Here is a 57671-nt window from a genome sequence, read left to right as displayed (position 1 = left end):
GGCGGGTTGAACTCGGCGGGGACGTGGTTCAGCGCCTCGATCGCCTGGGCCTTGTACGCCGCCCCGAGGGTGCGCAGGATCGAGTAGTCGGTCCCGCCGCCGCAGTCGGTGCCCATACCCACGCGGACACCCTTGTCGATCGCGTCGACCAGGTTGTGGACGCCGCTGCCGAGGAAGAAGTTGGACGTCGGGCAGTGCGCGATCGTGGCGCCCCCCTGGGCCAGCAGGGTCCGGTCCTCGTCGTCGATGGAGACGCAGTGGGCGTACAGGGCGCGCTCGCGGAGCAGCCCGAACTTCTCGTACGCCCGGGTGTAGGTCTCCACCCCGAACTTGCCGCGGATGATGACTTCCTCCTCCAGGTTCTCCGAGAGGTGCGTCTGCAGCCACAGCGGCTTGCCCTGCTGGTCGTACTCGTCCATCAGATCGGCGCACATGCGCAGCATCGAGTCGCTGCAGGTGATCGCGAAGCGCGGGGTGACGGCGTACAGGAGGCGGCCCTTGCCGTGCCACTTCTCGATCAGGTCGACGTTCTGCCGGCGAGCCTCTTCCACGCTCGTGTCGAACTGGTTGTCCGGCAGGATCGCGTTCTGGGGCGGCTGGTCCTGCACGACCTTGCCGCTGATCATGCGCATGTTGCGCTTCAGGGCTTCCTGGAAGAAGCCCTCGGCCGACTGCCAGGGCGTGCTCGCCAGCGCGAGGCTGGTCGTGGTGCCCGCGCTGAGCAGCGTGTCGAGGAAGAAGTTGGCGATCTCCTTGGCGTAGTCCACGTCCTCGAACTTGGCCTCGGCCGGCCAGATGTACTTCTCCAGCCACTGCAGGACCTGGTCGCCGTACCCGGCGATCGCGTCCATCTGCACGTAGTGGATGTGGGTGTCGATGAAACCGGGTGTGATGAGGCTGTTCCGGTACTCCTTGAGCCGGCCGGACTCCCGCCAGTGCCCGTGCTCGGCCTCCGACCAGTTGTCGGTGAACTCCACCTTGCCGTCCGCGGAGACCACCAGGATGCCGTCCGGGAAGAACCGCATGGTCGCGTCGGGCCCGGTCGTCTCCGGTTCGAGACTGTCCCCGGGGTCACCGGTGAAATCAAGGATCGCGGCACGGTAAGCCATGGACTTGCCCGCGTCCGCGCCAGGCCGCGGGGGTTCCGATCGGGTGTTCGCCATCTTGATCACTTGCTTTCCGGCTAGGTGGGGAGGGTGGCCGTGCAAGTAAACAGAGGTCGGCGATCCAGGCGTCAGGGACAGAACCGACAGTGATTGCGCCGCGAGGTCGGGCGGGTGTTGTTCGCTCCTCCAAAACCTGTCCGCAGTGCGAGATGATCACTCTCGGCGAGAGCCTCCCGACCTCTGCGCGGCTAGCCTCCACCCTCCGTCCCGATCGGTTCCGGCAGCGGGTCGGGGCCTGTCTACGGCAGGCCGTGCACCTTCGGGCCGACGGCGTTCGACCAGGCGTGGCCCGCCGTGGCGTCCCAGTTCGTGGACCACGTCATGGCGCCGCGCAGCCCCGGGTACGTCTTCGACGGCTTGAAGGAGCCGCAACCGGTGCCGCGGGTCAGGCAGTCGAGGGCGTTGTTCACGACCGAAGGGGCCACGTAACCGCTGCCCGCGCCCCGCGTCGACGCCGGGACGCCGAGGCCGACCTGCGACGGGTCGAGACCGCCCTCCAACTGGATGCAGGCGAGCGCGGTCAGGAAGTCCACGCTGCCCTGGCTGTAGACCTTGCCGTCACAGCCCAGCATCGAACCGCTGTTGTAGTACTGCATGTTGACGACCGTGAGGATGTCCTTCACGTTGAGCGCCGTCTGGAAGTACGCGCCGGACGTGGACTGCATGTCGATGGTCTGCGGCGCCATCGTGAGGACCAGCTTGCCGCCCGCCTTCGCCGAGAGCAGGCGCAGCGCCTTGGTCATGTAGGTGGGGTTGAGTCCGTTCTCCAGGTCGATGTCGACGCCGTCGAAGCCGTACTCCCGCATCAACGCGTAGGCACTGTCGGCGAACGCCGTCGCGGAGGCGTCGCTGTTGACCGCGACGCTGCCCTTCTCGCCGCCGACGGAGAGGATCACGGACTTGCCCGCGGCGTGCTTCGCGGCGATGTCCGCCTTGAAGTCGGCGGTGGAGGCGTAGCCGACGGCCGGGTCCAGGGTGAAGGCGAGCCGGCCCGGTGTGCTGGTGGCGTCGGCGAAGGAGACGGCGATGATGTCGTACTGCGGCGACACGTCCCGCAGCTTCTGCACGGTCGCGCCGTTGTCGAAGTTCTGCCAGTAGCCGGTCAGCGCGTGCTTGGGCACGACACCGCCGTCACCGTCGCCGCCGCCCTTGGCGGTCCTGACGGAGACCGCCGTGGACTTCGCGGACTCGCCCGCCGCGTTCGTGGCGCTGACCTGGAAGCTGTACGTGGTGTCCGGCGCGAGGCCGGTGACGGTCGTGGCGGCGCCGCCGGGGGAGGCGACCTTCGTGCCGTCGCGGTAGACGGTGTACCCGGTGGCCGTGGACACCGGGGACCAGGACAGGTCCACCGACGTGGACGTCGCCGTGCCCGCCGCGAGGCCGCTCGGCACCGCCGGTATCTCCACCGGGTCGGTGCCGCCGCCCCCGTCGGGCCCGAAGACGCTGACATCGTCCACGAGGTACGCGCTCTGCCCGTACCAGCCGTGCGTGTACACGGTGACCGACGTGCTGTTCGCGCCGGTGGTGAAGGTGGTGTTCAGCTGTTGCCAGGACGAGTTGCCCGGGGTCCACGTCGACACGTCCGTGGTGCCGGTGCCCCGGACTCCGAGGTAGGCGTAGCTGCCCTGCACCCAACTGCTCAGCTTGTAGGTCGAGTTCGGCTTCACCGACACGACCTGGGAACACTCGGCGGTGTCCTGGCCCGAGGGGGTGGCCTTCAGCGCCTTCGTGCCGCCGTGCACGGGGGAGGTGACGGCGGCGCCGCTGTTCGCGGTGCAGGTCCAGTTGCTCAGGCCCGACTCGAAGCCGGCGTTCTTGGCGACGTTGACGTCGGCCGCCGCGGCGTCCGCCGACTGCGCGGGAGTGGCGAGCGCGGTGACGGTGAGCGCGGCGGCCGCACCCGCGGCGACCGCCGCGCCGATTCTCCGGCGAACGCCGGATCCGCCCTGACGTACACGGTCCACGGGGTGCCTCCAGGGAGAGGTGAAGGAGTGAACGGGCGGCAACCACCGCCGCTGTGCGCCAAGTTGGTCCAGACCAATAGAGTTGTCAAGGTCCTGGGCAGGGTGCACGTGCTCGGCGGGGTGGACCTCGCGCCGGGTCGGCGCCTCGCAGGCCGTCGTGTCATCGCCGTCCGCGGCCGCGGCCCCCACCGCCCCTGGCGCGGCGGCATGTTCATATTCGGCCGCTCACCGCCGCCCCAAAGGACCGGGCGATGGGGCTCGGAATCGGTCAGCTTCAAAGCGTGGGCACAAGTTACACACATCCCCTCTCCATACCGGCCTCGATGGTCTAGATTGACCGTGCTTCAGCAGTTCGGCCCGAAGCGGCCATGGTTGAGCTTTCATTATTGATCTTTGGGTTCGGCGCGGGGGCAGCCGCTAATCGCGTCCCCGCACCGCGCGTGGGGGTGATCAATTACGGGGGCACGAGAGGGCCTTGGGCGCAGGGGGCATCCGAGGTTTCCACGGGTTTCCGCGTGTGTCGGGAGTTCGGCGAGTCGGGCGAACCCGGCACCGCTGAAGCATGTTGTTCAAGCAGCAATTGTGCCCTGTTCAAATAATTCGGCGACGTGGTAATGCGTCGGCGATGCGGTGATGACGTCGGAAATGGCTGAGACGGCTGTGACGGTCGAGGCGGCCGGGACGTCAGATGCGGGAGGCGAGCCTCCCGGGGGGAGAAGCAGCGCGGTGCGGGAGGCGGGGGCCTTCCGGGGAGGAACGGCGCGGCGCGGGAGGCGGGGGCCTCCCGGGGAGCAGCGGGGTCGGGCGAGCACGTCGAACCAATGGTGACCTTGGGGGGTCCTGTGCAACAGGGGGAATTAGTCAACCCGTTTCCGTCGGCACGCGGGCATGTGGCGGACGGAACGATCAGTCGCTCCGTCGACGACTGGGAACAGCGCTACCGCCGTGCGGTGATCACCAGTGACACCGTGGGCACCGCCTTCGTCGTGGCATCCATCGGCATCTTCTTCGGGGCCAGGGACGCGGCCAACTGGCACGAGAAATGGGGGATACTCGCATTCGGCACCGAACTTCTCGTGCTGGCGGCCCTCGCGCTGAGCCGGGCGTGGGCCCCGGTCGTACTCGGTCAGGGCGCCGAGGAATTCCGCCGGCTCGGCCGCTCGCTGTTCACGGCGGTCGTCGTACTGGCGCTCGGCGGAATCGCCCTCACCTCGCGCAACATCAAACTCTGGATCTTCGTCGCCGTACCCGCCATCGCGCTCGTCACCATGACCCAGCGATATCTGCTGCGTCTTTGGCTGCACAAACAGCGCAATGAAGGGCGGTGCCTGCGACCGGTGCTCGCCGCCGGGAGCGTCGCCACCGTGCTCGACCTGATCGCCAGGGCCCGCAGATTCCCGCACCTCGGCTGGCGCGTGGACGCGGTGTGCACGACGGACGGCCTCGGGACGCACGGCGACCAGCTGGACGGAGTGCCCGTCGTCGGCAGGCTGACGGACGTCGCGGGCCACGTCCGCCGCGACGGCTACCGGGTCGTCGCGGTCACCCCGGACCCGCACTGGTCCCCGGACCGGCTGCAACGGCTGGCCTGGAACCTGGAGGGAAGCGACGCCGAGATGGTCGTCGCCCCCGTCCTGATGGAGGTGGCGGGACCCCGGCTGCACGTCGACGCGGTGCTCGGCATACCGCTGCTGCGGGTCAGCATGCCGGCCTTCACCGGGGGCCGCCGCGTGGTCAAAGAGGTCGTCGACCGGCTGGGCGCGGCGCTCCTGCTGCTGCTGTTCGCACCGCTGATGGTGCTCGTCGGGCTGCTCGTGCTCGCCGACAGCCGGGGCGGTGTGGTCTACCGCCAGCGCAGAGTCGGCAAGGACGGCCAGGAGTTCACCATCTTCAAGTTCCGCACCATGGTGGCCGGCGCCGATCGCGTCCGCGCCGAACTGGCCGACCGCAACGAAGGCGCCGGCCTGCTGTTCAAGCTCCGCCAGGACCCCAGGGTCACCCGGGTCGGCACGGTGCTGCGCCGGTACTCCCTCGACGAGCTCCCGCAGCTCTTCAACGTGCTCACGGGCTCGATGTCGCTCGTCGGCCCCCGGCCACCGCTGCCGGAGGAGTCCGCCGCGTACGGCCCGGACATCCGGCGGCGGCTGCTCGTCAAGCCCGGGCTCACCGGCCTGTGGCAGATCAGCGGACGCAGCGACCTGCCGTGGGACGAGGCGGTCCGGCTCGACCTGCGCTACGTGGAGGACTGGTCGCTCGCCCTGGACGCGGTGATCTTGTGGAAGACGCTGCGCGCGGTGCTCCATGGACAAGGGGCCTACTGATGCGCGGGGAGCGCCGGGGGACCGGCGCACGGACGGCGGGCCGCGAGGGCCCGCCCGGGGGGAGGAACGCGTCATGAGGGTGAGCGTCTTAGGGCTCGGTTACGTGGGCTGCGTGTCGGCCGCGTGCCTGGCCGGCAACGGCCACGAGGTCATCGGCGTCGACATCAACCAGGTGAAGGTCGACCTGGTCAACCAGGGCAAGGCCCCCGTGGTCGAGGAGCGGATCGGCGAACTCACCGCCGAAGCCGTGCGGAGCGGGGCGTTGCGCGCCACCACCGACGTCCGCGAAGCGGTCATGGGCAGCGACGTGTCGCTGGTCTGCGTGGGCACACCGTCGGCGCCCAACGGCAGCCTGTGCACCACCTACCTGGAGCGGGTCACCGAGCAGATCGGTGCCGCGCTGGCCGAGCGCGGCGGGCGGCACACCGTGGTGTTCCGCAGCACCATGCTCCCCGGCACCTGCCAGAACCTGCTGGTGCCGATCCTGGAGAAGTACGTCGGCGGCACCGCCGGGGTCGACTTCGGGGTCGCCGTCAACCCCGAGTTCCTGCGCGAGGGCACGAGCGTGCGGGACTTCTTCGACCCGCCCAAAACGGTCGTGGGCGAGCTGGACCCGGCGAGCGGTGACGCGGTGCTCGCGCTGTACGAGGGCCTGCCCGGCGAGGTGTTCCGGGTACCGGTCGCGACGGCCGAGGCGATCAAGTACGCGGACAACGCCTTCCACGGCCTCAAGATCGGCTTCGCGAACGAGCTGGGCGCGGTCTGCCAGGCGCTCGGCGTGGACTCGCACCAGGTGATGGACGTGTTCCTGGCCGACCGCAAACTGAACATCAGCCCCGCCTATCTGCGGCCCGGCTTCGCCTTCGGCGGCTCCTGCCTGCCCAAGGACCTGCGCAGCCTGGTCCACGCCGCACAGCGGGCCGACGTCTCGGTGCCCATCCTCTCCCACGTGCTGCCCTCCAACTCCGCCCACCTGCAACGCGCCGTGGAGCTGGTCGAACGCACCGGCAAGCGCAAGGCGGGCCTGTTCGGACTGTCCTTCAAACCCGGCACCGACGACCTGCGCGAGAGCCCGCTCGTGGAGCTGGCGGAGAGGCTGCTCGGCAAGGGCTACGACCTGAAGATCTACGACGCCAACGTCAGCCTGTCCCGGCTGCTCGGCGCGAACCGCGAGTACATCGAGACCCGGCTGCCGCACCTCGCGCAGCTGCTCGCGGACTCCGTCGACGAGGTGCTGGAGCACGCCGACGTCGTACTGATCGGCACCAGGGACCCGGCCGTCGTCGCGGCGCTGCCGCACGGCGATCAGCCGGCCATCGTGGATCTCATCCGCCTTCCGGACGCCGAGGCGCGCCGGACCGAACCGGGGTACATGGGCCTTGCTTGGTGACACGACGTCCGGGGACATAGCCGGCGGCGACCGGCCGGGCCGGCGCGCCCTGATCCTGGTGGAGAACCTGTCGGTGCCGTTCGACCGGCGCGTGTGGCAGGAGTGCACGACGCTGCGCGACGCCGGTTGGGAGGTGCACGTCATCTGTCCCCGCGGACACAAGCGGGACACGGAGGCGGAGGCGGAGATCGACGGGGTGCGGATCCACCGCTACCCGTTGCGGGCGGCCACCGGAGGCCCGGCCGGCTACCTGCGGGAGTACGGCACGGCGCTGTGGCACACCGCCCGCCTCGCCCGCAAGGTCGGCCCGGTCGACGTCGTGCACGCCTGCAACCCGCCCGACCTGCTGTTCCTGCCCGCACTGTGGCTCAAGCGGCGCGGCGCGCGGTTCGTCTTCGACCAGCACGACCTGGTGCCCGAGCTGTACCTGTCCCGGTTCGACCGGGGCGAGGACCTGCTCTACCGCGCCGTGTGCGGGCTGGAACGGCTGACCTACCGGGCCGCCGACGTCGTGCTCGCCACGAACGAGAGCTACCGGGACGTCGCCGTGCGCCGCGGCGGCGTGCCGCCGGAGGATGTCTTCGTGGTGCGCAGCGCACCGGACACCGACCGGTTCCACCCCGTGCCGCCCGAGCCCGAACTGAAGCGCGGCAAGCCCCATCTGCTGTGCTACCTCGGCGTCATGGGCCCCCAGGACGGGGTCGACTACGCCTTGCGGGCCCTCGCGAAGCTCCGCGACGACCTGGGACGGACCGACTGGCACGCCGTGTTCATCGGAGCCGGCGACGCCTTCGACGCGATGGTGGAACTGTCCCGCGGGCTGGGGCTCTCGGACCAGGTGCAGTTCACCGGACGCATCTCGGACGCCGACCTGGCACGCCACCTGTCCACCGCGGACGTGTGCCTGTCACCCGACCCCCGCAACCCGCTCAACGACGTGTCCACGATGAACAAGGTCCTGGAGTACATGGTCATGGGCCGGCCGATCGTCTCGTTCGACCTGCGGGAGGCCCGGGTCTCGGCCGGCGACGCCGCCCTGTACGCGTCCGGTGACGACGAGGGCGAATTCGCCGCGCTCATCGCCCTGCTCCTCGACGACCCGGAACAGCGCACCCGCATGGGCAAGATCGGCCAGGAACGGATCGGCGGGCAGCTCGCCTGGCGCAACTCGCAGGCGTCACTGCTCGCCGCCTACGCCGCTGCCTGCCGGAACCACACCCCGGTGTCGCCGAACCGCCCGGCCCGGGCGCGCAGGAGGCCGCACCGTTGAGCGATGATCCGATACGCCTGGTCACCATCGGGCGGATCCTCCGCCGGCGCCGACGGTTCCTGGCCGTCCTTGTCGTGCTGGGCGCACTCGTCGGCCTCGGCGCCTCGGTGCTGTTCCCGCCGCGCTACACGGCGTCGGCGTCCGTCCTGCTGCCCGGCCAGTGGGAGGAGCGCGAGCTGCTCACCCAGGCGGAGATAGCGGCCAGTTCGGCGGTGGTCGACCGGGCGGCCGCCACGCTGCGCTGGACGGACGGCGGCGGCGACCTGCGCGACCGCGTCGGCGCCGAGGCCGCCGACGGGAACATCATCAAGATCTCGGGCACGGCCGACACCCCGGAGCGCGCGCAGCAGCTCGCCGACCGGGTGGCCCAGCAGTTCGTCACCTTCGCCGCGCGGATCGGGGGCGGCGAAGGCGACCCCGAAGCCGCCACGGGACCCGAGGCGCTGCGCCGGAAGGTGGCCGAGACCAACCGCCGCATCACCGAACTGGGCGAGGCGGCCGACCCCGGCAGGACCGTCGAGAGCGTCCAGGCCCGCACCGCGCTGGAGAAGCTGCGCGCCTCGCTGGAGGAGGCCATGAAGAAACTGGACAAGGCGGACCCGGCGTCCAACACCGCCGGCATGGTCGTCATGGGCCCGGCGCCCCGGCCGACCGGCGAGGCCCCGCCGACCAGGACGCAGCTCATCGCCGGCGGGGCACTGCTGTTCTTCCTGCTCGGCATCGTCGGCCATCTCACCGCCGCACGCACGAACCGCCGGCCGCGCACCGAACCGGAGATCGCCGCGGCCCTCGGCTCGCCACTGCTCGGCACCGTCGACGTGCCCGAGGAACGCCGCCCGCACCGGCCGAAGGAGCCCGGCCTCCGGGCCCGCGTACGCCGCCTGCTCGGCCTCGACGTCCGGTGGGACGTGCCCGCCCCGCAGAAGTCCGGCGACGAGGACGCCAGACGGCTGCGCTACCGGCGGGTCCGCGCCCGCCTGCGCCTGCGGCTGCCCGTACCCCGAGGGCTGCTCGTCATCGTCCCCAAAGGCGACGACATCGCCCGCCGGGCCGCCGAGCAGCTCGTCGCCGAGGTCCGCGCCGAACCACGCCCGAACTCCGTGAGCGGCCCAGGCCCCACGCTGCGCATGGTGGAGGTGTCGATGTCCCGGCCGATCGTGCCGGACCGCGACACCGAGTCCGGCGCCGTGGTCGTCCTCAGCGCGGGCAGCTGGACCGCGCAGGAACTCGCCGGTGTCGCCGAGGCGTGCGCGGACGCCGGCCACGAGGTCGTCGGCACCGTCGTCGCCGGTCCGGTCAGGACCCGTCCGATGCCGTCGTCCGGCCCTTCGCCGCGGGACACTGGTCCCGCCCTCGCGGCCCGTGGCCAGGCACCGGGAGGTGCGGCGTGACGACGAGCACGACACCCGAACCGCCGGCATCCGCCCCGCTGCTCGACCTGCACGCGCTGGTGGTGGCCGTGCGCAGGCGCCGCCGCCTCTGGAGCGCCATGGCGCTGCTGGGGCTGCTCATCGGCGCCGCCGTGGCGGTACTGCTGCCGCCCCCACCGAGTGCGGTCACCAAGGTCCTGGTCACCCACAAGGAGGACCAGCCGAACGACACCGGAACGCTGATCCGTACCGACGTCGAGCTGCTGGGCACCACACGGATCGCCGGAAAGGCCCTGAAGATCCTCAAGTCCCCGGAGAGACCCGAGGACTTCCTCGAGGACTACCGGGGCACCGGTTTGACCAACAACCTGCTCCAGATCGATGTGACCGGCGCCAGCGAAGCGGACGCGGTGGCCCGCGCCGAGGCGCTGGCCGACGCCTTCGTCGCGGACCACGTACGGCGCATGCGGGAGACCGCGAAGGCGGAGGCCAAGGCCCTGCTCGACCAGCGGGACCGCATGCGGGGCGAGCTGGCCCAGGTCAACAAGGCGATCGGGAACCAGCCGGAGGGCGACCCTGCGGCCTCCGCGAGCATCGAGACCCTCTTCGCCCGCCGGGCCGAACTCAACTCCCGGATCGCCGACTTCGACCAGCGCGCCGCGGAAGCCCGCACCGGCACCCCGAAGCTCGTCGCCGGCACCCAGATCGTGGACGCCCCGCGCGCGGTGCGGCACTCCCTGCCCCGGGCCGCCGCCACCGACGCCGTGATCGGACTGGTCCTCGGGCTCGTCCTCGGCCTCGTGGTGGCCGCCGTCGGCGCGGTGGTCGCGGACCGCCCCGTGCTGCGCCGGGAGATCGCGGCCAACCTCGGCGCCTCCGTCCTCGCGGAGCTGCCCCCGGCCTCCCGCCGGCCGACCTGGCCGTGGCGGCGCCGGCGGACCCGCACGGCACACGAACGGCTCACCACGACGCTGGCCCGCACCGTGCGCGGCTCCACGGAACCGGTGTCCCTGCTGGAACTGGGCTGCGCGCGCAGCACGAGCGCGCTCGCCCTGGACCTCGCCGGGGCACTGGCGGCGGAAGGACCGGTGGCCGTCGTCGACGGCCTGCCCGCACCCGAACTCGACCGGGCCCGCAAGAATCCGCAGGGCCCGAGCGTGGTCACCGGCGAACAGGCCACCGCCCTGCCGCGCCACGTGCGCCGGCTCGGCGTCGGCTCGGTCGCGCCGGGCACGGCGTGGACCGACCTGCGTCATCTCGGCGGCCGAACCGTGCTCGTCGTGCGCGCCGGGCACGGCAGCGCCGCCTGGCTGCACACCGTGGCCCGGCAACTCGCCGACCAGCGCATCCCGGTCATCGGCGTGGTGCTGATCGACCCCGACCCGCGCGACCGCACCGACGGCACGCTGTGGGACGGGGCGTGCACCGCGCTGCGCGGCCCTCACGAGGCGGCCCGGCAGAGCGAGACGGGCAGGCCGCGCACGGAGCGGGCGCCCCGGCAGAACGGGACGGGACAGGCATGGCCGGAGCGGCCTTCGATGCCGGCCGCACGAGTCCCGGACAGCGACCAGGAGGCACGGTAGAACATGTGTGGCATCGCAGGCACTTACCTCTGGCCGGACGGAAAGGCCGTCACCGACCGGCTCACCGATGTCCTCGCCCACCGCGGCCCGGACGGAGCGGGCCGCTACAGCCACGCCGCCGGTGACGGCGAAGTACACCTCGGACACCGCAGGCTGGCCATCATCGACCTGTCCGGGACCGGCGCCCAGCCCATGGTCTCGGGCGGCCTCGTCCTGACGTACAACGGCGAGCTGTACAACGCGCCCGAGCTGCGCGCCGAACTGGCGGCCGCCGGGGCGCGCTTCCGCGGCACCTCCGACACCGAGGTGCTCCTGGAGGCGTGGCGGCGCTGGGGCACCGACTGCCTGCCCCGGCTGCGGGGCATGTTCGCCTTCGCCGTCTTCGACGAGCGCACCGGTGACCTGGTGCTCGCCCGCGACCAGCTCGGCATCAAGCCGCTGTTCCTGCTCCGGCGCGGCAAAGGCCTGATGTTCGCCTCCGAGCTGAAGGCACTGGCCGCCGTGAACGGCGGGTCGCTGGAGCTGGACCACGCGGCGCTGGTGGCCTCGCTGCTGTACTACTGGGTGCCCGACTCGCGCTGCGCGTTCCGCGAGGCGGAGAAGCTGGCACCGGGCAGCTGGCTGCGCTGCCGGGCCGACGGCCGGGTGGAGCGCGGCCGGTACTGGGACCTGAAGGAGGTCGCCGCCGCGGGCCGCGAGCGGGCCCGCGGTGGCGAGCAGCCGGACCTCGCCGCCGTCATCGAGGACTCGACCCGCCGGCATCTGCTCTCCGACGTCCCCGTGGCGACCTTCCTCTCCGGCGGTCTCGACTCCAGCTATCTCACCGCCCTCGCGGCCCGCCACCGGCCCGGGATCTCCGCGTACACGATCGGATTCCGCGCCGAGGACGCCAAGTTCGAGGCCATGCCGGACGACCTGCGCTACGCCCGGCAGGTGGCCGAGCGGTTCGGCGTCGACCTGCACGAGATCGAGATCGCCCCGAACGTGCTCGACCTGCTGCCGCGGATGACGTACCACCTGGACGAGCCGATCGGCGACCCGGCCGCGATCAACACGTTCCTGATCTGCTCGGCCGCGCGGGAGGCCGGCGTCAAGGTGATGCTCTCCGGGATGGGCGCCGACGAGCTGTTCGCGGGGTACCGCAAGCACCTGGCGAACGTGCTCGCCCTGCGCTACCAGCGCGTGCCGCGGCCCCTGCGGCGCGGCCTGTCCGGGGCCGTGAACCGGCTGCCGGTCGCCACGGCCCGCCGGGGATACCGCTCGGTGCGCTTCGCCAAGCGGTTCCTGTCCTTCGCGGAACTGCCGGAGGAGACCGCGTTCCGGCGCAGCTACACCATGTACGACCAGGACGAGCTGCTCGCCCTGATCGACCCCGACCTGGCCGGGACCGTCGACGACGTGCTGACCGAGCACGCGGACGTCTACGCGGACAACGACCTGGACGACTTCGTGAACCGCATGTGCCTGGGCGACGCCCGGATGTTCCTGCCGGGCCTGAACCTCGCCTACACCGACCGCTCCAGCATGGCCGCCTCGACCGAGGTGCGGGTGCCGTACGTGGACGTCGAGGTGGTCGAGGCGGCGTTCGCCGTGCCCGGTGACCGCAAGATCGTGGGCCGGCAGGGCAAGGCCGCCCTCAAGGAGGCGGCCACCTCCGTCCTGCCCCGGGAGATCGCGTACCGGCCCAAGGGCCTGTTCAGCGCCCCGCTGCGGGCCTGGATGAGCCGGGACCTCGCGCCCCTGGTGCGCGAGGTGGTCAACGACGGGCTGCTGGTGCGTTCCGGTTTCCTGCGGCGCGACGCGCTGGCGCGGATGGTCGCCGAGGACGCCGCGGGGCAGCGGGACTTCTCCAAGCACCTGTGGCATGTGCTGACGCTCGAGTACTGGTATCGCGGCGCGACCTCTGGCTCCGACCAGAGTCGAGCGGCTTGACGGCGTAGAGACAAGAGGACTTCGGTGAAACAGGTCGTACAGAACTACAAGAGCGGCGAGCTCGCGGTGCTCGACGTGCCGGTGCCCGCGTGCAAGCCGGGCGGTGTGCTGGTCCGCAGCGCCTATTCGCTGATATCCACCGGCACCGAGCTGATGAAGGTGTCCGAGGCCGGCATGTCGATGGTCGGCAAGGCCCGCTCCCGCCCGGACCAGGTGGCCAAGGTGATGCAGAGCGTGGCCACCAACGGGGTGCCCGCCACCTACCGCAAGGTGATGGGGAAGCTCGACTCCTACACGCCGCTCGGCTACTCGCTGTGCGGGATCGTCGAGCAGGTCGGCCCCGGCACCGACGATGTGGCGGTCGGCGACCTGGTGGCCTGCGCCGGGAACGAGCACGCGCTGCACGCCGAGGTGAACTGGGTGCCGAAGAACCTCTACGCCCGGCTGCCGGACGGCCTCGCGCCGCGCCACGCGGCCTTCGGCACCGTCGGGTCGATCGCCTTGCAGGGCGTCCGCCGCGGCGAGTCGCAGCTCGGCGAGGTGGCGCTGGTCATCGGCCTCGGGCTGATCGGGCAGCTCGTGGCGCAGCTCCTGACCGCCTCCGGGGTCCGCGTCGTCGGGGTCGACCCCGACCCGGAGCGCTGCGAGCTGGCCGTCCGGCTGGGCGCCGTGGCCTGCGGCGACCCCGCCGCCCCCGCCGTGGAGGCCGCCGTCGCGGAGCTGACCGGCGGCCACGGCGTGGACCAGGTGTACCTGGCCGCAGGCGGCACCGGCAACCAGCCCGTGGAGCTGGCCGCCCGGCTCTGCCGGGACCGCGGCCGGGTGGTCGACATCGGCAAGTGCCGCCTGGACCTGCCGTGGAACGCGTACTACGAGAAGGAGCTGGACGTCCGCTTCTCCCGCAGCTACGGCCCCGGGCGCTACGACCCGGAGTACGAACTGGAGGGACGCGACTACCCGATCGGCTACGTCCGCTGGACCGAGCGCCGCAACCTGGCGTGCTTCCTCGACCTCGTCGCCCGTGGCCGCGTCGACGTGGAGCCCCTGATCTCGCACGTCGCCGACTTCGACGAGGCCGTGGAGACCTACCGGCGGCTGAAGGACGGCGACCTCAAGGCCGTGGCCGTCCTGTTCCGCTACCCCGCCCCGGTCGCCGCGCCCGCCCCCGAGGCCGAAGCGGCGCCACCGGCGCTGACCGTGCCCGAGCCGCGCCGCGACGGCGCGCGGTCCGCACCGGCCAGGAGCGCCGGCACACCGGTGCGCCTCGCGTTCGTCGGCGCCGGGAACTACGCCACGTCGATGCTGCTGCCGCACCTGGCGGGGCGCGACGGCGTCGAGCTGTCGACCGTCGTCACCACGACGGCGCTGTCCGCGGCCAACGCGCAGCGGAAGTTCGGCTTCGCCGAGGCGACCACCGATCTCGACGCCGTGCTCGGCGACAAGTCCATCGACGCGGTGTTCGTCGTCACCCGGCACAGCTCGCACGCCGAGCTGACCCGCCGGGCACTCCTCGCCGGCAAGGCGGTGTTCGTGGAGAAGCCGCTGGCCCTGGACGAGGAGGAACTGGCCGGCGTCCTGGCCGCGGTGGAGGAGTCCGGCAACGACCGGCTCCAGGTGGGCTTCAACCGCCGGTTCGCGCCGCTGCTGCAAGAGGCCGCGAAGCGGTTCGGCGACCGCACCGGGCCGGCGCACCTCCGCTACCTGGTCAACGCGGGCCGCCTGGCGCACGGCAGCTGGTATCTGCGGGAAGGCACCGAGGGCTCCCGGTTCGCCGGTGAGGGCGGCCACTTCATCGACACGGCGAGCCGGCTGCTCGGGGCCGACCCCGTCTCGGTGTACGCGGTCGCGTCCTCCGGCCACGACGACCTCCAGGTCCTGCTGCGCTACCCCGACGGGTCCACCGCCACCATCAGCTACGTCACCACGGGCCCGGCCGGCTTCCCCAAGGAGACGCTGGACATGGTCGCCGACGGCCGCGCGCTGCGGCTCGACGACTTCGTCCGGGCCTCCGTCCACGACGGCAGCCGCAAGCGGTGGGTCAGCTCACGGCTGCCCAAGGCCCGCGACAAGGGCCAGTCCGCCGAACTGGCCGCGTTCGTGAGGGCCGTGCGGACCGGCGGACCGATGCCGGTGCCGCTGTCGTCCCTCGTCGCCACCACGGCGGCCACCCTCGCCGTGCCCGCCGCCCTGGCCGCCGGCGCGCCGGTGACGCCGGCGAGCGCGCGATGACCATGAGCGCGGGCTGGTACCTGCGGCGGCTCTCCCGGATGGGGCCGAGCGAGATCGGCGGCCGGGCGGTCGACGCCGCGCGCCGGCGGCGATGGCGGTCGGCCCGGCCGGCCTGCCCCGTCACGCGCGGCGCCCGGTTCACCTCGGTGCTGCCCGCCGGGGCGCTCGCCGTCGTGCCACCGGACGCCGCCAAACGCCTCGTCGCCGAGGCGGACCGGCTGATGACCGGGCACGTCGCGTACTTCGGCGTGGACCGCGACGACCTGATCGACCCCGACTGGTCGTACGACCCGAAGACCGGGCGCCGCGCTCCCGGGGGCCACGCCTTCGACGTGCCGTACCGCGACGAGGACGCGGTCGGGGACATCAAGCAGATCTGGGAGCTGTCCCGGCACCAGTACCTCACCGTGCTCGCCTGCGCCTACGCGCTCACCGGGGACGGGCGGTACGCCGAGCGGGTGGCCGAGCACCTGCGGTCGTGGTGGGCGGCCAACGCGCCGCTGCGGGGCGTGCACTGGATCAGCGGCATCGAGCTGGGCATCCGGCTCCTGTCCTGGGTGTGGGTCCGCCGGCTGCTCGACGGCTGGCCCGGCGCGGCCGCGCTGTTCGAGGACAACCCGGTGGCCGTCGACCAGATCTGGCACCACCAGCGCTGGCTGGCCGCCTTCCCCAGCCGGGGCTCCTCGGCGAACAACCACGTCATCGCGGAGGCCGCCGGGCAGGCCGCCGCGGCCTGCGCGTTCGACTGGTTCGACGCCTCGGCGCGGTGGCGGGCCGACGCGCTGCGGTCGCTGGACCGGCAGCTGCGCGCCAACACCTTCCCCTCGGGCCTCAACCGCGAGCTGGCCTCCGAATACCACGGCCTGGTGCTCGAACTCGGGCTGGCCGCAGTGGCCGAGGCGGACGCCGCGGACGTGCCCGTCCCCGCCACCGTACGGCTGGTGCTGCTGCGGATGACCGACGCGCTCGCGGCCGTCGTGGACGCTCGGCTGCGGCCACCGCGCCAGGGCGACGCGGACGACGGACACGGCCTGGTCCTCGACGGCGCCGGCACCGACCGCTGGGCCTCGCTGCTCGCCACCGGGGACGCCGTGTTCGGCCGCCTCGCCTGGTGGCCGCGGGTGACCGGCACCGACGTGCGCACCCCGCTGCTCGCCGCGCTCATCCGGCCGTACGCCGAGGCCGGCGCCGCTCCCGCCGTCACGCGCCCGGCGAGCCGGCCAGGTCACTTCGCCGACGCGGGCATGACCATCCTGCGCGGCCCGGCGGGCATCTGGTGCCGCTGCGACGGCGGCCCGCACGGCTTCCTGTCCATCGCCGCGCACGCCCACGCGGACGCGCTGTCCGTCGAGGTCCGGCACGACGGCGTCGACGTGCTCGCCGACCCGGGCACGTACTGCTACCACGGGCAGCCCGCGTGGCGGCGGTACTTCCGCTCCACCCTCGGCCACAACACCCTGCAGCTGGACGGCGCCGACCAGTCCGAGTCCGGCGGCCCCTTCCTGTGGACCCGCCACGCCCGCACCCGCGTCCTGGCCGCCGACACCTCCGGCCGGGACGTGGCCCGCTGGTGCGCCGAGCACGACGGCTACCGGCCGTCCGTGCACCGCCGCCGCGTGGAGCTGACCGCCGCGAGCCGGGAGCTGCGCATCACCGACGAGGTGCGCGGCCCGCGCCGGGACGCCCGCCTCGCCTTCCACCTCGGACCGGCGATCACCGCGGACCTGGTGGGCCACCGGGCCCGGCTCACCTGGACCCGGGACGGCGAGGAGCGCTCCGCGGTGCTCGACCTGCCCGAGCGGCTGGACTGGCGCGCGCACCGCGGCGAGAGCGATCCGCCGCTCGGCTGGTACTCCGCCGGCTTCGGACGCAGGCAGCCCGCCACCACGCTGATCGGCACCGGCCCCACCGACGGGGGGCGGGAGTTCACCACCCTGCTCACCTTCCACGACCAGGGGGGCGCGAGGGGATGAGATGGCGGAACTGGGCAGCGCCCGGGGCGGCCCTCGCCCTGCTGGCGAGCGGCTGTGTCGGCGCCCCGGACACCCCGGCCGAGCCGACCACCGCGCCCGCCGTGCCCGGAGCCCGCACCGTGGCCCGGGTGTGCGCCGAGCCCGCCGTCGCGCCCGCGAAGGCACCGGCGGGCGCCGTGACGGTCGACCCCGCCAAGACCGGTGACCTCGCCGCGAAGACCAAGAAGAACCCCCCGCACACCACGTTCTGGCTGCGGCCGGGCAAGCACAGGCTCAAGCCCGACCGCTACGCCCAGGTCATCCCGAAGAAGGGGAACCGCTACCTCGGCGCGCCGGGCGCGGTGCTCGACGGCCGCAGGACCAACCAGTACGCGTTCGGCGGCAGTGCCCGCGACGTCACCATCCGCCACCTGACCGTGCAGCGCTTCGTGGCCCCGCCGGACGAGGGCGTCGTCAATCACGACTCGGCCGACGGGTGGGTGATCGAGCACGCCAGGATCCAGCACAACTCCGGTGCCGGACTGATGGCCGGGGACCGCCAACGGGTCCGTGCCAACTGCCTGCGCGGCAACGGCCAGTACGGCATGAACGCCTACAAGGCCACCGGCCGCATCAGCGATCTGGTGGTCGAGGGCAACGAGATCGTCGGCAACAACACCGGCGACTGGGAGCGGCGGCGCAAGGGCTGCGGCTGCACCGGAGGCGTCAAGTTCTGGGCCGTCGACGGCGCCGACGTGCGCGGCAACTGGGTGCACGACAACCGCGGCACGGGGCTGTGGGCGGACACCAACAACAACGACTTCCGCATCGAGGACAACGTGCTCGAGGCCAACGACGGAGCCGCGCTGATCTACGAGACCAGCTACAACGCGGTCATCCGGAAGAACACGATCCGGCGCAACAACTGGGTCGAGGGCCGCACCTACGCCGACCGGGGCGACACCTTCCCCTTCGGCACCCTCTACGTGTCCGAGTCCGGCGGCGAACCACGGGTCCGGGCCCGCACCGACAAGATCGAGATCTACCGGAACCTGCTGGAGGACAACTGGTCCGGGATCACCCTGTGGGAGAACGCCGACCGGTTCTGCAACAGCCCCGCCAACACCTCCTCCGGTGACTGCACGCTGCTGGTGAAGAAGACCGACCGCTGCGCGCGGCCCGCCATCGCCACCGCGCCGCTCTACGCCGACTGCCGGTGGAAGACCCAGCGCGTGGACATCCACCACAACCGCTTCACGCTGGACAAGTCCGTCGTCAAGTGCACGCACAAGTGCGACCGCATGGCGGTCCTCGCCAACTACGGCACCTACCCGAACTGGTCGCCGTACCAGGGCGAGCGGGTGGCCGAGGCGATCACCCGCAAGCAGCACAACCGTTGGCACGACAACGCCTACCTCGGCGCGTGGACGTTCGTCGCCCACGACCCGAGCCGGGTGCTCGACTTCGGGCAGTGGCAGGCCGCGCCCTACCGGCAGGACGCGGGCAGCACCCTCGACCAGCGGACGGGTGGTTGAGATGGGCGCGGACCCGCGGCTCGGCACACTGCCGGGCGGACCGGACACGGTGGGCACGCGGCCCGGCGCCGCACCGCGCGCCGCCGGCGCACCGAGGATCGTCGGCGTCGTCTGGGGTCTGCTGGTCCTCAACACGCTCGGCTCCGCGGGTGCAAGGACCATCGTCCCGCTGCCCCGCTCCCTCATCCAGATGGTCACCATGGGCGCGCTGGTCGCGGCGTTCGCGCTGGCGCTCGCGGTCAACCTCCGGCTGCGCATACGGCCCAGCGCCTACGTCCTGCTGCTCACCTTGCTGCTCGTACCCAGCGTGATCTCCAGCGTGAACCTGGAGTCCGGGTTCGGCGCGCTGTTCCGGTGCGGACGGCTGGCGCTCTTCGTCGCCACGCTGTGGCTGCTCAGCCGCTGGTGGGACGGCGGCCCGACCTTCGTACGGCACCACATACGGATGTACTTCGCGGTGCTCGGCTCGGTCGCCGCCGGCGCGGCCATCTCGCCCGGCGCGGCCCTGCCCGAGCTGTACGGCGGGCGCCTCGTCGGCGCGCTGTGGCCGCTCACCCCGCCGCAGATCGGACAGTACGCCGCGGTGATCATCGGGCTGACCGTGCTGCTCCTCCTCGGCCGCCGCGCCGACCGGGCCGGCGCGGCGGTCGTCATCGTGCCCTCGCTCGTGCTGCTCGCGCTCACCCACACCCGTACGGCCACGCTCGGCCTGCTCATCGGACTGGCCGTGGCGATCGGCTCGCTCGTCATGACCAGCGCCGCCGCCCGCCGGTTCTTCGCCTGGGCGGTGCTGTGCGCCGCGGTGGCCGCGGTGGGGTTCGCCCCCGCGCTGCGGGCGTGGTTCCTGCGCGGGCAGAGCGAGGAGAACCTCACGAGCCTCACCGGCCGGGCCAAGGTCTGGGACGCCCTGCTGGCGGCGCCCCGTACGACCGGGCAGGAGCTGTTCGGCATGGGCCTCGGCGACAAGTCGTTCGGCGGCCTGCCGATCGACAACAGCTGGCTGGCGGTCTACCACGAACAGGGCTGGACCGGCGTCACCCTGGTGGCCGCCATCATCGCCGTCCTCGGCGGCGTGGCGTTGCTGCGGCCGCCGTCACTGGCCAGGGCCTGCGCGCTCTTCCTGATCAGCTACTGCGCGATCGCCTCGTACACCGAAGCGGGTCTGGGCGACGCCTCGCCCTACCTGCTGCACCTGGCCGTGGCCGCCTCGCTCCTCGCCGCACCCGCCCAGGGCCCGCCCGCCGCGGCGCCCGAAGTCCCCCGACGACGCGTCCCGCGATGGGCCAGGAGGTGACCGCAGGCATGCACGTTCTCGTGGTGCACAACCGCTACTCCTCGGCGCAGCCGAGCGGAGAGAACAACGTCGTCGACCAGGAGACGGCGCTGCTGCGCGCCGCCGGCCACCGGGTCGAGCTGTTCGAGCGGCGCAGCGACGACATCGCCGCCATGTCCCTGCCGGGCAAGGCCGCGCTGCCGCTCCTCGTGCCGTGGAATCCTGCGGTCCGCTCGGAACTCGCCGCCCGGCTGCGCGCCGAACGCCCGGACGTGGTGCACGTCCACAACGTCTTCCCGCGGCTCTCGCCCTCGGTCCTCGCCGCCTGCGCCGACGCCGGTGTGCCCGTGGTCGCGACCCTGCACAACTACACCCAGGTCTGCCCGCCCGGCACGCTCCAGCGGGAGGGCCGGCCGTGCACCGAGTGCGTCGGGGCGGCGCTGCCGCTGCCCGCCGTGCGGCACGGCTGCTACCGCGACTCGCGGCTCGCGACGGTGCCGCTCGCGGTCAGCCTGGCGGTCAACCGGCGGCGGTGGTGGACCGGCGTGGAGCGGTTCCTGTGCATCTCCGCGGCACAGCGCGACGTCCTGGTGCGGGCCGGCATGCCGGCCGAACGCCTCGCGGTCAAGCACAACTTCGTGCCCGACCCGGAGGTCCGCCGCTCGGGCGCCGGCGAACACCTGCTCTACCTCGGCCGCCTCGCGGAGGCCAAGGGGGTGCGGCTGCTCATGGCCGCGTGGGACGAGATCACGGCGGGCGGCGGCGTGGGCGTACCGCTCGTGATCGCCGGGGCCGGGCCGCTGGAGCGGGAGGTGACCGCCTGGGCGGCGGGCCGGGACGACGTGCGCTGCGTCGGCCTGTACGACCCGGCGCAATGCCGTCGGGCCATCGCGCGGGCGGTCGCCGTGGTGGCGCCCTCGACATGGCTGGAGGCGTTCGGCCTCGTGGTCGTGGAGGCGATGGCGGCCGGCGTCCCGGCCGTCGCCGCGGGGCACGGCGCTTTCGTCGAACTCGTCGAGGACGGCGTGGCCGGACTGCTGCACCGGCCGGGGGAGTCCGGCTCGCTCGCGTCCTGCCTGCGCCGGATCACGGTGCGGCCGGCCCGCAACCAACAGATGGGCCAGGCGGCCCGGCGCCGGTACGAGCGGGATTTCAGTCCGGCCGTCGGCCTGGAGCGCCTGGTGGAGGAGTACCGCACCGCGATCGCGGGACGGTCGGCACTGGCTCGCGGCGGGGACACCCGCGCGAACAGGGGGGATGGGGACAGCACATGACACGATGCAGGCTCTGCGGCTCCGAGGCGATGGCGAGCGTCGTCGACCTCGGGGCGACACCACCATGTGAGAGCTTTCTCGCCGCGGACCAACTGGACCGGCCGGAGCCCACGTACCCGCTGCACCTGCGGGTGTGCACCGACTGCTGGCTCGCGCAGATCCCGCCGCTGATCACGCCGGAGGAGACGTTCAGCGAGTACGCCTACTTCTCCTCGTACTCGACCTCCTGGGTGGAGCACGCGCGCACGTTCGTCGCCGACACCGTCCACCGCCTGGCCCTCGGTCCGGACGCCTTCGTGGTCGAGGTCGCGAGCAACGACGGCTACCTGCTGAGGCACCTGGTGGACCGGGGGATCCGCTGTCTCGGCATCGAGCCGTCGGTGAACGTCGGCGCGGCGGCACGCGAGGCGGGCGTGCCCACGCTCACGGAGTTCCTGAGCCCGGACACCGCCGCGGCCGTCCGCGCCGAGCACGGCCCGGCGCACCTCGTCGTGGCCAACAACGTGTACGCGCACATCCCCGACGTCATCGGATTCACCCAGGGCCTGCGCTCCCTGGTCGCCGACGACGGGTGGGTCTCCATCGAGGTGCAGCACCTGCTGACCCTGATCCGGGAGAACCAGTACGACACGATCTACCACGAGCACTTCCAGTACTACACGGTCGCCTCCGCGATCCGGGCCCTGGCGAGCGGCGGACTCACCCTCGTGGACGTCGAGTCGCTGCCCACGCACGGCGGCTCCATCCGGCTGTGGGCCCGGCCGGCCGAGGTGGCCGGCGAGCCGTCCCGGCGGGTGACCGACCTGCTGAGCGAGGAGAAGGCCGCCGGACTCCAGGAGCTGTCCGGCTACACCGAGTTCTCCGACCGGGTCGCCAAGGTCCGCCGCGACCTGCTGCGGTTCCTCGTCGAGGCCGCCGAGCGTGGCGAGACGGTCGTCGGCTACGGCGCCCCGGGCAAGGGCAACACCCTGCTCAACCACTGCGGCATCCGGCCCGACCTGCTCCCGTACACGGTCGACCGCAACCCCTACAAGCACGGCCGGTTCACCCCCGGCAACCGTATCCCGATCCTGCCGCCCGAGCAGATCGCCGCCGACCGGCCCGACTACGTCCTCGTCCTGCCCTGGAACCTGCGGGCCGAGCTGGTCGAGCAGCTGTCCTTCGTCCACGAGTGGGGCGGCCGCCTTGTCTTTCCCGTCCCGGAACTGAGCATTGTCGAGGTCAACTCATGAAGGTCGTACTGTTCTGCGGCGGTTACGGGATGCGGATGCGCAACGGCGCCGCCGACGACGTGCCCAAGCCGATGGCGATGGTCGGCCCCCGGCCGCTGATCTGGCACGTCATGCGCTACTACGCCCACTTCGGGCACAAGGAGTTCATCCTGTGCCTGGGCTACGGCGCGCACCACATCAAGGACTTCTTCCTGCACTACGAGGAGACGACGTCCAACGACTTCGTGCTGCGGGGCGGCAGGACGGAGCTGCTGTCCACCGACATCGCCGACTGGACGATCACGTTCGCGCAGACGGGCATCGAGTCACCGATCGGGGAGCGGCTGCGCCGGGTGCGCCACCACCTGGACGGCGACGAGATGTTCCTCGCCAACTACGCCGACGTGCTCACCGACGCCCCGCTGCCCCAGATGATCGAGCAGTTCGCCGGGCGCGACGCCGGGGCGTCGATGATGGTGGTGCCGCCGCAGTCCTCGTTCCACTGCGTGGAGCTGGGCGAGGACGGGCTGGTGGAGGGCATCACCGCGGTGAGTGAACTGCCGCTGTGGGAGAACGGCGGCTACTTCGTGCTGCGCCAGGAGGTCTTCGACCACATACCGGAGAACGGTGACCTGGTCGCCGACGGCTGCCACCAACTCGCCAAGCGCGGAAGGCTGGTGGCGCACCGCCACCGCGGCTTCTGGAAGCCCACCGACACCGTGAAGGAGCGGGCCTCGCTCGACGCCGCCTACACCCGCGGCGACCGCCCGTGGGCCGTGTGGGAGCGGGACGGCGCCGGGGTGGGCGCGTGATCCGGCTCGGCACCGCGCGACCCCTGGCGCGGATCGTGGCGGTGGGCGCGCACTGCGACGACATCGCCATCGGCGCCGGCGGCACCCTCCTCGCGATGTGCCGGGCCCGACCCGGTCTGCGCGTCGACGCGATGGTGCTCTCCGGCGGGGGCGGCGAGCGGGAACAGGAGGAGCACGCCGCGCTCACCGCGTTCTGCCCCGGCGCCGAACTGCGGCTGACCGTCCTGAAGTTGGCGGACGGTCGGCTGCCGGCGCAGTGGGAGGAGGCCAAGGCCGCGGTCGAGGACCTGCGCGCCAGGACCGAACCCGACCTCGTGCTCGCGCCGCGCACCGACGACGCGCACCAGGACCACCGCGGCCTGGCGAAGCTGATGACCACCGCGTTCCGCGACCACCTCGTGCTCGGCTACGAGATCGCCAAGTGGGACGGCGACCTCGGCCGCCCGGCGGCGTACCAGCCGCTGCCGGCGCACATCGCCGAGGAGAAGGTGCGGCTGCTCCAGGAGCACTACCCCTCACAGCGCCACCGGCCCTGGTACGACCGGGAGGCCTTCCTCGGTCTGGCCAGGATCCGCGGCATCGAATGCCACGCCCGCTACGCCGAGGCGTTCGCCGTCACCAAACTCACGCTCGATCTGGGAGATTGAACCTTGCGCGTACTACTGACCGGACACCAGGGCTACCTGGGCACCGTCATGGCCCCGGTCCTCGCGGCCGCCGGCCATGACGTCGTCGGCCTCGACTCCGGCCTGTTCGCCGACTGCGTCCTCGGCCCACCGCCCGCGGACCCGCCGGGCCACCGGGTGGACCTGCGCGACGTCACGGCCGAGCACGTCGCCGGCGTCGACGCCGTGATCCACCTGGCCGCACTCTCCAACGACCCCCTCGGCGCGCTGGCACCCGACCTCACCTACGACATCAACCACCACGCGTCCGTACGGCTGGCCCGGCTGGCCCGCGAGGCCGGGGTGCGGCGCTTCCTGTACGCGTCGACCTGCTCGGTCTACGGAGCCGCCGGCGGCGGTGACCTCGTGGGCGAGGACGCCCCGCTGCGCCCCGTGACGCCGTACGCGGAGTCCAAGGTGCGGGTGGAGGACGACCTGCACGCCCTGGCGGACGACGACTTCAGCCCGGTGTTCCTGCGCAACGCCACCGCCTTCGGTTACTCCCCCCGGCTGCGCGCCGACATCGTGCTGAACAACCTGGTGGGCCACGCCCTGCTGTCCGGCGAGGTCCTCGTGCTCTCCGACGGCACGCCCTGGCGCCCGCTGGTGCACGCCGCCGACATCGCCACGGCCTTCACGGCCGCGCTGGAGGCGCCCCGCGAGGCGGTGCACGACCGGGCGTTCAACATCGGCAGCGAGACCAACAACGTCACGGTCGCCGAGATCGCCGAACAGGTCGCGGAGGCGGTGTCCGGTGCCAAGGTGGTGATCACCGGGGAGAACGGCGCCGACCCGCGGTCCTACCGGGTGGACTTCTCCCGGTTCCGCGCCGCGATACCCGGCTTCGCGTGCGCCTGGACGGTCGAGCGCGGCGCGCTCGAACTCGCCGACGCCTACCGGGAGCACGGCCTGACCCGGGAGGCCTTCGAGCAGCGCTTCACGCGGCTCGCCGTCCTGCGCGCGGCGACCGGGGCCGGCACCGTCGACGACACCCTGCGGCGGCGCCGGTGACGGGGCACGGCGAGGAGATGCACGCCCTGGTGGAGCGGCTGTATCCGCTGTGCCGGAGCATCACCGGCGACGGTGTGCGCGCCACCCTGAAGATCGTCGACGAGTACCTGCCGCTCCAGGTCCACGAGGTGCCGACCGGGACGCAGGTGCTCGACTGGACGGTGCCGCAGGAGTGGAACATCCGGGACGCCTACATCGCCGACGCCACGGGCCGCCGCGTCGTCGACTTCGCCGCGTCCAGCCTGCACGTGCTCGGCTACAGCGTGCCGGTGGCGAGGACCATGCCGCTCACCGAGCTGCGGAAGCACCTGCACACCCTCCCGGACCAGCCCACCCTGGTGCCCTACCGCACCAGCTACTACAAGCCGGACTGGGGCTTCTGCCTCTCCCAGGAGGCCCTGGACGCGCTGCCGGACGGCGAGTACGAGGTGCGCGTCGACTCCACCCTCGCCGACGGCCACCTCACCTACGCCGAACACGTCGTGCCCGGCCAGGTCGCCGACGAGGTCATCGTCTCCTGCCACGTCTGCCACCCGTCACTGGCCAACGACAACCTCGCCGGCATCGCCGTCGCGACGTTCCTGGCCAGGGCACTGGCGGCGCGGACGCCCTACTACACCTACCGGTTCATCTTCGCGCCCGGCACCATCGGCGCGATCACCTGGCTGGCCCGCAACAAGGAACGGGTCGAGGGGGCGTCCTTCGACGGGGCGCAGCCGGGAGGGCGGGGGAGGGTCCGGCACGGCCTGGTGCTGGCCTGCGCGGGCGACCGGGGCACCCTGACGTACAAGCAGAGCAGGCGCGGCGACGCGGAGATCGACCGGGTGCTGCGGCACGTACTCGCCACCTCCGAACGCCCGCACGAGATCCGGGAGTTCACCCCCTACGGCTACGACGAGCGGCAGTACTGCTCGCCCGGCTTCGATCTCGGTGTGGGCTCCCTCAGCCGCACGCCGTACGCCGGCTACCCCGAGTACCACACCTCGGCGGACAACCCCGCCTTCGTCTCCCCGGAGGCGATGGCGGACACGCTCGCCGTCTGCCGCGAGGCCTTCGCCGTCCTCGACCGCAACCGCCGCTACCTCAACCTCAGCCCCCACGGCGAACCGCAGCTCGGCCGGCGCGGCCTGTACGACTCGCTCGGCGGCCGCAGCGACGCGCACCACGCCCAGCTGGCCATGCTGTGGGTGCTCAGCCTCTCCGACGGCGAGCACAGCCTGCTGGACATCGCCGAGCGGGCCGCCCTGCCGTTCGACGCCGTCGCCGCCGCGGCCGACGCCCTGCGCGGCGCCGGACTCCTCAAGGCATGACGCCGATGGCCACCGGACGCCGGAGGACGGCGCGGCCCACCGCCAAACGGGCCATGCTCGGCCGGCTGTCCTGGGGCCTTGCCGACCAGGCGGCCTCCAGCATGACCAACTTCGCGGTGGGCATCTACGTCGCCCGCTCCCTGGGCCTTGCCGCGTTCGGCGTGTTCAGCCTGGCCTGGGTGACCTACGGCGTGGTGCTCAGCGTCTCCCGCGGACTCGCCACCGACCCGCTCGTGGTGCGCTTCAGCGGCGTGCCGGACGCGTCCTGGCGAGCGGCGGTGGCCCGCTCGTCGGGCGCCGCGCTCGGAGTCGGGGCCGTCGTCGGCGCGGCCTGCCTGGCGGCCGGGCTCGCTGCCGGCGGCTCCGTGGGGCCCGCCTTCGCCGGCCTCGGCGTCATGCTGCCGGGACTGCTGCTCCAGGACGCCTGGCGGTACTCGTTCTTCGCGGCCGGCGCCGGACGGAAGGCGTTCGTCAACGACCTCGTGTGGGGCGTCGCGCTCATCCCCGCCATGGTGGTGGCCGCCCGCGTGGGCAGCGTGAGCGCCTTCGTGCTCGCCTGGGGCGCCTCCGCCGCCGTCGCCGCGCTCTACGGCTGCTTCCAGTCCGGCATCCGGCCCCGCCCGACCGGGGCCCGCGCATGGCTCCGCGTCCACCACGACCTCGGCTACCGGTACCTGGCCGAGAACGTCAGCACCAGCGGCGCGAGCCAGTTGCGGGCGTACGGCCTCGGCGCGATCGTCGGGGTCGGCGCCGTCGGCACGATCCGGGGCGCCGAACTCCTGCTCGGCCCGTTCCTCGCCATCCTGATGGGCCTGTCGCTGGTCACCGTCGCGGAGGCGGCACGGGTGCTGCGCGCTTCCCCGCACCGCCTCGGCAGGTTCTGCCTCCTGCTGGGCGGCGCGCAGGCCGTCGCCGCGCTGCTCTGGGGCGCGGCGCTGCTCCTCGTACCGGACCGGGCCGGCGAACTGGTGCTCGGCGACGTCTGGAGCTCCGCCTCGCAGCTCATCGTGCCGGCCACGCTCGGCGTCGCGGGCGCCGGCCTCGGCACCGGCGCGGCGGCCGGGCTGCGCGCGCTCGCCGCCGCCCGGCGCAGCCTGCGCGGCCAGCTGTTCGCCTCCGCCTGCTACGTCGTCGGCGGCCTCGGCGGGGCGGCCGTGGCCGGCACGGTCGGCTCCGCCTGGGGCGTGGCCGCCGCGACCGTCGGCGCCTGCGCGGTGTGGTGGCTGCACCTGCGGTCCGCCCTGCGCGAGCGCCACCACAACCCCATCCGTGAAGTGAGGACACCATGAGCGCCCATCCCCGGCTGAGCATCGGCCTGCCCGTGTACAACGGCGAGGAGTATCTCGCCGAGTCGCTCGACGCCCTGCTCGGCCAGACCTACGAGGACTTCGAGCTGGTCATCACCGACAACGCCTCGACCGACGGGACCGAGGACATCTGCCGCAAGTACGCGGCGCGGGACTCCCGCATCCGCTACCTCCGGCTGCCCCGGAACATCGGCGCCGCGCCGAACCACAACTACGTGTTCACCCAGTGCCGCGGCGAACTGTTCAAGTGGGCCTCGCACGACGACCTCTACGCCCGGGACCTGCTGCGGCGCTGCGTCGAGGTGCTGGACGAGCGGCCCGAGGTGGTCCTCGCGCACAGCGGCCAGGCGGTCATCGACGAGGACGGCCGGGTGAAGGTCCCCTACGACTACGGGCTCGCCACCGACTCGCCGCACGCGCCCGAACGCTTCCGCAGCCTGCTGTTCGAGCCCGGCGGCGACGACTTCTACGGAGTGCTGCGGGCCGACGTGCTGCGCCGCGTGAAGCCGCACGACAGTTACCACCACGCGGACCGCACATTCGTCGCCGAGATCACCCTGCACGGGCCCTTCCACCAAGTGCCGGAGCTGCTGTACTTCCGCCGCGACCACCCCACCCGCGCCGAGCGGGCCAACCCCTCCAAGCGCTCCCGGTGCGTCAACCTCGACCCGCGCCGGGCCGGCCCCCTGCACCCGACCCCCCGGCTGCTCGCCGAGTACGTCTGGGGCTTCGCCTCGGCGATCCGGCGGGCGCCGCTGTCGTCGGCCGACCGGCGCGCGTGCTACGGCCACCTGGCCGCGTGGCTGACCAGCCGGGCCCGGCCCGGCGCCGGCGAGCGGGTCGAGGACCGCGCCCCGGTCGACCCCGGCCGGCTCGCCGTCTCCGTGGACGCCCTCGTCGCCGGCCGTGAGGGGAGGCAGGGGTGAGCACTGTCCGCGTCGGCCTCTTCGGCCTGCTCGGCTCCGGCAACCTCGGCAACGACGGATCGCTGGAGGCCGTCCTCGCATACCTGCGCGCCGCACACCCCGAGGCGGTCGTGGACGCGCTGTGCGGCGGGCCCGGGACCGTCACGGCCCGGTACGCGATCCCGGCGACGCGACTGCACTGGTACCGGGGCGAGTACCGCACCGCCTCACGCGCGGGCGCGATCCTGGGGAAGGGCCTCGGCAAAGTCGTGGACGCCGTCCGCACCGCCGCCTGGGTGCGCGGGCACGACGTGGTGATCGTGCCGGGCATGGGCGTCCTGGAGGCCACGCTGCCGCTGCGCCCCTGGGGCTTTCCCTACTCCCTGTTCCTGCTCTGCGCCTCCGGCAGGCTGTTCGGCACCCGGGTCGCGCTCGTCGGCGTCGGCGCCGCCCCCATCGGCAGCCGGGCGACCCGGGCCCTGGTGCGCCGGTCGGCGCGGCTGGCCTCGTACCGCTCGTACCGGGACACCCTGTCCCGCGACGCGATGCGGGCGATGGGCGTGGACACCTCGCGCGACGAGGTCCACCCCGACCTCGCCTTCGCCCTGCCGGCACCGCCCGCGGGCGCACCACCGGCCGGGCCGGGCGTGGTCTGCGTCGGTGTGATGGCCTTTCACGGCGGCGACGACGACCGCGCCCACGCACAGGAGATCCACCGCCGCTACCTCGACGGGACGACCCGGTTCGTGCGCGCGCTGGCCGAGGAGGGCAGACCCGTACGGCTGCTCACCGGCGACGCGTGCGACGCGCCGGTGGTCGCCGCGATCCTCGACGCGGTGGGCTCGCCGCTGGTCACCGCGGCCGGGACGGCCTCGCTCACCGACCTGATGAAGGAGACGGCGGCCGCCGAGAGCGTGGTGGCGACGCGCTACCACAACCTGGTCTGCGCCCTGAAGACCGGCACCCCGACGCTGGCGCTCAGCTACGCGGCCAAGAGCGACGCGCTCATGCACCGGATGGGGCTCGGTGCGTACTGCCACCCGGCCCGCGAGGTCGACGCCGACCGGCTGCTCGGCCAGTTCCGCGACCTGGAGCGGCGGGCGGCGGAGCTGCGCCAGACCCTCACCGAGCGCAACGCCTCCGTCGAGGACCAACTCAAGCACCATTTCGCCGAGTTGGCCGAGGCCCTCTTCCCCGCCACCGACCACGTACAGGGCCACGCCCGGCAGGAGACGCCATGAAAGCGACCGAAGTCCCCCAGATCGCGGGCGCGTTCCTCTTCGAACCGACACCGCACGCCGACGAACGCGGTTTCTTCTGCCGCACCTTCGACGCCGACGTGGTCCGCTCGGTGGGCCTCGACCCGGCCGCCTTCGTCCAGGACAGCGTCTCCCGCTCGGTCCGGGGCGTGGTACGCGGCCTGCACCTGCGCTCCGGTGCCGGCGAGGCCAAGCTGGTGCGGTGCTCGTACGGGCAGATCTTCGACGTCGTCGTGGACCTGCGGCCGAACTCGCCGACCTACCGCGCCCGGGCCTTCTTCGAGCTGTCCGGCGAGACGCAGCGCACCCTGTACGTCCCGGCGGGGTGCGCGCACGGCTTCCAGGCGCTGACCGGGACCGCCGACACCTCGTACCGGATCGACCGCGGGCACGATCCCGCCGAGGACGTCACGATCGCCTTCGACGACCCCGAGCTGGCCATCCCCTGGCCGCTGCCGGCCACGTCGATGTCCCCGCGGGACCGGCGGGCGCCGAGCCTCGCCGAGGTCCTCAAGCAGTTGCGGCACCAGGAAGAGAGCTGAAGTCGGCGTGGAGAGGGAAGAGTTGGACCTGCCCCGGTCGCGAGAGGCGAACGAGCGGCTGCACGCCCTGATCCCCGGCGGGGCGCACACCTACGCCAAGGGCGACGACCAGTACCCCGAGGACCTCGCCCCCGTCATCAGCCACGGCCACGGCGCCCACGTGTGGGACGTCGACGGCAACCGCTACGTCGAATACGGCTCCGGCCTGCGGTCGGTCAGCCTCGGACACGCCCACCCGCGAGTGCTGGAGGCGGTGCGGCGGGAGCTGGACCGCGGCAGCAACTTCGTGCGGCCGTCCATCGTGGAGGTCGAGGCCGCGGAACGCTTCCTGGCCACCGTGCCGACCGCCGAGATGGTGAAGTTCGCGAAGAACGGCTCCGACGCCACCACCGCCGCCGTCCGCCTCGCCCGCGCCGTCACCGGCCGCTCGCGGGTGGCCGTCTGCGCGGACCATCCGTTCTTCTCCGTGGACGACTGGTTCATCGGCACCACGCCGATGTCCGCCGGGATCCCGGCGGCGACCACCGATCTCACCCTGGGCTTCCCGTACGGGGATCTGGCCGCCACCGACGAACTGCTCACCCGGCACGAGGGCGAGGTCGCCTGCCTGATCCTGGAACCCGCCACCCACACCGAGCCCCCGCCGGGGTACCTCGCCGGGCTGCGCGAGCTGGCCGACCGCCACGGCTGCGTCCTGGTCTTCGACGAGATGATCACCGGCCTGCGCTGGTCCGAGGCGGGCGCCCAGGGCCTGTACGGCGTCGTCCCCGACCTGTCCACGTTCGGCAAGGCGCTGGGCAACGGGTTCGCCGTCTCCGCGTTGGCCGGGCGCCGCGACCTCATGGAGCGGGGCGGGCTGCGGGGAGCGGGCGACCGGGTGTTCCTGCTGTCCACCACGCACGGCGCGGAGACGCACTCCCTGGCGGCCGCGACGGCCGTGCTCACCACCTATGTGGAGGAGGGCGTCACCGCGCGGCTGCACGCACTCGGCGAGCGGCTGGCCGCCGGGGTGCGCGACGCGGCGGCCGCCATGGGCGTCGGGGACCACCTCGTCGTGCGGGGGCGGGCCAGCAACCTGGTGTTCGCCACCCTCGACGAGAGCGGCCGGCCGTCGCAGCGGTACCGCACCCTGTTCCTCCGGCACCTTCTCGCGGGCGGGGTGCTGGCGCCGTCGTTCGTGGTGAGCAGCGCGCTCGACGACGCCGACATCGACCACACCGTCGAGGTGGTCGCCCAGGCGTGTGCGGTGTACCGGAAGGCGCTGGACGCCGGAGACCCCACTCCGTGGCTGGCGGGCCGACCGGTGAAGCCGGTGTTCCGGCGCGAGGCGTGAGGTGCCGGGGGTCGGGGGCGGGGTGTCAGGGCGCCGGGGGTGCCGGGGCGTCGTGGTGCGGGGCGCCGGAGTGGGGGAGTGTGGGAGTGTGGGAGTGTGGGAGTGCGGGCGAGGCTACGGCCGCCCGGCGTCGGCCATCCGGTCGTCCGCCGGGTCGCTTCTGCGGTCCGCCATCCGGTCGCTCGCCCGGTCGACCAGCCACGCGGCGGCCGGGGTCACCGCCAGCGCGGTGCAGCAGCCGCCGAGCGTGTCGGTCGGGTAGTGTGCGCCCAGGGCCACCTGCGCCCAGCCCATGGTGCCGCCGGCGACCAGCGCCGCCAGGAGCACGAGCGAGGCGCCACTCCTCCCGCCGTGGCCGAGTCGGCCGGTCGCGAGCAGCGCCAGTGCGAGGGCGAGCGCGGTGAGGAAGGCGGTGTGCCCGCTCGGGTAGGACAGGCTTCCGTCGTGGATGGTGCGGCCGACCAAGGGTTTGAGCAGGGTCGTCGTCCCCACGGTCAGACCGGGGCCGAGGGCGACGAGGACGGCCGCGCGGGGCCACCGGAGCAGCAGGCAGCACAGCACGGCGCCCAGGACGAGCACCGCCGCTCCGACGGGTTCCCCCAGGAAGTCCGTGGCCCCGGCGACGTGCCGCCACGGCGGACGCACGCTGTCCGCCGTCGGCTCGACGACCCACCGGTCCACCCGGCCGGGCTCGCTGTGGCCGGCGTACATCGCCCCGAGCCCGACGACCGCCAAAGCGGCGAGAGCGGCGACCAGTCCGAGCCACGCGCGCAACGAGGGCGGCAGCACCGGGGCCACCGGCCGGCCGGTCACCGGGCCACCGCGCCCGGTCGCTTCCGGCCCCGCTCCGACCAGGCGTTCCAACGCGAGCCCCCTGTCGTGTACTTCACGCACCCTCAGGAATGTCACCCTAACCTGACCGGGAGCACGCCCGGGGGCGCCTCCATCAGGTCAGCCGCCGTCTGCCTCCCTCACTCAGACGGTCAGTCGGCAGGCAGGCCGAACCAGCGCAGGAGCACGGGCCGTGCGTCGGCGGGGGCGTCCTCGGGACCTCGGGCATAGCGCGCGAGCAGGGCCAGATAGTCGTCGTGGAACGCGTCCAGCTCAGCCTTCGTGAGGTGGCTGAGGCTGCGTGACCCCCGCATCCAGCCCTCGGACTCCGCCTGTCCGGCGGTGAACTGCCGGGCGAGCTCGACGTCCTCCTCCATCCGCATCCGGTCCAGCTCGGCCGACATGGCGCGCTCGGCCTCGGTCAGCTCGCCCTGCGGCGGTCTGCGGATGTCGAGCCCGCGGACCCCGCGCCACCAGCGCTCCCGTCCGGTGGAGCGCTCGGGGATGTCCTCGATGAGGCCGCTGCGCTCCAGCATGCGCAGGTGGTAGCTGAGCGTGCCGGTGTTCTCGCCGAGGGCGGCGGCCAGGGTGGTCGAGGTGGCCGGGCCCGCCGTGCCGAGGTGGCGCAGGATGCGCAGCCGCAGGGGATGCGAGAGGGCCTTCAGTGCCGCGGGGCTGTCGACCGTGCGCCGCGCCGCGGCATCCGCTCTCCGCTCTTTCGTCATGCGAGCAGTCTAACGCGAGGACAGAGATTTCTCTGCAGATCTTCCTCTGCAGAGAAATCTCTGCAATGCTGGGTGTATGACCTCGAACCGAATGACCTCGCATCGCGTGTTCCGCCGTATCGCAAGCGCTGCCGCGGGGGCTCTGTTTGCCGGATTCGTCCTGGTCGCCACACCCGCTCAGGCGGTCGAACGGACGGCGGCGCTGCCCGGGTTCGACTTCTCCGTCTGCCCGGCCGCCGATGAGCTGCCCGCCGGCGCGGATCCCGGCACCTGGCGCTGCGAGGTCATGCACGCCACGGGACATCTGCGCATGGGCGCCGTCGACGAGCCGCTCACCGAGCCCATGAAGATCACCTTCGCGGAGGGCCGGGTGGACGGTGAATTCCGCCAGGTCTTCGGCGCGATGACCGCTCTGTCCATCCGGGCGGGAGGCACCCCGTTGACCTTGACCCCACGGTATGGGGGCTACTCGGACTTCCTGTCCGACGAGACCCGGCGCGGCGAGTTCGACCTCACGTTCGCCGTCGGCGCGGCGCACGGGCCACAGGCTCGGCCGTCGTCGCGCTGCTCGGTGGGCAGCGCGGAGGAGGCGGTCCACCTGGTGCTCAAGGACACCCGCCCCACCCGGGTGATATCGAAGGACCCCCTGGTCGTCTCCTTCGCCACCCAGGACGCGGAGTTCGCCGCCCCGGGCACCAGTGGGTGCGGCGTCCTGAGCCACGCGCTCGACCGGGCCCTTGGCCTGCCGTCCGCAGCGGGGAGGAACGCCTTCACCATGGATGTCACGGTGGCCATCCGGTCCTACACGTGAGTCCGACACATGAGTTCTGCACATGAGTGGCCATCCGGTCGGCAAGGGCGCACTGGGGCCACTGCCCGACGCCGGTCCGTGCTCGCCCCGTGCTCGCCCCGTGCCGTCCCGACGACGGCGTACGTCTCCGGAAGGCGGTTCACAGATGCAGCGCCTCTTCCTCCTCGGTGTGCCCCTCCGGCTCCAGCTGGAGCGTCGAGTGCGCCACGTCGAAGTGGCCGGCGACGCACCGCTGGAGGCGGGTGAGGAGTGGTCCGTACCCGTTCGCCAGGGCGGTGTCCGTGACGACCACATGGGCGGTGAGGAGGGGCATCCCCGAGGTGACGGTCCAGCCGTGGAGGTCGTGCACGGCGACGACACCGGGCTCCGCCAGCAGATGGCGCCGCACCTCGCCGAGGTCGACGTCCTGCGGGGTCGCCTCCAGGAGGACGTGGACGGAGTCCCTCAGCAGGCCGTACGCGCGCGGCACGATCAGCAGCCCGATGACGATCGAGGCGATGGGGTCGGCGGCCTGCCACCCCGTGAGCCAGATGACCAGGCCGCCCGCGATCACCGCGAGCGAGCCGAGCGCGTCCCCCAGCACCTCCAGATAGGCGCCGCGCAGATTCAGGCTCTTCTCCTTGGCGTCGCGCAGCAGCCACAGGCCGACCAGATTGGCGAGGAGCCCGCCGACCGCGACCGCGAACATCAGGCCGCCCTCGACCTCCACCGGTTCGCTGAACCGGCCGACCGCCGACCACAGGACCCACCCGAAGACGGCGACGAGGAGCAGCGCGTTCAGGGTCGCCGAGAAGATCTCCACCCGGTAGAACCCGAAGGTGCGGCGCGGTGTGGGGGCGCGCTGGGCGAGGGTGATGGCGCCGAGGGCGAGAGCGACGCCGACCGCATCGGTCAGGCTGTGCGCGGCGTCGGCGAGGAGCGCGAGACTGCCGGACAGGAGGGCGCCGACCACCTGGATGACGGTGATCGAGGCGCTGATGCCGATGGTCCACAGCAGCCGGCCGCGGTACGTCCCGCTGAGCGTGCCGCCCGTCGTCGCGGCGGACGGGCCGTGGTCGTGCCCCATGCCGAGGAGTGGATCACGGGGTCGCGCGGCCCGCCACCGAGCGGTCCGCCGGTCGGCTCAGCGCACGCGGGGCGGCATGGAGAGGTCCCGCTGCTGCGGGATGCCGAGGGGTGGCGGCAGTTCGCCCTGCTGGACGGTGATGGCGCGGGCGGGGGCGGGGACCCTGATGCCCTCGGCGCGGTAGCGCTGGTGCAGGCGCTTGATGAACTCGTGCTTGATCCGGTACTGGTCGCTGAACTCGCCGACGCCGAGGATCACCGTGAAGCTGATCCGCGAGTCCCCGAACGTGTGGAAGCGGACGGCCGCCTCGTGGTCGGGGACGGCGCCCGTGATGTCCTTCATGACCTCGTCCACGACCTCGGTCGTGACGCGCTCGACGTGCTCAAGGTCGCTGTCGTAGGCGACCCCGACCTGCACCGTGATGGACAGTTCCTGCTCGGGGCGGCTGAAGTTGGTCATGTTGGTGCTCGCCAGCTTGGCGTTCGGGATGATCACGAGGTTGTTGGAGAGCTGCCGCACCGTCGTGTTGCGCCAGTTGATGTCGACCACGTAGCCCTCCTCGCCGCTGCTCAGCTGGATGTAGTCACCGGGCTGCACGGTCTTCGCCGCGAGGATGTGGACGCCCGCGAAGAGGTTGGCGAGGGTGTCCTGGAGCGCGAGGGCGACCGCGAGGCCGCCCACCCCGAGGGCGGTGAGCAGGGGCGCGATGGAGATCCCGAGGGTCTGCAGGACGACGAGGAAGCCCATCGCGAGCACGACGACCCGGGTGATGTTCACGAAGATGGTGGCGGAGCCCGCCACCCCGGAGCGGGACTGGGCGAGGGCCCCGACGAGGCCGGTGACGATCCGGGCCGCCGTCAGCGTCGCCGCCAGGATGAGCAGCGCGGTCAGCACCATGGTGACGTTGCGTCCGGTGCGCGGGGTGAGCGGCAGGGCGCCCGCCGCGGCGGCGAGCCCGGCGGTGATGGCCGCGCAGGGCACCAGGGTGCGCAGGGCGTCGACGATGACGTCGTCGCCGCTCCAGCGCGTCCGGCTGGCCCGTTCGCCGAGCCAGCGCAGCAGGGCGCGCAGCAGCAGCCCGGCCGCGACGCCGGCGGCCACCGCGATCCCGGCCATGATCCAGTCGTGCGGTGTGAGCGCTCGGGTCATCGCGTCGCTCCCGTCGTGCGGGGCGAGTGCGCCTGTGTGCGGCGTATGTGATGTGTCGTCACCTTGTGTTACCTGCTCAGGTTCCGGGGGCTCGGTCACGCCGGAACGAAAGGTCCGGCCCGGCGCGGACGTCATCCTGCCCCATCCCTGGTCGGCGGGTGTGCCTGCCCCCACCTGGAGCTTCACGTTTCGGCCGGGTCTGTCAACCGGTCGGCGGCCTCGTGGTGTCGCGTGTGGCGGCGGCATGGATTTCGCGGATGCTGGTACTCGACGCGCCGGCAAACCTCCGAGCGCCCGGCACCGCGCCGGGCGGCGGGAACTCCTCCGAGTCGAGCGCGGCCCCGGTCCCTGCGAGCGGAAGCGGTTGAGGATGACGGTGGTGGACAGGCCCGGAAGCACGGCCGGGGAGCAGACCCGCGAGCCGCTCGTCTCGCCGGTCGCCTCGCACAATGAGTGGGATCCGCTGGAGGAGGTGATCGTCGGCCGTCTCGACGGCGCGACCATCCCCTCCAGCCATCCGGTCGTGGCATGCAACATCCCGCCCTGGGCGGCGCGGCTCCAGGGGCTCGCCGCCGGCTTCGCGTATCCGCGCCGGCTCATCGAACCGGCCCAGCGGGAGCTCGACCAGTTCATCGCCCTCCTGCGGTCCCTCGGCGTCACCGTCACCCGTCCGGACGCGGTCGACCACAAGCGGCGCTTCGCCACCCCCGACTGGTCCTCGCGCGGATTCTGCAACACCTGTCCGCGCGACGGCCTGCTCGTCGTCGGCGACGAGATCATCGAGACCCCGATGGCGTGGCCGTGCCGGTATTTCGAGACACATTCCTACCGCGCGCTCCTCAAGGACTACTTCCGGCGCGGCGCGCGCTGGACATCGGCGCCGAAACCCCAGCTCACCGACGCGCTGTACGAGAAGGACTTCCGCCCGCCGCGCGCCGGCGAGCCCATGCGCTACCTCCTCACCGAGTTCGAGCCGGTGTTCGATGCGGCGGATTTCATGCGCGCGGGCCGCGACCTGTTCGTGACGCGGAGCAACGTCACCAATCAGCTGGGCATCGAATGGTTGCGCCGCCACCTCGGCCCGGCGTACCGCGTCCACGAGATCGAGAGCCGCTGCCGTACGCCCATGCACATCGACACCACCTTCGTCCTGCTCGCGCCGGGGAAGGTGCTGGTCAACCCCGAGTACATCGACGTCGACCGGCTGCCGGACGTGCTCCGCTCCTGGGACGTCCTGATCGCCCCCGAGCCCGACGCGATCGACGGACGCCTGCTCACGATGACCTCGCTGTGCGGCAAATGGCTGAGCATGAACGTGCTGATGATCGACGAGAAGCGGGTCATCGCGGAGCGGCACCACACCGGCATGCTGCGCGCCCTCGAACAGTGGGGGTTCGAACCGATCCCCTGCGACCTGCTCCACTACGCGCCGTTCGGCGGCTCGTTCCACTGCGCCACCCTGGACGTACGGCGCCGGGGCACGCTGGAGTCGTACTTCGACTGACCGGCCGCCGCGGACGCCCGCGCCGGCGACTTCTCGGGAGGCGAGGGCGCGTATGCGCAGAAGGACACTGCTCGGCGGGGCGCTGGCCGCCCCGGTGCTCGCCGCCTGCTCCGGCGGGGGCGACGGCGCGGACGGCGGGGGCGGGACCACACTGTCGTACGGCATGTGGGACCCGGCGCAGGCGCCGGGCATGCGGGAGATCATCGCCGCCTTCGAGAGACGGCACCCCCGGATATCCGTGCGGATCGCCCTCACGCCCTGGGCGAGCTACTGGACGACCCTCAAGACGTCGATGCGCGGCGGCACCGCCCCGGACGTCTTTTGGATGAACGCCGTCAACTTCCAGCTGTACGCGGCGGGCGGCGTCCTCGAACCGCTCTCCGGCCACATCGCGGCCGACGCCACCCCCATGGACCGCCACCCGGACTCCCTGGTGCGCCTCTACGCCCACCACGGCACGCAGTACGGCATTCCCAAGGACTTCGACACCATCGGCCTCTGGTACAACAAGGCGCTCTTCGACAAGGCGGGCATCAAGTACCCCGACGCCGACTGGACGTGGGACGACGTGCGTGCGGCGGCGGCCGAACTCACCGATCCGCGGCGGCGCGTACACGGTTTCGCCGCCGAGATGGACCGGCAGACGAAGATCTATCCGGCCGTCTGCGGCGCCGGCGGTCACATCCTGAAGGACGGCCGCTCCGGCTTCGCCGACGAGCGGTCCATCGAGGGCCTCCGCTTCCTCACCGACATGATCGACCGGGGCTGGTCGCCGCCGCAGAGCGCGATGGTCGAGTCCGTCGGCCGGGTCCGCTACTGGTCGGAGAAGGTCGCCATGAACTACGACCTGTCCGCGATGGCCGGACAGATGTACGCCGTGCCCGCGCTCCGGGACCACGGCGGCATAGCCGTCCTGCCCAAGGGGCGCCGCAGGGCCACCATCATCCACGGCCTCGCGAACGTCATCTCCGCCAAGAGCCGCAAGAAGGAGGCCGCCTGGAAACTCGTGCACTTCATGGCGGGGCGCGAGGCGGCACAGATACAGGCGAAGGCGGGCGTCACCATCTCCAGCCACGAGGGGACACAGGACGCCTGGCTCGCGTCGATGCCCGAATTCGACCTCAAGCACTTCATCGACATGCAGAAGTACGCCGTCCCCTACCCCAGCTCCGAGAACACCGCCGTCTGGGAGAACCTCCAATACCCGCTCCTCGGCGCCGCGTTCAGCGGCAAGGGCGGAATCGAGAGCGCCGCCCGCACCCTGGGTGAACACATGGACCGGGCCCTGAAGGAGGAACGCGCCTCATGAGCGTCTTTCCCGCCACGGCGGCCTCGAAGGCGGCCCGACGCGGCGCCACCGCGTCCGGCGCGCGCCCCACCCCGCGCGGTCAGCGCGCCGCCTATCTCTTCATCGCGCCGCTCGGACTCGGCTTCACCGTCTTCTACTTCTGGCCCCTGCTCCAGACCTTCTACTTCAGCTTCACCGAATTCGGGACGTTCGGCGGTCACACCTTCATCGGCGCCGACAACTACGTCCGCGTGGTGAAGGACGTCACCGTCTGGCAGGCACTCGGCAACACGCTCCTCTACAGCGTCATCGGCCTCACCGCCCTGCCGATCGCGATCGTGGTCGCGTCCCTGCTGAACCGGCGCGGCCTGCGCGGTGTGGCCCTCTACCGCGCCCTGTACTTCGTGCCGTTCGTGACGCTTCCCGTCGCCGTCGGACTGGTCTGGAACTGGCTCTACAACGGCGACTTCGGGCTGCTCAACGACCTCCTCGGTCGCTTCGGCGCCGACCGGCACTACTGGGTGTCCGACCCCTCCACGGCCGTCTACGCCATCGGCGCGGTGATGGTCTGGTCGACCACCGGCTACTACCTGATCATTTTCATGGCGGGCATCAAGGGAATCCCGCGGGACTACTACGAGGCCGCCGAACTCGACGGGGCCGGGCCACTGCGCCGGTTCTTCACCATCACGCTGCCCCTGCTCAGCCCGACCATCTTCTTCGCCTCCGTCATCTGCATGATCAATTCACTGCAGACCTTCGACCTGATCTACATCATGATGGCCGAGAAGAACCCCGCGATCGGCGACACCCAATCCATCGTGGGCCTCTTCTACAAGTGGGCGTTCATCGAGAACGCGCAAGGAGCCGCGGCCGCGCTCGCCTTCCTGCTGATGCTGCTCATCGCCGGCCTGACCTGTCTGCAGTTCCGGCTCCAGAGGCGGTGGGTGCACTATGCCTGACACCCCGGCACGAAGGCGCCGCGCCGGATCCGTCGCCACGCACGCCGTCCTGTCCCTGGGCGCGCTCGTGATGGTCTTCCCCTTCCTCTGGCAGCTCCTCACCGCGCTGAAGACCCTCGCCGAGACCTCTCGGGTGCCACCCACGTTTCTGCCCGACCACTGGAACCGGACGAGCTTCCAAGAGGTGTTCACCGCGCTGCCGTTCCGCGAGATGCTCACCAACAGCGTGCTCAACACCCTCGGCCGCACCCTCGGCCAGCTGGTGTTCTGCTCGCTCGCCGGCTACGCCTTCGCCCGCATGCGCTTTTGGGGCCGCGACGTCCTGTTCGGGCTGTTCCTGTCCGTCCTGATGGTCCCCGGCTCACTGCTCGTCCTCCCGCAGTACGACATCATCCAGCGGCTCGGCCTGCTCAACTCCGCGCCCGCGCTGTTCCTGCCCGGCATGTTCAGCGCCTTCGGCACCTTCATGCTGCGCCAGTTCTTCCTCATGTTGCCGGCGGAACTGGAGGAGGCCGCCCGCATCGACGGCGCGGGCCCCTTCCGCATCTTCTGGTCCGTCATGCTGCCGCTGATCAGGCCCGCCCTCGCCGCGCTCGCCGTCATCACCGCCATGTGGTCCTGGAACGACCTGCTGTGGCCCCTGGTCGTCAACACCGATCCGCAGAAAATGCCGATCAGCGCCGGACTGACCTCCTTGGAGGGCCAGTACGAGACCAACTACCCGGTGATGATGGCCGGTTCACTCATAGCGAGCCTGCCGATGCTGCTCGTCTACGTCTTCCTCCAGCGGCACTTCGTCCAGAGCGTCGCCCTGTCCGGCTCCAAGAGCTGAGCCGCCCCGCCGAAGGTCCGTACTCGCCCTGGGGACTTGCCTTGGAGCGGACTCCAGGTCGTAGGGTCCAGCGCAGCCAAGCAGCCAAGAGGGCGTCGACGAAGGAGAAGCGCATGCGCCACCGCGTTCTGGGCGGGACAGGCATCGAGGTCAGCCCCTACTGCCTCGGCACCATGATGTTCGGGGCCGTCGGCAACGCCGATCACGACGACTGCGTACGGATCGTTCACGCCGCGCTGGACGAGGGCATCAACTTCGTCGACACCGCCGACATGTACTCGGCCGGGGAGTCGGAGACGATCGTCGGCAAAGCGCTCAAGGGCCGGCGCGACGACGTCGTGCTCTCGACCAAGTTCCACTTCCCGATGGGGGAGGGCCCCAACCAGGGCGGCAACTCACGGCGCTGGATCGTGCGGGCCGTGGAGGACAGCCTGCGACGGCTCGGGACGGACTGGATCGACCTCTACCAGGTGCACCGGCCGGACCCCGCCACCGACATCGAGGAGACGCTCTCCGCCCTGACCGACCTGGTGCGCCAGGGCAAGATCAGAGCGTTCGGCTGCTCCACCTTCCCCGCGGAGGAGATCGTCGAGGCGTACCACGTGGCCGACCGCCGCGGCCTCCAGAGGTTCCGCACCGAGCAGCCCCCGTACTCACTGCTGGCCCGGGGCATCGAGAAGCACGTGCTGCCGGTGGCGCAGCGGCTGGGCATGGGAGTGCTCACCTGGAGCCCCCTGGCCTCGGGATTCCTGACCGGCCGCTACCGCAAGGGACAGGCCCTCGACCTGAGCAGCGGACGCCCGACCCTGCACCCGGGCCGCTTCGATCCGGCGGCACCGCTCACCGCGGCGAAGCTGGAGGCCGTCGAGCGGCTCGTCGCCGTGGCCGAGGAGGTGGGCTGCTCCCTGCCGGAGCTGGCGACCGCCTTCCCGCTCGCCCACCCGGCCGTCACCTCGGTGATCATCGGCCCGCGCACCATGGAGCAGCTGCGCGCCACCCTCAAGGGCGCGTCCGTGGCCATGGACGACGCCGCCCTCGACCGGATCGACGAGATCGTGCCGCCCGGCACGGACGTGTACCCGCCGGACGGCGTCTGGGCCCCCCGGTCCCTGACCACCCCGGCGCTCCGCCGGCGCCCGGCGGATTCCCGGCCGACGGCCTGACGCGCGGCCCGACCCGCGGCACAGTCTCGTACGGGCGGGAGGGCATACCGTCCAAAGCCTAGACCCGGGGCGGACGCGGCCCGCGACCGGAGCCGGATCCGCGAAGGGCCGGGCGGGTATTAGCGTGGACGGGACAGATCGACGACAAGGATCCGAGGTGCCCGGCCCATGCCAAGCCGCAGCGAGAGCCGTACTCAGCTCATCGAGTCACTCATGGAGCGGTTCCCGCACGTGCCGCGGGAGGCCGTGATCAAGGAGGACCTGCTGCGCGGCGGCATCGCCTTCGACGAGTCCGCCCTCAGCGACAACGAAGGCGGCGAGGTCAAGCCGAAGTCGTACTTCATCTTCTCCTTCGACCACGGCACCCTCCCCGAGCTGGGCGCCGCCGCGCTGCGCCGCCCGCCCGAGGAGATCGTCCTGACCGGCGGCCCCTACGAGCTGCGCCGCACCGTCGTGTCGGTGCGCGTGAACCCGGCCTCGCCCTACCGGGTCGCCGCCGACGACCACGGCGTGCTCGGCCTCTACCTCGACGGCGTGCGCATCTCCGACGTCGGCCTGCCGCCCATGCCGGACTACTACCGGCACACGCTGGAGAACGGCAAGTCCGTCATGGAGGTGGCGCCCACCATCCAGTGGGGCTACCTCATCTATCTGACGGTCTTCCGGGTCTGCCAGTACTTCGGCGCCAAGGAGGAGTGCCAGTACTGTGACATCAACCACAACTGGCGCCAGCACAAGGCGGCGGGCCGCCCCTACACGGGCGTCAAGCCGGTGGAGGAGGTCCTGGAGGCCCTCGCCATCATCGACAAGTACGACACCAACAAGTCCTCCACCGCGTACACGCTGACCGGGGGCGCCATCACCTCGCAGATCGGCGGCAAGGACGAGGCGGACTTCTACGGGCAGTACGCCAAGGCCATCGAGGAGCGCTTCCCCGGCCGCTGGATCGGCAAGGTCGTCGCGCAGGCCCTGCCCAAGGCGGACGTGCGGCGCTTCCACGACTACGGCGTGCGGATCTACCACCCCAACTACGAGGTGTGGGACCCCTATCTCTTCGAGCGGTACTGCCCCGGCAAGGAGCGCTACGTCGGCCGCGACGAGTGGCACCGGCGCATCCTGGACTCCGCGGAGGTCTTCGGGCCGCGCAACGTGATCCCGAACTTCGTCGCGGGCGTGGAGATGGCCGAGCCGTTCGGCTTCAAGACGGTCGACGAGGCGATCGACTCCACCGTCGAGGGCCTGCAGTACTTCATGTCGCGGGGCATCACGCCCCGGTTCACCACGTGGTGTCCGGAGCCGACGACGCCGCTCGGCAAGGCGAATCCTCAGGGGGCGCCGTTGGAGTACCACGTGCGGCTTCTTGAGGCGTACCGGGCGACGATGGAGGCCAACGGGCTCTCCTCGCCGCCCGGGTACGGGCCGGCCGGGCCCGGCAACGCGGTCTTCTCCGTCAGCTCCTTCATGGACAGCCTCCCCGCGGACCAGGCGGCCCCCGAAGACACCCTCGCTCCCTGAACTTCCGGCGCCCCGAACCCCGGCCCTGACCGCCGCTTCGCGGCGATATCTCCCACCCACCCACCCGTTTGCCCCGCGTCGAGCAGCTAGGACCAAGACTTGGGGTGCCCCGAGGAATCCGACGCGGAGCAACGGGTGGGTGGGTGGGAAAACACCGCCGCGGAGCGGCGCCCAGACCCCGCCCCACCACCCCGGCGGACCCACGGTCCGCCCCGCCGCTCGCCGCGAAGCGGCGCCAGTAACCCACCCCCCCGACCGGAGGTCCCATGCAGAGCCCCGTAACCGTCATAACCGGCGGCAGCCGCGGCATCGGCGCCGCCATCGGCGGCCGGCTCGCCGGGGACGGGCACGACGTCGTCATCGGATACCGCTCGGACGACGCCGCCGCCCAGAAAACCGCCGAGGCACTCCGCACGGCCGGACGCCGCTGCCTGACCGTGCGCGTCGACACCGCCGACGAGGGCGACGTCGACCGCCTCTTCGACGCCGCCGCCGAGCTCGGCCCCGTCACGGGGCTGGTCAACAACGCGGGGGTCAGCGGCCCCGTCGGCCCCCTCGCGGAGGCCGACGCCGAGGGGATGCGCCGCGCGCTGGAGGTGAACGTACTCGGCTATCTGCTCTGCGCCCGGCGCGCGGTGCGGGACCTGAAGGCGCACGGCGGCGGCGCGATCGTGAACATCTCCTCCGCCGCCGCGACGCTCGGCTCGCCGGGGGAGTACGTCCACTACGCCGCCGCGAAGGGCGCCGTCGACACCATGACGATCGGCCTGGCCAAGGAGGTCGCCGCGGACGGCATCCGCGTCAACGCCGTCGCCCCCGGTGTCATCTGGACCGACTTCCACGCCGATCCGGAGCGCCCCGCGAAGCTCGCCCCGGGCATCCCGATGGGCCGCTCGGGGCAGCCCGCGGAGGTCGCCGCGGCCGTCTCGTGGCTGCTCTCGGCCGACGCCTCGTACACGACCGGCACGATCCTGCGCGTCGCCGGCGGCCGCTGACCCACCCCGCGGCGCGAGCCCCGGCCACGGGAACCACGCCGGGCAGGGCGCCTCAGACGATGCCCTCGGCGACCTCGGCCTGCTCGCGGTCCGAGCCGTACGCCTGAGGCGTGCTGTAGGAGCGGCGCGCCACGAACCACCACACGGTGGCCAGGATCAGCACCACGGCCAGCGCGATCGACGCGTAGTTCATCGTCTCGGCCGTCACCGGCGAGGTCTGCGGCAGACAGAACAGGACGGTCACGAACGCCACCCAGACCACCGCGATCCAGCCGATGGGCCTGCTCCAGCGGCCGAGGTTCCACGGCCCGGGCCGGAAGCGGTCGCCGGCGCGCAGCCGCAGGAAGATCGGAATGGCGTAGGCCGGCGTGATGCCGATGACGTTGATGGCGGTCACGGCGGTGTACGCGGTCGTGGAGTACAGCGAGGGCAGCGCGATCACGGCGGCCAGGCCCACCGAGAGCCACACGGCGGGCACCGGCACCTGGGTGCGGGAGCTGACCTTGCGCCACAGCGCGGAGCCGGGCAGCGCGTTGTCGCGGGAGAACGCGAACACCATGCGGCTCGCCGCCGCCGTCTCGGCGTTGCCGCAGAAGAGCTGGGCCACGATCACGATGAACAGCAGCGCCGTCGCACCGGACTCGCCCAGCGCGTCGATCATGATCTGGGCGGGCGGCACACCGGTGTCCGTCTTCAGCGTGCCCGCGTAGTCCTGGATGGCGAAGGTGAGCCCGGCGAGCAGCACGAACCCGGCGATCCACGACGCCCAGATGGCGCGCACGATGCCGCGCGCCGCCGTCACCGACGCGTTGGAGGTCTCCTCGGACAGGTGGGCGGAGGCGTCGTACCCGGAGAAGGTGTACTGGGCGAGGAGCAGGCCGATCGCCGTGACGTAGAGCGGGTTGTCCCAGCCGGTGCCGTCGTTGTACATGGTCAGGACGTCCGACACCGACTGGTGGTGGTCCGGCACGAGGGCGAGCGCGCCGACGATCACGGTGACACCGGCCAGGTGCCACCACACGCTGATGGAGTTGAGCAGGCTCACCAGGCGTACGTTGAACAGGTTCAGGACGGCGTGCAGCAGCAGGATGCACAGGAAGATCAGGAAGGTCTTCTCGGCAGTCGGCGTGAAGCCGAACCGCAGGTTCAGGAACGCCCCGGTGAACAGCGCGGCGCCGTAGTCGATGCCGGCGATCGCGCCGAGCAGCCCGAGCAGGTTCAGCCAGCCGGTGTACCAGCCCCAGCGGCGCCCGCCGAGCCGGTCGGCCATGTAGTACAGGGCCCCCGACGTCGGGTACGCGCTGGTGACCTCGGCGAGCGCGAGACCCACGCAGAGCACGAAGAGGCCGACACCGGCCCAGCCCCAGAGCATCACGGCCGGGCCGCCGGTGACCATCCCGAAGCCGTACAGCGTCATGCAGCCGGACAGGATGGAGATGACGGAGAAGCTGATGGCGAAGTTGCCGAAACCGCCCATGCGGCGGGCCAGGACGGGCTGGTAGCCGAGTTCCCTGAGTCTTTCCTCCTCGTCCTGGCGTGGCGCGGGGACGGTGCTCGACGACCAGGTGGTGCGGGACACGGATGGACCTCCGGATGGGGGAGCGGGGAGCGGGGCGGGGCGGGGGCGCGCGGTTGCCTAGCCGGGTGCGCGGGAGGCCGCGAAGCTGCGGACGCGGGCCTGGACGAAGACCTCGGCGGCCGCGTCCGTGTCCTGCGGGGAGTGCGTGCGGTACGTCCACGGCGCGACGGTGAAGAAGGGGTCGAGCGCCTCGAACACCCGGGCCGCGTCGTGGAACTGGTGCGCGCCCCACAGCGCGTGCGCCAGGTGGTTGAGGTCCAGGAGCGAGGTCGCCGTGGGCAGCGCGTGGTCGAACCACAGGTGCAGGGCGCGCAGCGCGCCGCGCGTCGCGTCCTCCGAGATCCAGTGCAGGTCGAGCGCCCGTTCGTGGCCGGCCTCCCTGCGGTAGCGCTCGACCCGTACGTACAGGGGCAGCAGATGCAGCGGCGAACCGGCCGGGGCCGCCGCCGACGCCCACTGCACGAAGTTGTACGCCTCGGTGAGCGGGCCCTGGGCCCGGCGCCCGTACACGAACTGGAGCATCCGGTGGTAGGCCTCGCGGTTGCCGGGGTCCCGCTTGTCGGCCTCGGCCAGCAGCTGCCAGGGGCCGGGGAAGAGCATCGGCTCCGGGGGCGCCAGCCGGTGCTCGTCCCACCGCTGGCCCTCGTCCAGCTGGGCCAGGGCCAGCAGGCAGACCCACGGCACGGGGTCCTCCGGCGACAGGGAGGACGCGGCGGCGCACGCGGCGACGGCGTCACGCCACAGGTCGTTGGTCCGCCGGTGCCCGGCCCGGTGGGCGCGCAGGGCCCGCTCCACCAGGACACGGGCGTGCAGGACGGCCGCCGACGCGCTGTGCGGCTCCTCGGCGCGCCAGGCGCGCACCACGTCGGAACCGGCGACGGCGGCCGCCAGTATCTGCGTGCGCTGCGTCCACAGTCCCCAGTCGGGCGTCTCGGTCAGCAGGTTGCGCGTGGAGACCCAGCGACCCGCCTTGAGGTCCTGGAGCACCGCGCGCAACGGTTCGTCGTGGCCCGCCGGGTGGTACACCGGACGGCCTAACGGCATCGGCATGAGTCCTCTGTTGGGGGAAGAGGGCGAAGGAGGCGTGTACGTGTCGGTTCGGCAGGGGCGTGGGTGAAGAGGGTGTCGGGCAAGGGGCTGCGGTGAAGGGGGTGTTGATGATGTTGTTCGGCGGACAGTGTAGATGCGGCCCTCCCCTGTGCAGGGCACTTCCCGCATCTTTTGCGATCGGCTTCTGTCAACACGGCGCGCCGCGCGCTCATTTACCGCCGTTACCTGATCGCTCCGGTCCCTTGACGCCCTCCGTCCCCCTGTAGCAGGCTTCCGCGGTGATCACCTATGAGCGGCCTTCGGCGCGGCCCGTGCTCGCCGTCGACCAGGGCACCTCCGGGACGAAGGCCCTCGTGGTCTGCCCGGAGCGCGGCGTGATCGGCTCCGGCACCGCCGAGGTGCGCCCCCGCCACCTGCCCGGCGGCCTCGTGGAGGTCGACCCCGCCGAGCTGCTCACCTCCGTGGTCGACGCCGGCCGGCGGGCGCTGGCCGAGGCGGGCGAACCGGTCGCCGCCGTCGGCCTCGCCAACCAGGGCGAGACCGTCCTGGCCTGGGACCCCGACTCCGGGCGGCCGCTGACCACGGCCCTCGTCTGGCAGGACCGCCGCGCCGCCTCGCTCTGCGCGGAACTGGCCGAGCACGCCGAGGAGTTGCGCCACCTCACCGGCCTGCCGCTCGACCCCTACTTCGCCGCTCCCAAGATGGCGTGGATACGTCGCCACCTCACCCGGCGGGGAGTGGTCACGACCAGCGACGCCTGGCTCGTCCACCGGCTCACCGGCGCCTTCGTCACCGACGCCGCCACGGCGGGCCGCACCCAGCTCCTCGACCTCGACGACGTCACCTGGTCACCGCGCGCGCTGGAGCTCTACGGCCTCACCGAGGAACACCTGCCCCGCGTCGTCGACGCCGCCGGCCCCGTCGGCACCACCACCGCCTTCGGCCCCGAGATCCCGCTCACCGGGCTCCTCGTCGACCAGCAGGCCGCACTCCTCGCCCAGCGCGTGACCGAGCCGGGCAGCGCCAAGTGCACCTACGGCACCGGGGCGTTCCTGCTCGCCCAGACCGGAGGACGGCCCCGGCGCGGGGACTCCGGTCTGGTCAGCTGCGTCGCCTGGCGGCTGGACGGGAAGACCGACTACTGCCTCGACGGGCAGGTCTACACCGCCGCGTCCGCCGTCCGCTGGCTCACCGACCTCGGTGTGATCGGCGGCGCCGAGGACATCGACCCCGTGGGCGGTGCCGTCCCGGACGCGGGCGGCGTCACCTTCGTACCCGCGCTCGCCGGGCTCGCGGCCCCCTGGTGGCGCGGCGACCTGCGCGGCTCGCTGACCGGGCTCGGCCTGGACACGGGCGCCGGGCACGTGGTCCGCGCCCTGTGCGAGGGTATCGCCGCCCAGGTCGCCTCGCTCGCCGACGCGGTGGCGGCGGACCTGGGCGGGCCCCTGACGAGCCTGCGGGTCGACGGCGGCCTGACGCGCTCGACGCTGCTCATGCAGACCCAGGCCGATCTGCTCCAACTCCCGGTCGAGGTGTCGGCGTTGCCCGACGTCACCGCGCTCGGCGTGGCCGCGCTCGCCCGTATCGGCCTGGACCCCGCGCTCCCGGTCGCCGAGGCTGCCCCCGCCTGGCGGCCCGCCGCCATCTACGAGCCAAGGATCGGCCCGGACGAGGCCGCCGCACGCCTCGCGGACTTCCGTTCGGCCGTGGCGGCGCTGATGGAACGCGCGCCGTCATGAGCGGGGGTGAGGCCGTGGCCGACGACTGGAGCGCCGGCCGGGTGCTGAGGAGCGGCGCGATGCCGGAGGCGACGTACGACGTGACCGTGATCGGTGCCGGAGTCGTGGGCTGCGCCATCGCCCGCGAGCTGGCCCGCCACCGCGGCCTGCGCATCGCCCTGGTGGACGCGGCGAACGACGTCGGCGAGGGCACCTCCAAGGCGAACACGGCGATCCTGCACACCGGGTTCGACGCCGTGCCCGGCTCCCTGGAGGCCCGCCTCGTCCGCGAGGGCCGGCGGCTCCTGGCCGCGTACGCCGCCGCGTCGGGCATTCCCGTAGAGCCGGTCGGCGCCCTGCTCATCGCCTGGGACGAAGAACAACGCGCCGCGCTGCCCGCCCTGTTGCGCAAGGCGACGGACAACGGCTACGAAGCCGCGCGGATCATCGGCCCCGAGGAGGTGCGGGCCCGCGAGCCGCATCTGGGGCCCGGGGCCCTCGGCGCGCTCGACGTACCCGGCGAGAGCGTCATCTGCCCCTGGACGACCACCCTCGCCTACGCGACGCAAGCGGTGCGCGGCGGCGTCGACCTCCACCTCGACTGCCGGGTGGAGCAGATCGCCTCGACGCCGGCACGGCACGAACTGACCACGAGCCGCGGCACCCTGCGCACCCGGCACCTCGTCAACGCCGCGGGCCTGCACGCCGACGCGATCGACCGGCTGCTCGGCCACGACGACTTCACCGTCACCCCGCGCCGAGGCCAGCTCATCGTCTTCGACAAGTTCGCCCGCGGCCTGCTGCGCCACATCCTGCTGCCCGTCCCGACCGCCCTCGGCAAGGGCGTGCTGGTGGCCCCCACCGTCTACGGAAACGTCCTCCTGGGGCCCACCGCCGAGGAATTGGACGACAAGACGGCCACCGGGTCGACCGCCGAGGGTATCGCCGCCCTCCGTGAGAAGGGCCGCCGGATCCTGCCCGAACTGCTCGACGAGGAGGTCACCGCCGTCTACGCCGGACTGCGCGCCGCCACCGAGCACGACGACTACCGCATCCACGCCCACCAGGAAGAGCGCCGCGTCACGGTCGGCGGCATCCGCTCGACCGGGCTCACCGCCTCCCTGGCCATCGCGGCCCACGTCACCGAACTCCTCGCCACCACCGGCCTGGACCTGCCCCCGGCCCGCGACCTGCCGCCCGTCCGCATGCCGAACCTCGGCGAGGCCTTCCCGCGCCCCTATCAGCGCGCCGACCTCATCGCCGCCGACCCCGCGTACGGCAGCATCGTCTGCCACTGCGAGCGGGTGACGCGCGGCGAGATCCGCGACGCGCTCGCGGGCACCGTCCCGCCGGGCTCGCCGGACGGGCTGCGCCGCCGCACCAGGGCGCGCGGCGGGCGCTGCCAGGGCTTCTACTGCGGGGCCGAGGTGCGCGAACTCTTCGAGCAGGGCTTCCGGCGGGATGCCGGGAGCGGTGGGGGGCAGGGTCCGGATGAGGCGTGAACGCATCGTCGACGTGCTGGTCGTGGGGGCCGGGCCGGCCGGTCTGGCCACCGCCGTGGGCCTCGCCGGGTCGGGCGTCGGTGAGATCGAGGTGGTCGACCGGGAGCGGCGGCCGGGCGGCGCGGCGCGGCACTGCGCGCACGGCGGCTTCGGCCGCCTCGGCACGACCGGGGCGCGGTACGCCGAGCACTGGGCGGCCGCGGCCGTCGGTGTCGGCGCGGTCCTGCGGACCGGCGTGACCGTCACCGCCTGGTCGGGCCCGCTGACCGTGGACACCACCAGTCCGCACGGCCTGGAGCGGATCACTGCCCGGGCCGTCGTCCTCGCGACGGGCGCGCGCGAACGGCCGCGCGCGGCACGACTGGTGCCCGGGACCCGGCCCGACGGGGTGTTCACCACGGGGGAGTTGCAGCGAGCCGTCCACGGCCACGGCCGGCGGATCGGCACGCGGGCGGTGGTGGTCGGCGCGGAACCCGTGAGCTTCGCCGCCCTGGACACACTGCGGCGCGCTGGGGTCGAGGTCGCCGCACTCGTCACGGAGCACCCCCGCCACCAGGCATCGGGCGCCCGCGCCGCCGAGGCCCGGCTGCGGCACGGCATCCCGCTGCTCACCGACGCCGCCGTCACCGACATCCTCGGCAAGGGGCGTCTGTCGGGAGTCCGACTGCGACGCCGGGACGGTGCGACGGCGCACCTCGCCTGCGACACGGTGGTCTTCACCGGCGATTTCGTCCCCGATCACGAACTGGCCCGGCACGGCGGGCTGCCGCTCGACCCCGGCACACGCGGCCCCGCGGTCGACGGTGCCTTCCGCACCGCCGAGCGCGGCGTCTTCGCGGTCGGCAACCTCCTGCACGCCGCGGAGACCGCGCGCGTGGTGACCCGGGAGGGCATCGCCGCTTCCCTCGCGGTGTGCCGCTACCTCACGGACGGTGACTGGCCCGCGGTCTCGGTGCCGCTGCGGGTCACGGGCCCGCTCGCCTGGGTGGCCCCGAACCGGCTGGTGCCGGCGGAGGAGGCGCCGGGCGAGGGCTTCATGGTGCGGACGACGGAGTTCCTCGCCCACCCCGTGCTGACGGTCACGCAGGACGGCAGGACGCTCCACCGGGCGCGCCGCCGACGCCCGGTGACCCCGAACCGGACCTTCCGTGTGTCGGGGGAATGGACCGGGCGGGTGGACGCGCGCGGCGGCGCCGTACGGATCGACCTGGCCCCCTGAGACCTCCACGGCCTCGGCGCCTCGCCCGCCTCCGTGCCCCGCCCGCCTCCGTGCCCCGCCCGCCTCCGTGCCCCGCACCCACCCCCGTGCCCCGCACCCGGCCCCGCGACCTGCGCCCGCGTCCGCCTCCCGCGAAACAGCATAAGAAACTTACGTAAGTCGGCGAGCCGTTCTTAGAGTGGACGCCATGCCGAACGACGCACCGCACACCCCCTTGACCGGCGACCCGGACGCAGACGTGGAGATGGACGTGGACGACGGACACGCGGACGGGGAAGCAGACCTGGACGACGGACACGCGGACGGGGAAGCCGACCTGGACGTGGCGGCCTTCACCGCCGCGATCGAGGACTTCAACCGCTTCTACATCCGCCTGCCGGTCCTGGAGAAGCTGCCCTTCACCACCCTGTCCGTGCTCGACACCCTCGCGTTCGGCGGCAGCCCGCGCCGGCTGACCGAGCTGACGAAGACCGAGCAGGTCAGCCAGCCCGGCATCACGCAGCTGGTCACCCGTCTGGAGCGGGACGGCCTGGTGGAGCGCCGCCCCGACCCGAGCGACGGCCGCGCCGTCCTGGTCCACATCACCGAGGCGGGCCGGGAGATCGGCCGCTCCCGCCGCGCCGACCGCTCCCGCCACCTGCGCCCGCTGGTCGAGCGGCTCACCGACGAGGAGCGCCGGGCGATCACGGCCGCCCTGCCCGCCCTCACCCGGCTCGCGGAACTGGGGCGCGCCCAGGCGTAGGAGAGCGGGGGCGGGGCCCGGCGGCGACCCCTCTTCCCACAGCCCCCGACTCCCGCATAGACTCCAAAACTAGCAGCGCTAATTAACGCAGCGAGACCGCAAAACGATCCGGAGTCGTATCGTGCGCACCGTCCACTTCGCCGCCGCCCGCCGCACCCCCATCGGCAAACTCCGCGGCGCCCTCTCACCCGTACGCCCCGACGACCTCGCCGCGGGCGTCGTGAGCGGACTGCTCGCCGACCTGCCGCAGCTGGACCCCGCCCGCATCGACGACATCTACTGGGGCGCCGCCAACCAGGCGGGCGAGGACAACCGCAACGTCGCCCGCATGGCCGCCCTCCTCGCCGGCCTCCCGGAGTCCGTGCCCGGCGCGACCGTCAACCGGCTGTGCGCCTCCGGCCTCGAAGCCGTCACCACCGCCGCGCGCACCATCGCCGCCGGCGAGGCCGACATCGTGCTGGCGGGCGGCTCCGAGTCCATGAGCCGCGCCCCCTTCGTCCTGCCCCGCCCGGACGAGGCCCTGCCGCACCGCATGGAGACCGCCGACACCCGCCTCGGCTGGCGCCTGACCAACCCGAGGATGAAGGACCTGCACGGCGTCCTCGCCATGGGCGAGACCGCCGAGGAGGTCGCCGAGCGCCACGGCGTCTCCCGCGAACGCCAGGACGCCTTCGCCCTGCGCAGCCACCAGCGCGCCGCCGCCGCCCGCAAGGACGGCCACTTCGACGACGAACTACTCCCCGTCACCCGGCCCGACGGCGTCGTGGTCGACACGGACGAGTGCGTGCGCGAGGACACCTCGTACGAGAAGCTCAGCGGCCTCAAGCCGGTCTTCCGCAAGGGCGGCACGGTCACGGCGGGCAACGCCTCACCGATGAACGACGGCGCCGCGGGGCTCCTCCTCGTCAGCGAGGAGGCGCTCAACGACCTGGGACTCGAATCCCTCGGGCGGTACGCCGCCGGGGCCTCCGCCGGCGTGCACCCCGACGTCATGGGCCTCGGGCCGGTCCCCGCCACCCGCAAGGTGCTCGACCGCCTCGGCTGGAGCGTGGACGACCTCCAGGAGGCGGAGTTCAACGAGGCGTTCGCCGCCCAGGCCCTCGCCTGCGTCGACGCCCTCGGCATCGACCCGGAGCTGGTCAACCCCTCCGGCGGCGCCATCGCGCTCGGCCACCCCCTCGGCTGCTCCGGGGCCCGCATCCTCACCACCCTGCTGCACCGCATGCGCCGCACCGGCGCCTCGCGCGGCCTCGCCACCATGTGCGTCGGCGTGGGCCAGGGCAGCGCGCTCCTCGTCGAGCGCGACTGAGCCGGCCGGGCGCGCCGCCGGGCGCGCCCCGCCGAGCAGCAGTCCGAACCACCGAAGGCCGCACGGAAACGGAGCACCACCCCCATGGCAACGCTGTCCCTCGCCGCCGTCCTCGCCGAACCCGCCCGCCGCCACCCGGACCGCATCGCCCTGATCGAGGGGGAACGGCGCTTCACCTTCCGGGAGTTGTGGCACGAGGCCCGCGCGCAGGGCGCCGCACTGGCCGAACTGGGCGTGCGGCCGGGGGACCACGTGGCGCTGATGGCGCCCAACACCGCCGAGTTCCCGCAGGCCTACTACGCGATCCTCGCCGCCGGGGGAGTGGTCGTCCCCGTCCACCTGCTGCTCTCCGCGGAGGAGGTCGAGCACGTCCTGCGCGACAGCGGCGCGCGCCTTCTCCTGTGCCACCCCGCGCAGGCGCACACGGGAGCGGCGGCCGCCGAGGCCACCGGCGTGCGCATGCTGGAGCTGGGCGCCACCGGCGAACTGGAGGCGCTGACCCGCGCCGCCGAGCCCCTCGCCTCGTACGCCACCCGGGACGCCGACGACCCGGCCGTCATCTTCTACACCAGCGGCACCACCGGCGTCCCCAAGGGCGCCGTGCTCAGCCACTTCAACCTGGTGATGAACGCCACCGTCAGCGCCTTCGACGCCAACGACGTCCGCCCCGACGACATCGCGCTCGGCGCGCTGCCCCTCTTCCACGCCTTCGGCCAGACCGTCTCCATGAACTCCACCTGGCGGGCGGGCGCGACCCTGGTCCTGCTGCCCCGCTTCGACGCCGCGCGGGCCATCGAGCTGATGGTGGCGGAAGGGGCGAACACCTTCCACGGCGTCCCCACCATGTTCGTCGGCCTGGTGGCGGCCGCCGCCGACGCCCCCGAGCTGCCCCGGCTGCGCCTGTGCGTCTCCGGTGGCGCCTCGCTGCCCGTCGCCGTACTCGAACGCTTCGAGGAGGCCTTCGGCACGCCCGTGTACGAGGGCTACGGCCTCTCCGAGACCTCCCCGGCCGCCTCCGTCAACCAACCCGACCTCGGCACCAGGGCCGGGACCATCGGCCACCCCCTGTGGGGCGTCGACGTGGAGATAGCCCGCGCCGACGTCGACGACCGGGTCGAGCTGCTGCCCGTCGGCGAGCTCGGCGAGGTCGTGGTCCGCGGCCACAACGTCTTCTCCGGCTACCTGGGCCGCCCCGAGGCCACCGCGCAGGCGCTGGTCGACGGCTGGTTCCGCACCGGCGACCTGGGCACGAAGGACACCGAGGGCTTCCTGAGGATCGTCGACCGCAAGAAGGACGTCATCATCCGCGGCGGCTTCAACGTCTATCCACGTGAGGTCGAAGAGGTCCTCATGCGCCACCCCGACATCGCGCAGGCCGCCGTGATCGGCCTGGACCACCCCGTCCACGGCGAGGAGATCTGCGCCGTCGTCGTCCCGGCGCCCGGCGCGGCCAGGGACCCGGAGGCCATCATCACCTGGTCGAAGGACCACCTGGGCCGCCACAAGTACCCGCGCCGCCTGGAGTTCACCGACTCCCTCCCGCTCGGCCCCAGCATGAAGGTCCTCAAACGGGAACTGCGCACCCACTACAAGGCGTAGGCGGCCCTGCGGGGTTCACCGCGACGCGAACGACGCGCCCGCCGTCTCCGAGGCGAGCCCCTGCTCCAGGTCCTCCGCGAGGAGCCGCTTGGCGATCGTGTCGAGCGCCGCGGTGAGCTGCTCGTCCGGCGGCCGTCCGAGGTCCTTCTCGATCTCCTCGGCCAGCCAGGACGACCACGCCCCGGAGATGACCTCCGCCTCGCGCTCCCCGGCGGGCGTCAGGGAGAAGTACGTGCCGGTGTGGGTCAGATACCCCTCCTCGGCCATGCGGTCGAAGACCGGCACGAGCACCTCGGCCGGGATCCGGCGGCGCGCCGCGATCACGCCGAGACTGGCGTACCCCACCATCCGGGTGAAGAGCGCCACCTGCATGACCGCCCACGCGCCCGCGATGTCCAGACGCGTGTCGGAACCCTTGATGATGCCGCGCGCGGTGTCCATGCCGACCTTGCCGACGACGCCGGCCACACTCCGCTCCAGGACGTGCCCGGAGTCCCCGCTGCTGGGCTGCGCGAAGCCCTCGCCCATGTCGGGCGCGCCCATGCGGGCACTGTCGCGCAGCTCGACCTGCTTGAGGAAGAGCGCCACCAGGAACCCGACGAGCGCCACGGGGACGGTCCACAGGAAGACCGTGTGCAGGGTGTCCGCGTACGCCTCGACGACCGGCGCCGCCGCGGCGCCCGGCAGCTCGTGCACGCCCTGCGGGCTCTGCGCGGCCTTCGCGATGTCCGCCGGGTCCGCCGCGCTGCTCTCCGCGGCCGTCGCGACGCCGTTCTTCAGGTTCGGGGCGAGCGTGTTGGCGTAGATGGTGCCGAACACCGCCGTGCCGAACGAGCTGCCCAGCGTACGGAAGAACGTCACCCCGGAGGTGGCGGTGCCCAGATCGCCGTACGCGACCGTGTTCTGCACGGCGATCGTCAACACCTGCATGCACAGACCGATCCCGGCGCCGAGCACGAACATGTACAGCGACTCCAGCCACGCGCTCGTGGCGCTCCCCATGAGCGAGAGCAGATAGAGCCCGAGCGCCATCACCAGGGCGCCGACGATGGGGAAGATCCGGTACGTCCCCGTCTTGCTGACCACGTTGCCGCTGAAGACGGACGCGATGAGCAGCCCGACCACCATGGGCAGCGTCCGCACGCCCGAGATCGTGGCCGAGTCGCCGTCGACGTACTGCAGGTAGGTCGGCAGGAACGTCATCGCGCCGAGCATCGCGAAGCCCACGACGAAGCTGAGGATCGAGCAGACCGTGAAGACCGGGTTCGCGAAGAGCCGCATCGGCAGCATCGGTTCGGCGGCGCGCGTCTCGACGACGCAGAACAGCGCCAGCGCGATCAGACCCCCGACGAACAAGCCGATGATCGTGGGCGACCCCCACGCGTACTCGTTGCCGCCCCAACTCGTCGCCAGGATCAGCGCGCTCGCCCCCATCGCGACGAGGGCGATGCCCAGATAGTCGACGACCGGCCGCACCGCCGACTTCACCACCGGGATCGTGCGGGCCGCCGCGATGACCACGACGATCGCGATGGGCACGTTCACGTAGAACGCCCAGCGCCAGGTCAGATGGTCCGTGAAGAGCCCGCCGAGCAGCGGCCCGATCACCGTGGACACCCCGAACACGGCCCCGATCGCACCCTGGTACTTGCCGCGCTCGCGCAGCGGGATGACATCGGCGATCAGCGCCATGGACGTCACCATCAGCCCGCCCGCGCCGATGCCCTGCATCGCCCGCCAGGCGATGAGCAGCGTCATGTTCGTCGACAGGCCGCACAGGAACGATCCCGTGATGAAGACGACCGCCGAGACCTGGAAGACGACCTTGCGCCCGAACAGGTCGCCGAACTTGCCGACCAGGACGGTGGCGACGGTCTCCGCGAGCAGATACGACGTCACCACCCACGACATGTGTTCCGCCCCGCCCAGATCCGACACGATCGTGGGCAGCGCCGTGCCGACGATGGTCTGGTCGAGGGCGGCGAGCAGCATCCCCAGCATGATCGTCACGAAGACGACGTTGCGGCGGCGCCGGTCCAGGGCGGGCGGCGCCGCCGCCGCGGCGGCCCGCTGATCGGTCATGGTCACACGGCCACCCTCACATCGGGCCGGGGCGGCTGCATGCGGGGCCGGTCCGGTCCGGTGACACCACACGGTGTGGCCCATGGGGGGACACCTTCAGCGGGCGGTGCCCCCGCGCAGCCGAGGGGCGTGGTGGACCGCGTCCACCGGCGTCCGCGTCCGCTCCAGCAGGTCCGCGAGGGCCTCGGCCCAGCCGACGAGCCCCGCGATGTCGATCCCGTACGGCCGCTCGCGCCCGCCCGGCGCGCCGCGCCAGGACGTGACGGCCCCCGCCCCGCGCAGCAGCAGCCGCGCCCCGCCCCTGACGTTGCCGCGCGCCGAGTGGGTGAGGCCCACGGCCAACTGCGCCATCCCCTTCCACAGCTCCCGCTCGTTCGGCGGGCCGGACTTCCAGGCGTCCTCGAACACCTCGTGCG

Annotated in this window: 45 protein-coding genes (2 of these 45 running past the window's edge); 35 read left to right on the top strand and 10 right to left on the bottom strand. The window is 72.4% G+C overall.

Features of this window, described 5'->3' with window-relative positions:
• Both guaD and ACZ516_RS08880 read right to left on the bottom strand, forming a co-directional pair.
• A protein-coding gene (guaD, locus tag ACZ516_RS08885) for a guanine deaminase (RefSeq protein ID WP_469009276.1) crosses the window boundary here: on the bottom strand, positions 1–1109 show its 5' portion. It extends 427 nt beyond the left edge of the window; only the first 1109 of its 1536 coding nucleotides appear in the window; the start codon lies at positions 1107–1109; its stop codon lies off the left edge, out of view.
• Between the two features lie 296 nt (positions 1110–1405).
• On the bottom strand, positions 1406–3130 hold the full coding sequence (locus ACZ516_RS08880; RefSeq protein ID WP_469009274.1) for a chitinase: 1725 nt from the start codon (positions 3128–3130) through the stop codon (positions 1406–1408).
• A gap of 842 nt (positions 3131–3972) precedes the next feature.
• Here ACZ516_RS08880 and ACZ516_RS08875 point away from each other — a divergent pair.
• The 21 genes from ACZ516_RS08875 to ACZ516_RS08775 all read left to right on the top strand — a co-directional run bounded on the left by ACZ516_RS08875 (position 3973) and on the right by ACZ516_RS08775 (position 31614).
• Entirely contained in the window at positions 3973–5451 is a 1479-nt protein-coding gene (locus ACZ516_RS08875; RefSeq protein ID WP_358908937.1) for a sugar transferase, read from the top strand.
• Positions 5452–5524: 73 nt separating this feature from the next.
• Entirely contained in the window at positions 5525–6841 is a 1317-nt protein-coding gene (locus ACZ516_RS08870) for a nucleotide sugar dehydrogenase (RefSeq protein WP_361082470.1), read from the top strand.
• On the top strand, positions 6831–8111 hold the full coding sequence (locus ACZ516_RS08865; RefSeq protein ID WP_469009271.1) for a glycosyltransferase family 4 protein: 1281 nt from the start codon (positions 6831–6833) through the stop codon (positions 8109–8111). The genes ACZ516_RS08870 and ACZ516_RS08865 overlap by 11 nt, the downstream gene beginning before the upstream one ends.
• A complete protein-coding gene (locus ACZ516_RS08860; RefSeq protein ID WP_469009270.1) occupies positions 8108–9502 on the top strand; it encodes a Wzz/FepE/Etk N-terminal domain-containing protein in 1395 nt (464 codons plus the stop codon). The genes ACZ516_RS08865 and ACZ516_RS08860 overlap by 4 nt, the downstream gene beginning before the upstream one ends.
• The gene (locus ACZ516_RS08855) at positions 9499–11064 is read left to right on the top strand and encodes a Wzz/FepE/Etk N-terminal domain-containing protein (protein WP_469009268.1); all 1566 of its coding nucleotides are present in this window, start codon (positions 9499–9501) and stop codon (positions 11062–11064) included. Before ACZ516_RS08860 ends, ACZ516_RS08855 begins: the two co-directional genes overlap by 4 nt.
• Before the next feature lie 3 nt (positions 11065–11067).
• On the top strand, positions 11068–12996 hold the full coding sequence (asnB, locus tag ACZ516_RS08850; protein ID WP_358908931.1) for an asparagine synthase (glutamine-hydrolyzing): 1929 nt from the start codon (positions 11068–11070) through the stop codon (positions 12994–12996).
• A gap of 24 nt (positions 12997–13020) precedes the next feature.
• Positions 13021–15225 (top strand): bi-domain-containing oxidoreductase, encoded by a 2205-nt coding sequence (locus ACZ516_RS08845; RefSeq protein WP_469009267.1) that lies wholly within the window; start codon positions 13021–13023, stop codon positions 15223–15225.
• The gene (locus ACZ516_RS08840) at positions 15222–17198 is read left to right on the top strand and encodes an alginate lyase family protein (protein ID WP_469009265.1); all 1977 of its coding nucleotides are present in this window, start codon (positions 15222–15224) and stop codon (positions 17196–17198) included. Before ACZ516_RS08845 ends, ACZ516_RS08840 begins: the two co-directional genes overlap by 4 nt.
• A complete protein-coding gene (locus ACZ516_RS08835; RefSeq protein WP_469009264.1) occupies positions 17195–18712 on the top strand; it encodes a right-handed parallel beta-helix repeat-containing protein in 1518 nt (505 codons plus the stop codon). Before ACZ516_RS08840 ends, ACZ516_RS08835 begins: the two co-directional genes overlap by 4 nt.
• Position 18713: 1 nt before the next feature.
• Positions 18714–20006, top strand: a complete 1293-nt coding sequence (locus ACZ516_RS08830) for an O-antigen ligase domain-containing protein (protein ID WP_469009262.1) — start codon at positions 18714–18716, stop codon at positions 20004–20006.
• Between the two features lie 8 nt (positions 20007–20014).
• Positions 20015–21259 (top strand): glycosyltransferase, encoded by a 1245-nt coding sequence (locus ACZ516_RS08825; protein WP_469009261.1) that lies wholly within the window; start codon positions 20015–20017, stop codon positions 21257–21259.
• Positions 21256–22491, top strand: coding sequence for a class I SAM-dependent methyltransferase (locus ACZ516_RS08820; protein WP_469009259.1), 1236 nt, complete (start codon positions 21256–21258; stop codon positions 22489–22491). The genes ACZ516_RS08825 and ACZ516_RS08820 overlap by 4 nt, the downstream gene beginning before the upstream one ends.
• On the top strand, positions 22488–23282 hold the full coding sequence (locus ACZ516_RS08815; protein ID WP_469009257.1) for a sugar phosphate nucleotidyltransferase: 795 nt from the start codon (positions 22488–22490) through the stop codon (positions 23280–23282). The genes ACZ516_RS08820 and ACZ516_RS08815 overlap by 4 nt, the downstream gene beginning before the upstream one ends.
• The gene (locus ACZ516_RS08810) at positions 23279–23929 is read left to right on the top strand and encodes a PIG-L deacetylase family protein (RefSeq protein ID WP_358577635.1); all 651 of its coding nucleotides are present in this window, start codon (positions 23279–23281) and stop codon (positions 23927–23929) included. Before ACZ516_RS08815 ends, ACZ516_RS08810 begins: the two co-directional genes overlap by 4 nt.
• A 3-nt stretch (positions 23930–23932) precedes the next feature.
• A complete protein-coding gene (locus ACZ516_RS08805) occupies positions 23933–24958 on the top strand; it encodes an NAD-dependent epimerase/dehydratase family protein (protein WP_469009255.1) in 1026 nt (341 codons plus the stop codon).
• A gap of 17 nt (positions 24959–24975) precedes the next feature.
• Positions 24976–26268, top strand: a complete 1293-nt coding sequence (locus ACZ516_RS08800) for a DUF4910 domain-containing protein (protein WP_469009625.1) — start codon at positions 24976–24978, stop codon at positions 26266–26268.
• On the top strand, positions 26265–27557 hold the full coding sequence (locus tag ACZ516_RS08795) for a hypothetical protein (protein ID WP_469009253.1): 1293 nt from the start codon (positions 26265–26267) through the stop codon (positions 27555–27557). The genes ACZ516_RS08800 and ACZ516_RS08795 overlap by 4 nt, the downstream gene beginning before the upstream one ends.
• The gene (locus tag ACZ516_RS08790; RefSeq protein WP_469009252.1) at positions 27554–28501 is read left to right on the top strand and encodes a glycosyltransferase family 2 protein; all 948 of its coding nucleotides are present in this window, start codon (positions 27554–27556) and stop codon (positions 28499–28501) included. Before ACZ516_RS08795 ends, ACZ516_RS08790 begins: the two co-directional genes overlap by 4 nt.
• Entirely contained in the window at positions 28498–29721 is a 1224-nt protein-coding gene (locus ACZ516_RS08785; RefSeq protein WP_469009250.1) for a polysaccharide pyruvyl transferase family protein, read from the top strand. Before ACZ516_RS08790 ends, ACZ516_RS08785 begins: the two co-directional genes overlap by 4 nt.
• Positions 29718–30281, top strand: a complete 564-nt coding sequence (locus ACZ516_RS08780; RefSeq protein ID WP_358577646.1) for a dTDP-4-dehydrorhamnose 3,5-epimerase family protein — start codon at positions 29718–29720, stop codon at positions 30279–30281. Before ACZ516_RS08785 ends, ACZ516_RS08780 begins: the two co-directional genes overlap by 4 nt.
• Before the next feature lie 7 nt (positions 30282–30288).
• A complete protein-coding gene (locus ACZ516_RS08775) occupies positions 30289–31614 on the top strand; it encodes a glutamate-1-semialdehyde 2,1-aminomutase (protein WP_469009249.1) in 1326 nt (441 codons plus the stop codon).
• A gap of 114 nt (positions 31615–31728) precedes the next feature.
• Here ACZ516_RS08775 and ACZ516_RS08770 read toward each other — a convergent pair whose 3' ends face one another.
• On the bottom strand, positions 31729–32427 hold the full coding sequence (locus ACZ516_RS08770; RefSeq protein ID WP_469009623.1) for a phosphatase PAP2 family protein: 699 nt from the start codon (positions 32425–32427) through the stop codon (positions 31729–31731).
• A gap of 170 nt (positions 32428–32597) precedes the next feature.
• On the bottom strand, positions 32598–33170 hold the full coding sequence (locus ACZ516_RS08765) for an ArsR/SmtB family transcription factor (RefSeq protein WP_358699760.1): 573 nt from the start codon (positions 33168–33170) through the stop codon (positions 32598–32600).
• Between the two features lie 76 nt (positions 33171–33246).
• Here ACZ516_RS08765 and ACZ516_RS08760 point away from each other — a divergent pair, with 76 nt between their 5' ends.
• Complete coding sequence (locus ACZ516_RS08760; RefSeq protein ID WP_469009247.1) at positions 33247–33981, top strand: hypothetical protein; 735 nt, start codon at positions 33247–33249, stop codon at positions 33979–33981.
• 139 nt (positions 33982–34120) lie between these two features.
• Here the strand turns inward: ACZ516_RS08760 and ACZ516_RS08755 are convergent, their stop codons facing one another.
• Both ACZ516_RS08755 and ACZ516_RS08750 read right to left on the bottom strand, forming a co-directional pair.
• The gene (locus tag ACZ516_RS08755; protein WP_469009246.1) at positions 34121–35047 is read right to left on the bottom strand and encodes a cation diffusion facilitator family transporter; all 927 of its coding nucleotides are present in this window, start codon (positions 35045–35047) and stop codon (positions 34121–34123) included.
• A gap of 57 nt (positions 35048–35104) precedes the next feature.
• On the bottom strand, positions 35105–36196 hold the full coding sequence (locus tag ACZ516_RS08750) for a mechanosensitive ion channel family protein (protein ID WP_358577656.1): 1092 nt from the start codon (positions 36194–36196) through the stop codon (positions 35105–35107).
• A 370-nt stretch (positions 36197–36566) separates the two neighbouring features.
• On the opposite strand from ACZ516_RS08750, the gene ACZ516_RS08745 reads away from it, so the two are divergent.
• From ACZ516_RS08745 to ACZ516_RS08715, 7 genes are all read left to right on the top strand, one after another.
• Positions 36567–37700 carry an amidinotransferase gene (locus ACZ516_RS08745; RefSeq protein WP_469009245.1) on the top strand — a complete coding sequence of 378 codons (1134 nt, stop codon included), beginning with the start codon at positions 36567–36569 and terminating at the stop codon, positions 37698–37700.
• Between the two features lie 52 nt (positions 37701–37752).
• Positions 37753–39009 (top strand): ABC transporter substrate-binding protein, encoded by a 1257-nt coding sequence (locus ACZ516_RS08740; protein ID WP_469009243.1) that lies wholly within the window; start codon positions 37753–37755, stop codon positions 39007–39009.
• The gene (locus ACZ516_RS08735; protein WP_358577664.1) at positions 39006–39950 is read left to right on the top strand and encodes a carbohydrate ABC transporter permease; all 945 of its coding nucleotides are present in this window, start codon (positions 39006–39008) and stop codon (positions 39948–39950) included. The genes ACZ516_RS08740 and ACZ516_RS08735 overlap by 4 nt, the downstream gene beginning before the upstream one ends.
• Positions 39943–40782 carry a carbohydrate ABC transporter permease gene (locus ACZ516_RS08730; protein WP_469009241.1) on the top strand — a complete coding sequence of 280 codons (840 nt, stop codon included), beginning with the start codon at positions 39943–39945 and terminating at the stop codon, positions 40780–40782. Before ACZ516_RS08735 ends, ACZ516_RS08730 begins: the two co-directional genes overlap by 8 nt.
• Positions 40783–40895: 113 nt before the next feature.
• Positions 40896–41945 (top strand): aldo/keto reductase, encoded by a 1050-nt coding sequence (locus ACZ516_RS08725; RefSeq protein WP_469009239.1) that lies wholly within the window; start codon positions 40896–40898, stop codon positions 41943–41945.
• 168 nt (positions 41946–42113) lie between these two features.
• Entirely contained in the window at positions 42114–43460 is a 1347-nt protein-coding gene (locus ACZ516_RS08720; protein ID WP_469009237.1) for a radical SAM protein, read from the top strand.
• A 266-nt stretch (positions 43461–43726) separates the two neighbouring features.
• A complete protein-coding gene (locus tag ACZ516_RS08715; protein WP_469009235.1) occupies positions 43727–44455 on the top strand; it encodes an SDR family NAD(P)-dependent oxidoreductase in 729 nt (242 codons plus the stop codon).
• Between the two features lie 52 nt (positions 44456–44507).
• Here ACZ516_RS08715 and ACZ516_RS08710 read toward each other — a convergent pair whose 3' ends face one another.
• Together ACZ516_RS08710 and ACZ516_RS08705 are read right to left on the bottom strand one after the other, a co-directional pair.
• The gene (locus ACZ516_RS08710; RefSeq protein ID WP_358583457.1) at positions 44508–46034 is read right to left on the bottom strand and encodes an amino acid permease; all 1527 of its coding nucleotides are present in this window, start codon (positions 46032–46034) and stop codon (positions 44508–44510) included.
• A 57-nt stretch (positions 46035–46091) separates the two neighbouring features.
• A complete protein-coding gene (locus ACZ516_RS08705; protein WP_469009233.1) occupies positions 46092–47084 on the bottom strand; it encodes a hypothetical protein in 993 nt (330 codons plus the stop codon).
• 278 nt (positions 47085–47362) lie between these two features.
• Between ACZ516_RS08705 and ACZ516_RS08700 the strand changes: the two genes are divergently transcribed.
• From ACZ516_RS08700 to ACZ516_RS08675, 6 genes are all read left to right on the top strand, one after another.
• Positions 47363–48823, top strand: a complete 1461-nt coding sequence (locus ACZ516_RS08700) for an FGGY family carbohydrate kinase (protein WP_469009232.1) — start codon at positions 47363–47365, stop codon at positions 48821–48823.
• A 59-nt stretch (positions 48824–48882) separates the two neighbouring features.
• A complete protein-coding gene (locus ACZ516_RS08695; protein ID WP_361082640.1) occupies positions 48883–50304 on the top strand; it encodes an FAD-dependent oxidoreductase in 1422 nt (473 codons plus the stop codon).
• Positions 50294–51523 (top strand): NAD(P)/FAD-dependent oxidoreductase, encoded by a 1230-nt coding sequence (locus ACZ516_RS08690; RefSeq protein WP_361082523.1) that lies wholly within the window; start codon positions 50294–50296, stop codon positions 51521–51523. The genes ACZ516_RS08695 and ACZ516_RS08690 overlap by 11 nt, the downstream gene beginning before the upstream one ends.
• Before the next feature lie 187 nt (positions 51524–51710).
• On the top strand, positions 51711–52265 hold the full coding sequence (locus ACZ516_RS08685) for a MarR family winged helix-turn-helix transcriptional regulator (RefSeq protein ID WP_469009230.1): 555 nt from the start codon (positions 51711–51713) through the stop codon (positions 52263–52265).
• Positions 52266–52386: 121 nt separating this feature from the next.
• Positions 52387–53574: a thiolase family protein gene (locus tag ACZ516_RS08680; RefSeq protein WP_358583447.1), complete on the top strand. Its 1188-nt coding sequence runs from the start codon at positions 52387–52389 to the stop codon at positions 53572–53574.
• A gap of 84 nt (positions 53575–53658) precedes the next feature.
• On the top strand, positions 53659–55173 hold the full coding sequence (locus tag ACZ516_RS08675; RefSeq protein WP_361082528.1) for a long-chain-fatty-acid--CoA ligase: 1515 nt from the start codon (positions 53659–53661) through the stop codon (positions 55171–55173).
• Positions 55174–55188: 15 nt separating this feature from the next.
• Here the strand turns inward: ACZ516_RS08675 and ACZ516_RS08670 are convergent, their stop codons facing one another.
• Both ACZ516_RS08670 and ACZ516_RS08665 read right to left on the bottom strand, forming a co-directional pair.
• Complete coding sequence (locus ACZ516_RS08670) at positions 55189–57255, bottom strand: MDR family MFS transporter (RefSeq protein ID WP_469009622.1); 2067 nt, start codon at positions 57253–57255, stop codon at positions 55189–55191.
• Positions 57256–57351: 96 nt separating this feature from the next.
• Positions 57352–57671, bottom strand: the 3' portion of a protein-coding gene (locus ACZ516_RS08665; RefSeq protein WP_361082532.1) for a DUF309 domain-containing protein. Its footprint extends 214 nt past the window's final position; 320 of the gene's 534 nt are visible here — the last part of the coding sequence; its start codon lies off the right edge, out of view — the gene reads right to left on this strand; the stop codon is at positions 57352–57354.

The organism is Streptomyces sp. NPDC034037, from assembly GCF_055575715.1.
This window is presented reverse-complemented; position numbering and strand designations above follow the sequence as displayed.

What these genes read in the sequence shown, in the direction of transcription:
- ACZ516_RS08870 (WP_361082470.1), top strand. Translation starts at nt 5,525, where the DNA reads ATGAGGGTGAGCGTCTTAGGGCTCGGTTACGTGGGCTGCGTGTCGGCC.
- asnB (WP_358908931.1), top strand. Translation starts at nt 11,068, where the DNA reads ATGTGTGGCATCGCAGGCACTTACCTCTGGCCGGACGGAAAGGCCGTC.
- ACZ516_RS08840 (WP_469009265.1), top strand. Translation starts at nt 15,222, where the DNA reads ATGACCATGAGCGCGGGCTGGTACCTGCGGCGGCTCTCCCGGATGGGG.
- ACZ516_RS08835 (WP_469009264.1), top strand. Translation starts at nt 17,195, where the DNA reads ATGAGATGGCGGAACTGGGCAGCGCCCGGGGCGGCCCTCGCCCTGCTG.
- ACZ516_RS08830 (WP_469009262.1), top strand. Translation starts at nt 18,714, where the DNA reads ATGGGCGCGGACCCGCGGCTCGGCACACTGCCGGGCGGACCGGACACG.
- ACZ516_RS08825 (WP_469009261.1), top strand. Translation starts at nt 20,015, where the DNA reads ATGCACGTTCTCGTGGTGCACAACCGCTACTCCTCGGCGCAGCCGAGC.
- ACZ516_RS08820 (WP_469009259.1), top strand. Translation starts at nt 21,256, where the DNA reads ATGACACGATGCAGGCTCTGCGGCTCCGAGGCGATGGCGAGCGTCGTC.
- ACZ516_RS08815 (WP_469009257.1), top strand. Translation starts at nt 22,488, where the DNA reads ATGAAGGTCGTACTGTTCTGCGGCGGTTACGGGATGCGGATGCGCAAC.
- ACZ516_RS08800 (WP_469009625.1), top strand. Translation starts at nt 24,976, where the DNA reads ATGCACGCCCTGGTGGAGCGGCTGTATCCGCTGTGCCGGAGCATCACC.
- ACZ516_RS08795 (WP_469009253.1), top strand. Translation starts at nt 26,265, where the DNA reads ATGACGCCGATGGCCACCGGACGCCGGAGGACGGCGCGGCCCACCGCC.
- ACZ516_RS08790 (WP_469009252.1), top strand. Translation starts at nt 27,554, where the DNA reads ATGAGCGCCCATCCCCGGCTGAGCATCGGCCTGCCCGTGTACAACGGC.
- ACZ516_RS08780 (WP_358577646.1), top strand. Translation starts at nt 29,718, where the DNA reads ATGAAAGCGACCGAAGTCCCCCAGATCGCGGGCGCGTTCCTCTTCGAA.
- ACZ516_RS08765 (WP_358699760.1), bottom strand. Translation starts at nt 33,170, where the DNA reads ATGACGAAAGAGCGGAGAGCGGATGCCGCGGCGCGGCGCACGGTCGAC.
- ACZ516_RS08760 (WP_469009247.1), top strand. Translation starts at nt 33,247, where the DNA reads ATGACCTCGAACCGAATGACCTCGCATCGCGTGTTCCGCCGTATCGCA.
- ACZ516_RS08755 (WP_469009246.1), bottom strand. Translation starts at nt 35,047, where the DNA reads ATGGGGCACGACCACGGCCCGTCCGCCGCGACGACGGGCGGCACGCTC.
- ACZ516_RS08750 (WP_358577656.1), bottom strand. Translation starts at nt 36,196, where the DNA reads ATGACCCGAGCGCTCACACCGCACGACTGGATCATGGCCGGGATCGCG.
- ACZ516_RS08745 (WP_469009245.1), top strand. Translation starts at nt 36,567, where the DNA reads ATGACGGTGGTGGACAGGCCCGGAAGCACGGCCGGGGAGCAGACCCGC.
- ACZ516_RS08740 (WP_469009243.1), top strand. Translation starts at nt 37,753, where the DNA reads ATGCGCAGAAGGACACTGCTCGGCGGGGCGCTGGCCGCCCCGGTGCTC.
- ACZ516_RS08735 (WP_358577664.1), top strand. Translation starts at nt 39,006, where the DNA reads ATGAGCGTCTTTCCCGCCACGGCGGCCTCGAAGGCGGCCCGACGCGGC.
- ACZ516_RS08730 (WP_469009241.1), top strand. Translation starts at nt 39,943, where the DNA reads ATGCCTGACACCCCGGCACGAAGGCGCCGCGCCGGATCCGTCGCCACG.
- ACZ516_RS08725 (WP_469009239.1), top strand. Translation starts at nt 40,896, where the DNA reads ATGCGCCACCGCGTTCTGGGCGGGACAGGCATCGAGGTCAGCCCCTAC.
- ACZ516_RS08720 (WP_469009237.1), top strand. Translation starts at nt 42,114, where the DNA reads ATGCCAAGCCGCAGCGAGAGCCGTACTCAGCTCATCGAGTCACTCATG.
- ACZ516_RS08715 (WP_469009235.1), top strand. Translation starts at nt 43,727, where the DNA reads ATGCAGAGCCCCGTAACCGTCATAACCGGCGGCAGCCGCGGCATCGGC.
- ACZ516_RS08705 (WP_469009233.1), bottom strand. Translation starts at nt 47,084, where the DNA reads ATGCCGATGCCGTTAGGCCGTCCGGTGTACCACCCGGCGGGCCACGAC.
- ACZ516_RS08695 (WP_361082640.1), top strand. Translation starts at nt 48,883, where the DNA reads ATGCCGGAGGCGACGTACGACGTGACCGTGATCGGTGCCGGAGTCGTG.
- ACZ516_RS08690 (WP_361082523.1), top strand. Translation starts at nt 50,294, where the DNA reads ATGAGGCGTGAACGCATCGTCGACGTGCTGGTCGTGGGGGCCGGGCCG.
- ACZ516_RS08685 (WP_469009230.1), top strand. Translation starts at nt 51,711, where the DNA reads ATGCCGAACGACGCACCGCACACCCCCTTGACCGGCGACCCGGACGCA.
- ACZ516_RS08675 (WP_361082528.1), top strand. Translation starts at nt 53,659, where the DNA reads ATGGCAACGCTGTCCCTCGCCGCCGTCCTCGCCGAACCCGCCCGCCGC.
- ACZ516_RS08670 (WP_469009622.1), bottom strand. Translation starts at nt 57,255, where the DNA reads ATGACCGATCAGCGGGCCGCCGCGGCGGCGGCGCCGCCCGCCCTGGAC.